General features: G+C 70.6%; 52 protein-coding genes and 2 pseudogenes (1 of these 54 running past the window's edge). 33 read left to right on the forward strand and 21 right to left on the reverse strand.

The window, feature by feature from the left end; all coding sequences use genetic code 11:
• The 5 genes and pseudogenes from ACZ5C2_RS29645 to ACZ5C2_RS29665 form a co-directional block, all read left to right on the forward strand.
• Nucleotides 1-479: pseudogene (locus ACZ5C2_RS29645) on the forward strand (alpha-1,4-glucan--maltose-1-phosphate maltosyltransferase); the annotation flags it as partial.
• Entirely contained in the window at nt 476-2191 is a 1716-nt protein-coding gene (gene treS / locus ACZ5C2_RS29650) for a maltose alpha-D-glucosyltransferase (protein ID WP_468798134.1), read from the forward strand. The pseudogene ACZ5C2_RS29645 and the gene treS, both read left to right, overlap by 4 nt.
• Before the next feature lie 162 nt (nt 2192-2353).
• Entirely contained in the window at nt 2354-3772 is a 1419-nt protein-coding gene (locus tag ACZ5C2_RS29655) for a maltokinase N-terminal cap-like domain-containing protein (protein WP_468798137.1), read from the forward strand.
• Between the two features lie 134 nt (nt 3773-3906).
• Nucleotides 3907-6399 (forward strand): 1,4-alpha-glucan branching enzyme, encoded by a 2493-nt coding sequence (gene glgB, locus ACZ5C2_RS29660; RefSeq protein WP_468798140.1) that lies wholly within the window; start codon nt 3907-3909, stop codon nt 6397-6399.
• 13 nt (nt 6400-6412) lie between these two features.
• A complete protein-coding gene (locus ACZ5C2_RS29665; protein WP_468798143.1) occupies nt 6413-6535 on the forward strand; it encodes a hypothetical protein in 123 nt (40 codons plus the stop codon).
• Nucleotides 6536-7049: 514 nt separating this feature from the next.
• Here the strand turns inward: ACZ5C2_RS29665 and ACZ5C2_RS29670 are convergent.
• The 4 genes from ACZ5C2_RS29670 to ACZ5C2_RS29685 all read right to left on the reverse strand — a co-directional run bounded on the left by ACZ5C2_RS29670 (nt 7050) and on the right by ACZ5C2_RS29685 (nt 11814).
• Nucleotides 7050-9281 (reverse strand): HelD family protein, encoded by a 2232-nt coding sequence (locus ACZ5C2_RS29670; protein ID WP_468798432.1) that lies wholly within the window; start codon nt 9279-9281, stop codon nt 7050-7052.
• 168 nt (nt 9282-9449) lie between these two features.
• The gene (locus ACZ5C2_RS29675) at nt 9450-9764 is read right to left on the reverse strand and encodes a thioredoxin family protein (protein WP_468798435.1); all 315 of its coding nucleotides are present in this window, start codon (nt 9762-9764) and stop codon (nt 9450-9452) included.
• Between the two features lie 5 nt (nt 9765-9769).
• Entirely contained in the window at nt 9770-10198 is a 429-nt protein-coding gene (locus ACZ5C2_RS29680; RefSeq protein ID WP_468798146.1) for a MerR family transcriptional regulator, read from the reverse strand.
• 218 nt (nt 10199-10416) lie between these two features.
• Entirely contained in the window at nt 10417-11814 is a 1398-nt protein-coding gene (locus ACZ5C2_RS29685; protein ID WP_468798149.1) for a cation:dicarboxylate symporter family transporter, read from the reverse strand.
• Between the two features lie 158 nt (nt 11815-11972).
• Between ACZ5C2_RS29685 and ACZ5C2_RS29690 the strand changes: the two genes are divergently transcribed.
• The 4 genes from ACZ5C2_RS29690 to ACZ5C2_RS29705 all read left to right on the forward strand — a co-directional run bounded on the left by ACZ5C2_RS29690 (nt 11973) and on the right by ACZ5C2_RS29705 (nt 15048).
• Nucleotides 11973-13610 carry a sensor histidine kinase gene (locus tag ACZ5C2_RS29690; RefSeq protein ID WP_468798152.1) on the forward strand — a complete coding sequence of 546 codons (1638 nt, stop codon included), beginning with the start codon at nt 11973-11975 and terminating at the stop codon, nt 13608-13610.
• Nucleotides 13607-14290: a response regulator gene (locus ACZ5C2_RS29695; RefSeq protein WP_468798155.1), complete on the forward strand. Its 684-nt coding sequence runs from the start codon at nt 13607-13609 to the stop codon at nt 14288-14290. Before ACZ5C2_RS29690 ends, ACZ5C2_RS29695 begins: the two co-directional genes overlap by 4 nt.
• A gap of 78 nt (nt 14291-14368) precedes the next feature.
• A complete protein-coding gene (locus ACZ5C2_RS29700) occupies nt 14369-14644 on the forward strand; it encodes a hypothetical protein (RefSeq protein WP_468798158.1) in 276 nt (91 codons plus the stop codon).
• Nucleotides 14641-15048, forward strand: coding sequence for a type II toxin-antitoxin system VapC family toxin (locus ACZ5C2_RS29705; protein ID WP_468798161.1), 408 nt, complete (start codon nt 14641-14643; stop codon nt 15046-15048). The genes ACZ5C2_RS29700 and ACZ5C2_RS29705 overlap by 4 nt, the downstream gene beginning before the upstream one ends.
• Nucleotides 15049-15352: 304 nt before the next feature.
• Here the strand turns inward: ACZ5C2_RS29705 and ACZ5C2_RS29710 are convergent, their stop codons facing one another.
• A complete protein-coding gene (locus ACZ5C2_RS29710; RefSeq protein ID WP_468798164.1) occupies nt 15353-15892 on the reverse strand; it encodes a hypothetical protein in 540 nt (179 codons plus the stop codon).
• Between the two features lie 25 nt (nt 15893-15917).
• Between ACZ5C2_RS29710 and ACZ5C2_RS29715 the strand changes: the two genes are divergently transcribed.
• Together ACZ5C2_RS29715 and ACZ5C2_RS29720 are read left to right on the forward strand one after the other, a co-directional pair.
• Nucleotides 15918-16784, forward strand: coding sequence for a 5'-methylthioadenosine/S-adenosylhomocysteine nucleosidase family protein (locus ACZ5C2_RS29715; protein WP_468798167.1), 867 nt, complete (start codon nt 15918-15920; stop codon nt 16782-16784).
• Nucleotides 16785-16875: 91 nt separating this feature from the next.
• Nucleotides 16876-18861, forward strand: coding sequence for a tetratricopeptide repeat protein (locus ACZ5C2_RS29720; RefSeq protein WP_468798438.1), 1986 nt, complete (start codon nt 16876-16878; stop codon nt 18859-18861).
• Nucleotides 18862-18902: 41 nt separating this feature from the next.
• Here ACZ5C2_RS29720 and ACZ5C2_RS29725 read toward each other — a convergent pair whose 3' ends face one another.
• Entirely contained in the window at nt 18903-19076 is a 174-nt protein-coding gene (locus tag ACZ5C2_RS29725; protein WP_468798170.1) for a DUF7848 domain-containing protein, read from the reverse strand.
• 104 nt (nt 19077-19180) lie between these two features.
• On the opposite strand from ACZ5C2_RS29725, the gene ACZ5C2_RS29730 reads away from it, so the two are divergent.
• Nucleotides 19181-19975, forward strand: a complete 795-nt coding sequence (locus ACZ5C2_RS29730; RefSeq protein ID WP_468798173.1) for a hypothetical protein — start codon at nt 19181-19183, stop codon at nt 19973-19975.
• Between the two features lie 87 nt (nt 19976-20062).
• On the opposite strand, the gene ACZ5C2_RS29735 is transcribed toward ACZ5C2_RS29730, so the two are convergent.
• Nucleotides 20063-21088, reverse strand: coding sequence for an ATP-dependent 6-phosphofructokinase (locus ACZ5C2_RS29735; protein WP_468798176.1), 1026 nt, complete (start codon nt 21086-21088; stop codon nt 20063-20065).
• 221 nt (nt 21089-21309) lie between these two features.
• Here ACZ5C2_RS29735 and pta point away from each other — a divergent pair, with 221 nt between their 5' ends.
• The 3 genes from pta (at nt 21310) to pyk (ending at nt 26130) form a co-directional block, all read left to right on the forward strand.
• Entirely contained in the window at nt 21310-23421 is a 2112-nt protein-coding gene (pta, locus tag ACZ5C2_RS29740) for a phosphate acetyltransferase (protein WP_468798179.1), read from the forward strand.
• Nucleotides 23418-24629, forward strand: a complete 1212-nt coding sequence (locus ACZ5C2_RS29745; protein WP_468798182.1) for an acetate kinase — start codon at nt 23418-23420, stop codon at nt 24627-24629. The genes pta and ACZ5C2_RS29745 overlap by 4 nt, the downstream gene beginning before the upstream one ends.
• A 73-nt stretch (nt 24630-24702) precedes the next feature.
• Nucleotides 24703-26130 carry a pyruvate kinase gene (gene pyk, locus ACZ5C2_RS29750; protein WP_468798184.1) on the forward strand — a complete coding sequence of 476 codons (1428 nt, stop codon included), beginning with the start codon at nt 24703-24705 and terminating at the stop codon, nt 26128-26130.
• A 114-nt stretch (nt 26131-26244) separates the two neighbouring features.
• On the opposite strand, the gene ACZ5C2_RS29755 is transcribed toward pyk, so the two are convergent.
• The 4 genes from ACZ5C2_RS29755 to ACZ5C2_RS29770 all read right to left on the reverse strand — a co-directional run bounded on the left by ACZ5C2_RS29755 (nt 26245) and on the right by ACZ5C2_RS29770 (nt 30589).
• Nucleotides 26245-27576 carry a hypothetical protein gene (locus tag ACZ5C2_RS29755; protein ID WP_468798186.1) on the reverse strand — a complete coding sequence of 444 codons (1332 nt, stop codon included), beginning with the start codon at nt 27574-27576 and terminating at the stop codon, nt 26245-26247.
• A complete protein-coding gene (locus ACZ5C2_RS29760) occupies nt 27566-28174 on the reverse strand; it encodes a DUF6114 domain-containing protein (RefSeq protein ID WP_468798189.1) in 609 nt (202 codons plus the stop codon). The genes ACZ5C2_RS29755 and ACZ5C2_RS29760 overlap by 11 nt, the downstream gene beginning before the upstream one ends.
• A 117-nt stretch (nt 28175-28291) precedes the next feature.
• Nucleotides 28292-28924, reverse strand: a complete 633-nt coding sequence (locus ACZ5C2_RS29765) for a DUF6230 family protein (protein ID WP_215209064.1) — start codon at nt 28922-28924, stop codon at nt 28292-28294.
• Nucleotides 28925-29611: 687 nt separating this feature from the next.
• Nucleotides 29612-30589 carry a tetratricopeptide repeat protein gene (locus ACZ5C2_RS29770; RefSeq protein WP_468798193.1) on the reverse strand — a complete coding sequence of 326 codons (978 nt, stop codon included), beginning with the start codon at nt 30587-30589 and terminating at the stop codon, nt 29612-29614.
• 238 nt (nt 30590-30827) lie between these two features.
• On the opposite strand from ACZ5C2_RS29770, the gene ACZ5C2_RS29775 reads away from it, so the two are divergent.
• The 5 genes from ACZ5C2_RS29775 (at nt 30828) to ACZ5C2_RS29795 (ending at nt 35089) form a co-directional block, all read left to right on the forward strand.
• A complete protein-coding gene (locus ACZ5C2_RS29775) occupies nt 30828-31460 on the forward strand; it encodes a TetR/AcrR family transcriptional regulator (RefSeq protein WP_468798196.1) in 633 nt (210 codons plus the stop codon).
• 125 nt (nt 31461-31585) lie between these two features.
• Nucleotides 31586-32398 carry an SAM-dependent methyltransferase gene (locus ACZ5C2_RS29780; RefSeq protein ID WP_468798199.1) on the forward strand — a complete coding sequence of 271 codons (813 nt, stop codon included), beginning with the start codon at nt 31586-31588 and terminating at the stop codon, nt 32396-32398.
• Nucleotides 32399-32455: 57 nt separating this feature from the next.
• On the forward strand, nt 32456-33361 hold the full coding sequence (locus tag ACZ5C2_RS29785; protein ID WP_468798202.1) for a LysR family transcriptional regulator: 906 nt from the start codon (nt 32456-32458) through the stop codon (nt 33359-33361).
• A gap of 94 nt (nt 33362-33455) precedes the next feature.
• A complete protein-coding gene (locus ACZ5C2_RS29790) occupies nt 33456-34046 on the forward strand; it encodes a cysteine dioxygenase family protein (RefSeq protein ID WP_468798205.1) in 591 nt (196 codons plus the stop codon).
• A complete protein-coding gene (locus ACZ5C2_RS29795; RefSeq protein ID WP_468798208.1) occupies nt 34046-35089 on the forward strand; it encodes a YeiH family protein in 1044 nt (347 codons plus the stop codon). The genes ACZ5C2_RS29790 and ACZ5C2_RS29795 overlap by 1 nt, the downstream gene beginning before the upstream one ends.
• 256 nt (nt 35090-35345) lie before the next feature.
• Here the strand turns inward: ACZ5C2_RS29795 and ACZ5C2_RS29800 are convergent, their stop codons facing one another.
• The 6 genes and pseudogenes from ACZ5C2_RS29800 to ACZ5C2_RS29825 form a co-directional block, all read right to left on the reverse strand.
• Nucleotides 35346-37046: an acyl-CoA mutase large subunit family protein gene (locus ACZ5C2_RS29800; RefSeq protein WP_468798211.1), complete on the reverse strand. Its 1701-nt coding sequence runs from the start codon at nt 37044-37046 to the stop codon at nt 35346-35348.
• Between the two features lie 79 nt (nt 37047-37125).
• Nucleotides 37126-37458 (reverse strand): DUF3817 domain-containing protein, encoded by a 333-nt coding sequence (locus ACZ5C2_RS29805; protein WP_468798214.1) that lies wholly within the window; start codon nt 37456-37458, stop codon nt 37126-37128.
• 43 nt (nt 37459-37501) lie between these two features.
• Nucleotides 37502-38011, reverse strand: coding sequence for a MarR family winged helix-turn-helix transcriptional regulator (locus tag ACZ5C2_RS29810; protein ID WP_468798216.1), 510 nt, complete (start codon nt 38009-38011; stop codon nt 37502-37504).
• 266 nt (nt 38012-38277) lie between these two features.
• A pseudogene (locus ACZ5C2_RS29815) lies at nt 38278-38478 on the reverse strand (zinc ribbon domain-containing protein); the annotation flags it as partial.
• 220 nt (nt 38479-38698) lie between these two features.
• Entirely contained in the window at nt 38699-38992 is a 294-nt protein-coding gene (locus ACZ5C2_RS29820; RefSeq protein WP_468798219.1) for an MTH1187 family thiamine-binding protein, read from the reverse strand.
• Nucleotides 38989-39333 carry a DUF3817 domain-containing protein gene (locus tag ACZ5C2_RS29825; protein WP_468798222.1) on the reverse strand — a complete coding sequence of 115 codons (345 nt, stop codon included), beginning with the start codon at nt 39331-39333 and terminating at the stop codon, nt 38989-38991. Before ACZ5C2_RS29825 ends, ACZ5C2_RS29820 begins: the two co-directional genes overlap by 4 nt.
• Before the next feature lie 196 nt (nt 39334-39529).
• Between ACZ5C2_RS29825 and ACZ5C2_RS29830 the strand changes: the two genes are divergently transcribed.
• From ACZ5C2_RS29830 to ACZ5C2_RS29845, 4 genes are all read left to right on the forward strand, one after another.
• Nucleotides 39530-40162: an AIM24 family protein gene (locus tag ACZ5C2_RS29830; protein WP_468798441.1), complete on the forward strand. Its 633-nt coding sequence runs from the start codon at nt 39530-39532 to the stop codon at nt 40160-40162.
• A 1-nt stretch (nt 40163) separates the two neighbouring features.
• On the forward strand, nt 40164-40814 hold the full coding sequence (locus tag ACZ5C2_RS29835) for an AIM24 family protein (RefSeq protein WP_468798225.1): 651 nt from the start codon (nt 40164-40166) through the stop codon (nt 40812-40814).
• Nucleotides 40811-41611, forward strand: coding sequence for an AIM24 family protein (locus ACZ5C2_RS29840; protein ID WP_468798228.1), 801 nt, complete (start codon nt 40811-40813; stop codon nt 41609-41611). The genes ACZ5C2_RS29835 and ACZ5C2_RS29840 overlap by 4 nt, the downstream gene beginning before the upstream one ends.
• Before the next feature lie 97 nt (nt 41612-41708).
• Complete coding sequence (locus tag ACZ5C2_RS29845; protein WP_468798231.1) at nt 41709-42185, forward strand: MarR family winged helix-turn-helix transcriptional regulator; 477 nt, start codon at nt 41709-41711, stop codon at nt 42183-42185.
• Between the two features lie 12 nt (nt 42186-42197).
• On the opposite strand, the gene ACZ5C2_RS29850 is transcribed toward ACZ5C2_RS29845, so the two are convergent.
• Entirely contained in the window at nt 42198-43640 is a 1443-nt protein-coding gene (locus ACZ5C2_RS29850) for a sensor histidine kinase (protein ID WP_468798234.1), read from the reverse strand.
• Complete coding sequence (locus ACZ5C2_RS29855; protein ID WP_468798237.1) at nt 43637-44302, reverse strand: response regulator transcription factor; 666 nt, start codon at nt 44300-44302, stop codon at nt 43637-43639. The genes ACZ5C2_RS29850 and ACZ5C2_RS29855 overlap by 4 nt, the downstream gene beginning before the upstream one ends.
• A 121-nt stretch (nt 44303-44423) precedes the next feature.
• Here ACZ5C2_RS29855 and ACZ5C2_RS29860 point away from each other — a divergent pair, with 121 nt between their 5' ends.
• The 3 genes from ACZ5C2_RS29860 (at nt 44424) to ACZ5C2_RS29870 (ending at nt 45658) form a co-directional block, all read left to right on the forward strand.
• Nucleotides 44424-45110, forward strand: a complete 687-nt coding sequence (locus ACZ5C2_RS29860) for a PepSY domain-containing protein (RefSeq protein ID WP_468798240.1) — start codon at nt 44424-44426, stop codon at nt 45108-45110.
• 81 nt (nt 45111-45191) lie between these two features.
• Entirely contained in the window at nt 45192-45521 is a 330-nt protein-coding gene (locus ACZ5C2_RS29865; protein ID WP_468798243.1) for a PIN domain-containing protein, read from the forward strand.
• Between the two features lie 14 nt (nt 45522-45535).
• Nucleotides 45536-45658, forward strand: coding sequence for a hypothetical protein (locus ACZ5C2_RS29870; RefSeq protein WP_468798246.1), 123 nt, complete (start codon nt 45536-45538; stop codon nt 45656-45658).
• A gap of 10 nt (nt 45659-45668) precedes the next feature.
• Here the strand turns inward: ACZ5C2_RS29870 and meaB are convergent, their stop codons facing one another.
• Both meaB and ACZ5C2_RS29880 read right to left on the reverse strand, forming a co-directional pair.
• On the reverse strand, nt 45669-46625 hold the full coding sequence (gene meaB / locus ACZ5C2_RS29875) for a methylmalonyl Co-A mutase-associated GTPase MeaB (RefSeq protein ID WP_468798249.1): 957 nt from the start codon (nt 46623-46625) through the stop codon (nt 45669-45671).
• Nucleotides 46626-46677: 52 nt separating this feature from the next.
• Entirely contained in the window at nt 46678-47901 is a 1224-nt protein-coding gene (locus ACZ5C2_RS29880) for an acetyl-CoA C-acetyltransferase (RefSeq protein ID WP_468798252.1), read from the reverse strand.
• Between the two features lie 149 nt (nt 47902-48050).
• On the opposite strand from ACZ5C2_RS29880, the gene mce reads away from it, so the two are divergent.
• The 6 genes from mce to ACZ5C2_RS29910 form a co-directional block, all read left to right on the forward strand.
• Entirely contained in the window at nt 48051-48491 is a 441-nt protein-coding gene (mce, locus tag ACZ5C2_RS29885) for a methylmalonyl-CoA epimerase (protein ID WP_468798255.1), read from the forward strand.
• 226 nt (nt 48492-48717) lie between these two features.
• Nucleotides 48718-52599, forward strand: a complete 3882-nt coding sequence (gene scy, locus ACZ5C2_RS29890; protein WP_468798258.1) for a polarized growth protein Scy — start codon at nt 48718-48720, stop codon at nt 52597-52599.
• Between the two features lie 183 nt (nt 52600-52782).
• Nucleotides 52783-53721 carry a cellulose-binding protein gene (locus tag ACZ5C2_RS29895; RefSeq protein ID WP_468798261.1) on the forward strand — a complete coding sequence of 313 codons (939 nt, stop codon included), beginning with the start codon at nt 52783-52785 and terminating at the stop codon, nt 53719-53721.
• Nucleotides 53722-53806: 85 nt separating this feature from the next.
• Nucleotides 53807-54760 (forward strand): ABC transporter ATP-binding protein, encoded by a 954-nt coding sequence (locus ACZ5C2_RS29900; protein WP_468798264.1) that lies wholly within the window; start codon nt 53807-53809, stop codon nt 54758-54760.
• A gap of 2 nt (nt 54761-54762) precedes the next feature.
• Nucleotides 54763-55536 (forward strand): ABC transporter permease, encoded by a 774-nt coding sequence (locus tag ACZ5C2_RS29905; RefSeq protein ID WP_468798267.1) that lies wholly within the window; start codon nt 54763-54765, stop codon nt 55534-55536.
• A 119-nt stretch (nt 55537-55655) separates the two neighbouring features.
• Nucleotides 55656-56636, forward strand: the 5' portion of a protein-coding gene (locus tag ACZ5C2_RS29910) for an ABC transporter ATP-binding protein (protein ID WP_468798270.1). The gene runs 252 nt beyond the window's last position; only the first 981 of its 1233 coding nucleotides appear in the window; it begins with the start codon at nt 55656-55658; its stop codon lies beyond the right edge, outside the window.

Here is a 56636-nt window from a genome sequence, read left to right on the forward strand (position 1 = left end):
TCGACAGCGAGAAGTACCAGCTCCGCACCCGCGACTGGGAAACGGCCGAGAAGGAAGGGCGGACCATCACCCCCCTCATCACGAAACTCAACACCGTCCGCCGGGACAATCCCGCGCTGCGGCAACTGCGCGACCTCCACTTCCACCAGGCCGACCAGGAGGCGGTCATCGCGTACTCGAAACGGAAGGGTTCGAACACCGTTCTGGTGGTCGCCAACCTCGACCCCCACCACACCCAGGAGGCCACGGTCTCGTTGGACATGCCGCGACTCGGCCTGCACTGGCACGAGTCGGTGCCGATGCGCGACGAGCTCACCGGCGAGGTCTATTCATGGGGCAGGGCCAACTATGTGCGTCTTGGCCCGGGCGGGGCGCATGTGCTCGTCGTCGGTCAGGGGTCCGGGAACGGGCTCTCCGATGAGCACAGCGGGGTTCTGCGACCGTCCACCCAGCAGATCGGAGGGTCAGCCACCACATGATCGTCAACGAACCCGTCCCGGACACCTTCGAGGACACTCCCGCAAAGGACCGGGACCCGGACTGGTTCAAACGTGCCGTCTTCTACGAGGTCCTCGTCCGCTCCTTCCAGGACAGCGACGGTGACGGCATCGGCGACCTGAAGGGTCTGACCGCCAAACTCGACTATCTGCAGTGGCTGGGTGTCGACTGCCTGTGGCTGCCGCCGTTCTTCAAGTCCCCCCTGCGCGACGGCGGTTACGACGTCGCCGACTACACCGCCGTGCTGCCCGAGTTCGGCGACCTCGCCGACTTCGTGGAGTTCGTCGACTCCGCGCACCAGCGCGGCATGCGCGTGATCATCGACTTCGTCATGAACCACACCAGCGACCAGCATCCGTGGTTCCAGGAGTCGAGGAAGGATCCCGAGGGACCGTACGGCGACTACTACGTGTGGGCCGACGACGACAAGCAGTTCCAGGACGCGCGGATCATCTTCGTCGACACCGAGGCCTCCAACTGGACGTACGACCCCGTACGCAAGCAGTACTACTGGCACCGCTTCTTCTCGCACCAGCCGGATCTGAACTACGAGAACCCGGCGGTCCAGGAGGAGATGATCTCCGCGCTGAAGTTCTGGCTGGACCTGGGCATCGACGGGTTCCGGCTGGACGCGGTGCCGTATCTGTACCAGCGGGAGGGGACGAACTGCGAGAACCTCCCGGAGACACACGCGTTCCTGAAGCGGGTGCGCAAGGAGATCGACACGCAGTACCCGGACACGGTGGTGCTGGCCGAGGCGAACCAGTGGCCGGAGGACGTCGTCGACTACTTCGGCGACTACTCCGCCGGCGGCGACGAGTGCCACATGGCGTTCCACTTCCCGGTCATGCCCCGCATCTTCATGGCCGTGCGGCGCGAATCGCGCTACCCCGTCTCCGAGATCCTCGCCAAGACCCCGGCCATCCCCTCGGGCTGCCAGTGGGGCATCTTCCTGCGCAACCACGACGAGCTGACCCTGGAGATGGTCACCGACGACGAACGCGACTACATGTGGGCGGAGTACGCCAAGGACCCCCGTATGCGCGCCAACATCGGCATCCGCCGCCGTCTGGCCCCCCTGCTGGACAACGACCGCAACCAGATCGAGCTCTTCAACGCCCTGCTGCTCTCACTGCCGGGCTCGCCGATCATCTACTACGGCGACGAGATCGGCATGGGCGACAACATCTGGCTCGGCGACCGCGACGCGGTGCGCACACCGATGCAGTGGACCCCCGACCGCAACGCCGGCTTCTCCTCCTCCGACCCGGGCCGGCTCTTCCTGCCCACGATCATGGACCCCGTCTACGGCTACCAGGTCACCAACGTCGAGGCGTCCATGGCGTCCCCGTCCTCGCTGCTGCACTGGACCCGCCGGATGATCGAGATCCGCAAACAGAACCATGCCTTCGGTCTCGGCTCCTACACCGAGCTGCCGTCCTCCAACCCGGCCGTCCTCGCCTTCCTGCGCGAGCACGAGGACGACCTGGTGCTCTGCGTGAACAACTTCTCACGCTTCGCACAGCCCACCGAGCTGGATCTCAGTGCCTTCGAGGGACGGCACCCGGTCGAGCTGTTCGGCGGGGTGCGGTTCCCGGCCATCGGCGAACTGCCCTACCTGCTGACCCTCGGGGGACACGGCTTCTACTGGTTCCGGCTACGACACAACGAGACGCGAGAGCACGGTGAGTAGCGACAGGGTTACGCCATTCAGGTGAACGGGGTCCGAGCCGCATCCGCCGGTGAGGCCTCCTCCGGCCGCCATCGGGGCGGGACGGTTTCCTCCGTCCCGCCCTGGGCACCCTTCTCGCAACCCGACGCTCCTCCGCACCCGACGCGGAAAGGACGCGACGCCATGTCGGAAGCCGTCACACGCACCGTCACGACCCCGCCCGGCCTCCTTGCGTCACTGGATCCGCTGCTGCGGGAGTGGCTGCCGCGGCAGCGCTGGTTCGCGGGCAAGGGCCGCCCGGTCAGCGGGTTCGCCCTGGTCGCGGCCACCGAGCTGCTGCCGCCCACCGCCAAGCTGGGCCTGTACCACCTGCTGGTGCGCGCCCACCAGCCCCTCCAGGCCGGACATGCCGGCCACGATCAGCCCGGTGACTGCTACCAGCTGTTCATAGGCGTGCGCGAGGCGCTGCCGCCCCGGCTCGCGCCCGCGCTGATCGGTCATGTGACGCGGGGCCCGCTGGCCGGACGGACGGTCTACGAGGCCCTGCACGACACCCGGCCCGCCGAGCTGCTCCTGGAAGCCCTGCGCACCCAGGCCCGGATCGGCGGGCTTCGCTTCGAACGGGACCCGAGCCAGGAGATCCGCCCCGGTCTGATGCCGCGTCTGATGACGGCCGAGCAGTCGAACTCTTCGGTCGTCTACGGAGACACCTTCATTCTCAAGCTGTTGCGCCGGATCCTGCCCGGGGTCAACCCCGACCTCGAGCTCCCGCTGGCGCTGGCCCGCGAGGGCTGCCCCCGGGTGCCCCCGCCGACAGCCTGGCTGGTCACCGACCCCGAGGACGCACCCGCGCCGCCCCCGGCGGTCGAACCGTACGTCCTGGGGGTGCTCCAGCCGTTCGTACAGGGCGCGACGGACGGCTGGGAGCTGGCCCTGCGGGAGCTGGCCAAGGGCGAGGACTTCGCCGCCGAGGCGCGGGCCCTCGGGCGTGCCACGGCCGAGGTGCACACCGCCCTGGCCCGCGCCCTGCCGACCGTCACCCTGGGCCACACCCAGCTGCGCTCCATGGTCGACGGCATGACCGAGCGACTCGACGCGGCCGTGCACGCGGTGCCGGCGCTGCGGCCGCACGCGGACGGGCTGCGCTCCGCGTACACGGCGCTGGACGATCTGGCCGCCGGGGGCCGCACCTGGACCGCCCAGCGGGTGCACGGCGATCTGCACCTGGGGCAGTGTCTGCGGTCCCCGGCGGGAGAGTGGTCGCTGATCGACTTCGAGGGGGAACCGGCCCGTCCGCTGACGGAGCGGCGGATGCCGCAGCCGGCGGTGCGGGACGTCGCCGGCATGCTGCGGTCCTTCGACTACGCGGCCCGGTCCGTGGACCCGCCGCAGCCGGACTGGGCCGCGCACTGCCGGGCGGCGTACTGCTCCGGGTACGCGGAGGCATCGGGCCGCGATCCGCGCACCGAGCCGGTGCTGCTGCGCGCGTACGAGACGGACAAGGCGGTCTACGAAGCGGTCTACGAGGCCCGGCACCGTCCCGACTGGCTCCCCGTACCGCTGGCCGCCGTGCACCGGCTCGCCTCGTCCGACCGGATCTGACCCGACCCGCCCCGACCTGTGCCCAGGAGGCCTCGCCCGTGACCCCCCGCCCCACGTCCAGCGGTCCGCATCCGGAGCAGCCGGCCGAGCAGCGGCGCACCGAGCCACCGGCGCCCGCGCGGAAGGAGGCAGCCGTGAAGAAGGCCAGTGCGAAGAAGACCCCTGCGAGGAAGACCGCCGCCGCGGTGAAGGCCACGGCCGCGAAGGCGGCGACCGAGAAGAAGGCGGCGAAGAAGACCCCGGGGAAGGCGGCGGCAGGCAAGGCGGCAGGGGCCGCGGGGAAGGCCGCGGGGAAGGCGGCGGCGAAGAAGACCCCGGCCAAGAAGGGCGCGCCGAAGAAGAAGGCCGAGCAGGACACCACCGCACCGCGGTACGTCCCGCAGGACACCACCGCCCCGCAGTCCGTCGCGCAGCCCGGCCCTCCCGAGAGGGAGATCGCCGTCTCCCCCGCCGTGGACGCCGGCGACCGGGACCGGCTGCTGAGCGGTACGCATCATGCCCCGCACTCCGTGCTCGGCGCGCACCCGGTGCCCGGCGGAGTCGCCTTCCGGGCGTTCCGGCCCTACGCCCTGGCGGTGACCGTCGTCTCCGGGGGCCTGAACGTCGAGCTGCACGACGACGGGGACGGCTTCTTCTCGGGACTGCTGCCGCTGCGCGAGGTCCCGGCGTACCGGCTGCTGGTGGCGTACGAAGGGGCGGTGCACGAGACGGAGGACGCGTACCGCTTCCTGCCGACCATCGGCGAGCTCGATCTGCACCTGATCGGCGAGGGCCGGCACGAGGAACTGTGGACGGTGCTGGGCGCGCACCCGATGACCCACCAGGGCGTCACCGGCACCCGCTTCTCGGTGTGGGCGCCGAACGCGCGCGCGGTGCGGGTGGCAGGCACCTTCAACTTCTGGGACGGCAGCGGCTTCCCCATGCGGTCACTGGGCGGCACCGGGGTGTGGGAGCTGTTCGTGCCGGGGGTCGGCGAGGGCGAGCTGTACAAGTTCGAGATCACCCGCCCCGACGGCTCGAAGACGCTGCGCGCCGATCCGCTGGCCCGCCGTACGGAGGTGCCGCCGGCGACGTCGTCGATCATCACGTCCTCGGCGTACGAGTGGGGTGACGCGGAGTGGCTGGAGCGCCGGGCGGAGGTGTCCGCGCACCGGGCGCCGTTCTCCGTCTACGAGGTGCACCTGGCGTCCTGGCGTCCCGGCCTGACCTATCGCGGGCTCGCCGATCAGCTCCCGGCGTACGTGAAGGACCTCGGTTTCACCCACGTCGAGCTGATGCCGGTGGCCGAGCATCCCTTCGGCGGCTCCTGGGGCTACCAGGTCACCGGGTTCTACGCGCCCACGGCCCGCCTCGGCTCCCCCGACGACTTCCGGTACCTGGTCGACGCCCTGCACCGGGCCGGGATCGGCGTACTCATGGACTGGGTGCCTGCGCACTTCCCGCGCGACGAGTGGGCACTGGCCGAGTTCGACGGTCGGCCGCTGTACGAGCACGAGGATCCGCTGCGGGCGGCCCACCCCGACTGGGGGACCCTGGAGTTCGACTTCGGACGGCGCGAGGTGCGCAACTTCCTGGTCGCCAACGCCCTGTACTGGTGCGAGGAGTTCCACATCGACGGGCTGCGGGTGGACGCGGTCGCCTCGATGCTCTACCTCGACTACTCGCGCGAGCCCGGCCAGTGGACGCCGAACGAGCACGGCGGCCGGGAGAACCTGGACGCGGTGGCGTTCCTTCAGGAGATGAACGCGACCCTGTACCGCAGGGTGCCGGGGGTCGTGACGATCGCGGAGGAGTCCACCGCCTGGGACGGCGTCACCCGGGCCACCCACCACAAGGGTCCGAGCGGCTTCGGCGGGCTGGGCTTCGGTCTGAAGTGGAACATGGGCTGGATGCACGACTCGCTCGCGTACATGAGCCACGAACCGGTCCACCGGCGGTACCACCACGGTGAGATGACGTTCTCGATGGTGTACGCGTACAGCGAGAACTACGTGCTGCCGATCTCGCACGACGAGGTGGTGCACGGCAAGGGGTCGCTGGTGTCGAAGATGCCCGGCGACTGGTGGCAGCAACGTGCCCACCTGCGTGCCTATCTGGGCTTCATGTGGGCCCACCCGGGCAAGCAGCTCCTCTTCATGGGACAGGAGTTCGCGCAGGGCGCGGAGTGGTCGGAGGCGCACGGCCCGGACTGGTGGCTCCTTGACCCGCACTACGGCGCGGAGGCCGACCACCGTGGGGTGCGCGATCTGGTCCGCGACCTCAACTCCGTCTACGGGCACACCCCGGCGCTGTGGCGGGGCGACACCGAGCCGTCCGGTTTCCGGTGGGTCACCGGGGACGCCGCCGAGGACAACGTGTTCGCCTTCCTGCGCTACGACTCCGACGGCACCCCGCTGCTCGCGGTGTCGCACTTCGCGCCGGTGGTCCGCCACGACTACCGGATCGGGGTCCCCGACGACGTGCCCGCCTGGCACGAGGCCCTGAACACCGACACCGGCCGCTACGGCGGCGGTGACATCACGAACCCCGACCCGGTCAAGCCGGAACCAAAGGGCTGGCACGGCTACCCGGCAAGCATCCGACTGACCCTGCCACCCCTGGCGACGGTGTGGCTGCGCCCGGCCTAGCTACAGTGACCCGATGGGGAACGACCGACGTGTCCGCCGCCTCGTGGTGGACGGGACCGTCCGGTACTGGACGGTCCGGCAGCGGGTGAGACCCGACTACGCCGACTGCCGGCTGACCCTCTCCCTTTTCACGTAGGGGTCGGCGCAGAACGGTCGGCGCCGGTTGTCCCTGGTCTTCCCCCGAGCCGGCACAGAATCGCTTCGACCTCGTACGTCGAGGCCGGCACGGTGCTGCGTCTCCCCGATCAGGCCTGGCTCAACCTCTACGAGCCCGGTGCGGTTCGACGCCTGCTCGACGCCGCGGCGCCTGCTCCGGAGGTCCCGTCATCGCCGCGGAATCCCGAGGTGGACGGCTGATCCTGCTTCACCGCGGTGGTGGACCACGCCGACTCCGGTACTTGATCCTGGGGTGGGTCGCGAAGAGCTGACGGATGGGGCGCGGGAGCGGGTGACCGCTCCGTTGCCGGGGCCGAGGGGCGGGACCGCCCGTCGCGGGACCCACGCCCAGCTTCGCTCACGCGGGAGGGACGCCCGTCACGTCGGCTCCACCTCCGCCTCGCGGCTGACCACGCCGGCCCCGGCCGGCGGCGCCGGCGCGGCGCCGCCGGTTGCCCGCGGTCCGATCCGGACGGCCGGCCCCGCCCCGGCGCTCAGTTCATGGCCTCGGCCAGCGGCTTCGGCAGCGGCCCGGTGTGCAGGACGCCGAGGCGCTGGGTGGCGCGGGTGAGTGCCACGTACAGGTCGCTGGTGCCGTAACGGCCCGGTTCGACCACGAGGACCGAGTCGAACTCCAGCCCCTTGGCCTGACGCGGGTCGAGCAGCACGACGCCGTGCGTCAGATCCGGTTCGGCGCCGGCCCTCACCCCCTCCAGCCGGGCGGCCAGCGCGCGGTGCAGTTCGCGCGGGGCGATGACGGCGAGGCGGCCCTCGGCGGGGGTGAGTTCGGCGACGGCCCCGGCGACGGCACCGGGCAGGTCGTCGGTGGCGCGGGCCCAGGGACGTACGCCCGTGGAGCGCACGGAGCCGGGCGGCTCGAAACCGGGGTGCTCGGCGCGGACGACCGCGGCGGCCACGTCCATGATCTCGGCCGGGGTGCGGTAGTTGACGGCCAGCCGGGTGTGCTCCCAGCGGTCCTCGACATAGCGGGTGAGGATGTCCGCCCAGGCGCCGACACCGCCCGCCTCCGACGTCTGCGCCGGGTCGCCGACCAGGGTCATCGAACGGGTCGGGCTGCGCCGCATCAGCAGCCGCCACGCCATCGGGGACAGTTCCTGCGCCTCGTCGACGATGATGTGCCCGAACGCCCAGGTGCGGTCGGCGGCGGCGCGTTCGGCGGCGCTGCGGTGGTCGTCCTCCTCGTGCCGCTCGGCGAAGCGTTCGGCGTCGATGATGTCGTGCGCGGAGAGCACCTCGGAGGAGTCCGGGTCGTCGTCCTCCTTGTCCTCGAACTCGAAGGTGCGCGAGGCGTAGGAGACGTCCAGGACGCCCTGGGCGAAGGCGACCTGCGTCTGACGCTCCCGCTCGGCGCGCTCGCGGGCGAGCCGGTCGTCCTCGCCGAGGAGCTCCGCGGCCTCGTCGAGCAGGGGCACGTCGGAGACGGTCCAGTGCCGGGTGACGGGGCGGCGGACCGTGGCGGCGTCCTCGTCGGAGAGGTAGCCCTCGGGGGCGGCGAGGAATTCGGCGACCAGGCGCTGCGGGGTGACACGGGGCCACAGTTGGTCGATGGCGGACCAGACCTCGGGGTTGTCGGCGAGTTCGTCGCGGATCTGGGTGATGTCACTGGGGTCGAGCAGATTGCCGCCGTCGTAGGGGTCGGTGCCGATGCGTTCGGCGACCATGTCGGTGAGCGCGTTGAGGATGTGGCCCTCGAAGTGCTCCCGGGCCACGTTGTGCGGCAGCCTCGCGGCACGGGTGCGTTCGCGGGCGACGTTCACCAGGCCGTCGTCGAGCATGAGGATCTCGCGGTCGTGCTCGATCGTGATCACCGGGTCGGGCAGTGTCTGCCGGTCGCGTACGACGTCGGCGAGGACGTCGGCCATCGCCGCCCGCCCCTTGACGGCGGCGGCCCCGGGGGTGTCGGTCCGTGTGGTCCTGACCCCGGGGAACAGTTCGCCGACGGTCGCCAGGAGCACACCGGTCTCGCCGAGGCTGGGCAGCACCTCGCCGATGTAGCCGAGGAACGCCGGGTTGGGGCCGACGATCAGGACGGCGCGGCGGGCCAGCAGCTCGCGGTGCTCGTAGAGGAGGAACGCGGCGCGGTGCAGGGCGACGGCGGTCTTGCCGGTGCCGGGACCGCCCTCGACGACCATGACCCCGCGATGGGGGGCGCGGATGATGCGGTCCTGGTCGGCCTGGATGGTGCGCACGATGTCGCCCATCCGGCCGGTGCGCGCGGAGTCGAGCGCGGCGAGCAGTACGGCGTCGCCGGAGGGGTCCTCGTGGCCGGTGCGGGTCTCGTCGCCGAGGTCGAGGATCTCGTCGTGCAGGGCGGTGACCCGGCGGCCCTCGGTGGCGATGTGCCGACGGCGCCCGAGGCCCATCGTGGTGTGGCCGGTGGCCAGGTAGAACGGGCGGGCGACATCGGCGCGCCAGTCGATCAGGACCGGCGTGCGCTCGGCGTCGTCGGCGCGCAGGCCGATGCGTCCGATGTGGTGGGTCTCGCCGGAGGTGAGGTCGATCCGGCCGAAGCAGAGGGAGCCGTCCACCGCGTTCAGCGCGGCGAGCAGCCCGGAACGCTCGGCGACGAGGATGTCCCGCTCCAGCCTGGCCTGACGGGGGGTGTGGCCCTGGGCGAGCGCGTCCGTGACGGAGTCCTCGGCATCACCGCGCAGGACGTCCACGCGTGCGTACAGTCCGTCGATGAATTCCTGTTCCTGTCGCAATTCCTCGTCCGGAAATTCGGTGTTTGACAATTCCACTCCCGCCCGGATATACTGTGCTCACTGAGCCTCATTGCGACCCCTGCCTTCCGAAGTCGCGAATCAATGAATATACGCAAAGAAAACCCCCGAGCGCAATTGCCCGGGGGTTTTCTTGTGAGGTCCGGCAGGTCAGAGTACGTCGGCCAGTTCCTCCATCAGCCGCCGTTTCGGCCTCGCCCCCACCATCGACCGCAGCGGCTCCCCCTCACGGAACACCATGAAGGTCGGCATCGACAGCACCTTGTAGGCGTTGGTCGTCTCCGGATTGGCGTCCACGTTCAGCTGAACGACCTTCAGCCGTCCCTCCTCCTCGGCGGCCAGCGCGCTCAGCACCGGGGCCATCTGCCGGCAGGGAGGGCACCAGTCGGCCGTGAACTCCACCAGCACCGGCAGCTCCGCCCCGATCACCTCTCGCGCGAAATCCGCGTCCGTCACCTCGGGCACACCCTTCACCGCGGTTCCCCTCCCAGTTCGCACAACGGCTCCGGACCACCCGGAACCACCGACCCGGCGGCCAGCTCCTCCCGCGCCCGCTCGGCGCGCGTCAACTGCTGCCCGACCTCCGCCCGCACCGCCCGCAACTCGCCGATCAGCGCGTCGAGCTCGTCCAGCTTGCGCCGGTACACCTGGAGCGAGGCGGGACACGCGTCACCCTCCGGGTGCCCTGCCCGCAGACACTCCACGAACGGGCGGGTCTCCTCCAGGTCGAACCCGAAGTCCTGGAGCGTGCGGATCTGCCGCAGCAGCTTCAGATCGCTCTCGTCGTAGGTCCGGTAACCGTTGGTCGTCCGCCGGGCGGGCAGCAGCCCGCGGGATTCGTAGTACCGCAGCGTCCGCGTGGTCGTCCCGGCGCGTGCGGCCAGCTCGCCGATTCGCATACCGACGACCGTAGGCCTTGACGTCGGCGTCAGGGAAAGGGCGGACGGTGCGGACGGGGCCGCCGGGCGTGCCGGACAGGGCACGGACACGGCCGGGCGGCCGGGCTCACGGGGGAGGAGCCCGGCCGCCCGGCGGCGGTGGAGACCCTGCGGGCCTCCGGCGACCGGGCGGCCGAGGAACGGGGGAGCGTCCTGGTCGCCCGGGTCCACGGGGGGCGTCAGGCCTTGGCCAGTTCCTTCTCGCCGCCCGGCTCGGGCAGCTCGGCACGGGCCTCGTCCGTTTCGCCGGCACTGCCGTGGTCGTCCAGCAGCGTCTGCTCGTCGAAGGGGACGCGGCCGGCGAGGACCTCGGCCACCCGGACCTTGTCGATCTCCTTGGTCCAGGTGCCGACCAGCACCGTGGCGACCGCGTTGCCGGCGAAGTTGGTCAGGGCGCGGGCCTCACTCATGAAGCGGTCGATACCGACGATCAGGCCGATGCCGTCCACCATGGCGGGCTTGTGCGACTGCAGACCGCCGGCCAGGGTCGCCAGGCCCGCGCCGGTGACACCCGCGGCGCCCTTGGAGGCGACCAGCAGGAACAGCAGCAGCGGGATCTGCTCGCCGATCGACATCGGCGTACCCATGGCGTCGGCGATGAACAGCGAGGCCATGGTCATGTAGATCATGGTGCCGTCGAGGTTGAAGGAGTAGCCGGTCGGGACGGTGATGCCGACCACCGGCTTGCTGACGCCCAGGTGTTCCATCTTCGCGATGAGGCGCGGCAGCGCCGACTCGGACGAGGAGGTGGACAGGATCAGCAGGAACTCACGGCCCAGGTAGCGGAAGAGGGTCCAGATGTTCAGGCCCGCGACGATCCGCAGCATCGTGCCGAGTACCACGAAGATGAACAGCACACAGGTGACGTAGAAGCCGAGCATCAGCACGGCGAGGCTCTTCAGCGCGTCCAGGCCGGCCGAGCCGGTGACCGCGGCCATGGCACCGAAGGCGCCGACCGGGGCGGCCCACATGATCATGGCCAGGACCCGGAAGACCAGCCGCTGGATGTGCTCGATGCCGCGCAGGACCGGCTGGCCCGCGTCGCCCATGGCCTGCAGCGCGAAACCGCAGAGCAGGGCGACCAGCAGGGTCTGCAGGACCTCGCCGGAGGTGAAGGCGGACACGATGGTGGCCGGGATGACGCCGAGCAGGAACTCGGCGGTGTCCTTGGCCTCCGCGTCGACCTGTGCGTGGCCGGTCTCCTTGACCGCGTCGGTGATCGCGAGGCCGGTGCCCGGGTCCAGGATGTTGCCCACGACCAGGCCGATGGCGAGCGCGACGACCGACATCACCATGAAGTAGCCGAGGGCGATGCCGCCGACGGCGCCGACCTTGGCCGCCTTCCGCACCGAGCCGATGCCCAGCACGATGGTGCAGAAGATGATCGGCGAGATCATCATCTTGATCAGGTTCACGAACCCGGTGCCGATCGGCTTCAGCTCGACCGCGAAATCCGGTGCGATCAGACCGACGGCGACACCGAGGGCGACCGCGATGATCACCGCGATGTAGAGATAGTGCGTGCGGTCCCGCTTGGCTTTGGGTGCGGCAGGTGCCGGAGCGGATGTGCTGGTCACGGCGGCCCTCCTTGACGACGTCGTCGGTATCACCGGCGTGCGGCTCACGTCCGGGGAATGGGTGTTTCGGGGAACGCCGTGACTATGTCGCGCCCTGTGACGGCGGTCACCCTTCCGTTCATTTAGTTCACCGTGGAGGCGCCAGGCAGACTGGCGGGATGCGCCTCACCCTCCCTGCGCCCCGCAGCCTCGCGGGCCAGCTCTTCGCCATGCAGGCCGTGCTCATCGCGGTCGTCGTGGCCGGGTACGCGCTGTTCACCTACGTCGGTGACCGCAGCCAGACCGAGGAGGCGGCGGGCCGCCAGGCGACCTCGGTGGCCCGTGCGGTCGCCGACTCCCCGTCCGTGCGGGAGGCGATCCGTACGTCCGACCCCTCGGCCCGGCTCCAGCCGTACGCGCTGGCCGTGGTGCGCGACACCGGCGTCGACTTCGTCACGATCATGGATCCGCGGGGCATCCGCTGGACCCACCCCAACCCGGACCAGATCGGCCTGGTCTTCCAGGGGCACACGGGTCCCGCGCTCGAGGGGCGTACCTTCACCGAGACGTACACCGGTACCCTCGGCCCGTCGGTCCGCGCGGTCACCCCGATCCGGGACGGCGACCGGATCGTCGGACTCGTCAGCGCCGGCATAAGGGTCGAGGAGATCAGCCAGCGCGCCCAGGGTCAGCTGACCGCGCTGCTCGTGGTCGCGGCCGGGGCGCTCGGGCTCGGTGCGATCGGCACGTATGTCATCAACGCCCGGCTGCGCCGTCACACCCACGGGATGAACGCGTCCCAGCTCAGCCACATGCACGACTACCATCAGGCCGCGCTGCACGCCGTGCGCGAGGGGCTGCTGATGCTGAACGGACAGTACCGGGTGGCGCTGATCAACGACGGCGGCCGGGAGTTGCTGGGAGTGGACCAGGAGGAGGACGTGGTGGGCAGATCGGTCGCGGAGCTGCGTCTTCCGGCGCCGCTGACCGGCGCGCTGCTCGCGTCCGAGCCCCGGGTGGACGAGGTGCATCTGACGGCGGACCGGGTGCTGGTGGTGAACACCTCGCCGGTCACCGGGGGCCAGCGGCGCGGGTCGGTGGTGACCCTGCGGGACGTGACCGAGCTCCAGTCGCTGATGGGTGAGCTGGACTCGGAGCGTGGCTTCACCCAGGCGCTGCGTTCACAGGCGCACGAGGCGGCGAACCGGCTGCACACCGTGGTCTCGCTGATCGAGCTGGGCCGGGCCGAGGAGGCGGTGGAGTTCGCGACGGCCGAGCTGGAGCTGGCGCAGGCGCTCACCGACCAGGTGGTGGCGGCGGTGAGCGAGCCGGTCCTGGCGGCGTTGCTGCTGGGCAAGACCGCCCAGGCCAACGAGCGCGGCGTGGAGCTGGTGGTGTCGGCCGACAGCCGGCTGGACGACGGCCTGCTCCCGGACACCCTGCCTGCCCGGGACCTGGTGACCATCCTCGGCAACCTGGTCGACAACGCCGTGGACGCGGCGCAGGGCGGGGTGCACCCGCGGGTGACGGTGACGGCACTGACCGAGGAGGACGGCTCGGAGCTCATCCTGCGGGTCTCGGACACCGGCCCCGGGGTGGACCCGGACCACACGGAGGCGGTCTTCCGCCGCGGCTTCACGACCAAACCGTCCGGCCCCGGCGGGCGGGGTCTGGGCCTGGCCCTCGTCCAGCAGGCGGTGACCCGGCACGGCGGCGCGCTCTCGGTGACCTCCGAGAACGGGGGCGGCGCGGTGTTCGAGGCCCGGCTGCCGCTGAAGGGCTCCACTGTCGTGGAGAGTGCGGGAGGCGCCGTATGACCGGGCAGCCCATCAGAGTGCTGGTGGTCGAGGACGACCCGGTCGCCGCCGACGCCCATGTGATGTACGTCGGGCGGGTGCCCGGGTTCGTCGCCGTCGGGAAGGCACAGAGTGGGGCGGAGGCACGACGGGTCCTGGACCGCACACCCGTCGACCTGCTCCTCCTCGACCTGCACCTGCCCGATGTGCACGGACTCCAACTCGCGCGCTCGCTGCGGGTGGCCGGGCACCACGCCGACGTGATCGCGGTGACGTCGGCGCGGGATCTGGCGGTCGTGCGGGAGGGGGTGTCGCTCGGGGTCGTGCAGTACGTACTGAAGCCGTTCACGTTCGCGACCCTGCGGGACCGGCTGGTGCGGTACGCCGAGTTCCGTGCGGCGGTCGGCGAGGCCAGCGGCCAGGCGGAGGTGGACAGGGCGCTGGCGGCGCTGCGGGCGCCGGGGCCGGCTGCGTTGCCGAAGGGGCTGAGCGGGCCGACGTTGGAGCGGGTGACGGGGGCGCTGCGGGAGGTGGAGGACGGGCTGACGGCAGCGGGGGTCGCCGAGGCGGTGGGGATCTCCCGGATCACGGCTCGGCGTTATCTGGAGCACCTGGTGGACGCCGGCCGCGCGGCCCGACGCCCGCAGTACGGCACCGTCGGCCGACCGGAGTTGCGGTACCGCTGGGTGAGCAGGCCGTGACCGGCACCGCCGCGGCCACGGATGCGGTCCTCACCGGATCCCACACTGTGTAATAGTTTGTGTACTAGAATGGTTCCTATGAAGTCACCCCGCCCTGGCAGCACGGAGAACATCTCCGTCTCGATGCCTTCGGAACTCCTCAGCGCTCTGCGCACGCGCACCGGCAAGCGCGGCGTATCCGCCTACGTGACGGCGGCTGTCCGGCACCAACTCGCGATGGACGGCCTCGCCGAGATCGTGGCCGCCTACGAGAACGAACACGAACCGTTGAGCGAGGCCGAGGTCCGAGCCGCGGAGCTCGAACTGTTCGGTGACACTCCGGCGCCGTACGCGTCCGGCGCCGGCGCCGCATGAAGGCACCCCCGGTCAGGTCCCTGGTGCTGGACTCCCAGGCCCTGTCGCTGCTTCTGCGCAACGACCGCCAAATGATCACGCGGATCGAGGCTGCTCGACGCGTAGGCGTACCCGTCCTCGTATCCGCCCTGACGGTAGTGGAGGCCGTGTACGGAAAGACGGACACCGCCCGGCTGCACTGGGTGCTCTCCCGCCTTCAGGTCCAGGACGTCACCCACGCGGACAGCCTCACCGCGGTGCGACTCCTCAGCGAGGCCGGTGGCCTGCACGGTCACAAATACGCCATCGACGCCCTCGTGGCCGCGATGGCGCTTCGCGTCCCGGCACCCGCGCTGGTGCTGACCTCGGACCGTGACGACTGGTCGAAACTGTGCGGTGACCGCGTACAGATCAAGGACCTCTGAGGTCGGCGGTCCGTTCACCGCGCACGGTAAAGATCGCCCGTGGGCCGGCCCAGGTCCCCGCACGTGCTCGAGCGGCCGGGCGAGGGCCTCCCGCTGTGCTGGGCCCTGTGTCGCCTCGGCGATGTCCCGGGCGGGAGCGCCGACATCGAGCCCCACCGTCCGCGCCGACCTCTCCATCGCCCGGCGTCCGCCGTCCCCGCCCGCGCCTTCGGCCAGGGCCGCCAGCAGTGCCGCTCCCATACGGAGCATCGCCCCCCTCAACAAGTCGTGGCTGTGTGTCAAAGGTGATACTCAAAAACGGCGTTCATGCCACCTTTGCATACCGCACGACCTGCGAGCCAAGCCCCGCCACGGCAAGCGCCTCCAGCACCGACAGCGTGACCAGCAGCCCGCCGCCGTCGCCGTTCACCCAAAACACGACCAGGGCGGCCAGCGGTACCGCGCAGAATGCGGTCAGATCGATCATGGTCTGGATCATCTTGCGGGACCGGCGCCGGGTGTCACTCCGGTGGTACGCCTCCCATCCGAACGTCGTGAAACCACTCCCGTGCGCCGCGAGGGCGGCCAGCCGGGGTCCCAGATCGTCCCGGACGTAGCGGCCGATCGCCGAGATCTTCTCGTCGTTGACGAGGTAGGTCCATCCGAGAACGAGGCAGACCGGCGGCAGCGCCAGGAGCATCGAGGGCTGCTTCGCCTGGGCCGTGGCGGCGATGACAGCAGCCACGACGGCCAGCGTCACGTAGAGGAGGTTGTCCCGGAACCCGATCCTCACCTTCTGCTCGTCCTTCACGGTCTGGTACTCGGCGAGCAGCAACTGCCCGACGCTCAGGTCCTGTTCCGGCACTCGATCCCCTTCCCCCAGCTAACTTATGACTATGCAGGAGACCCGGCCCACTGTTCTGGTCCTGACCGCACTTCCGCTCGAGTATGCCGCTGTTCGTGCACACGTCGATGAGCGGCGAGAGCTCGTACATCGTGACGGGACCAGAGTCGAGAAGGGACAACTACCCGGCACTTCGTGGCACGTTGCCATCGGCGAGTTGGGCATGGGCGCCGATCGGGCTGCCGCTCTCACCACACAGCTCATCAACTGGCTGCGCCCCGAGGCCGTGTTCTTCGTCGGTGTGGCCGGCAGCCTGAAGGACGACGTCGAGATCGGTGACGTCGTCGTAGGCACGCAGGTGTACGAGATCCACGGCGGCAAGCAGGCGCCAGAGGGTTTCCTGGTCCGGCCGAAGGCCCTGCCGGGCTCGCACGCGCTCGAACAGGCGGCCCGTTCCGCCGTGCGGGACATGCCCGACGTGGGGGCGCACTTCCTGCCGATCGCCACGGGCGACGTCGTACTGGCGGACGCCGAGTCCGATATCGCCCGGTTCATCCGCGGGAACTACAACGACGCGGGTGCGATCGAGATGGAGGGCTCCGGGGCCCTCCAGGCGGCCCACCTGAACGGCCGGCTGGATGCCCTGGTGATCCGGGGCATCAGTGACCGGGCCGACGCCAAGAAGCACAAGGCCGACGCCTCGGGTACGCAGAGGCGCGCCGCCGAGCAGGCTGCGGCGGTGACGGTGGCGGTGCTGCACAAGCACCGGCCCCGCGAGGGTTCCTCCGACTCCGAGGAGAGCCCTCATCGACACGGGGACCGCGGAGCGACGTACTGCGGAGACCACACCGACTTCCGGGGCAGCACCTTCCACGGGCCTGTCACCGGCAAGCAGAGCGGAGGGCAGTGGTAAAGGAACCGTCCACGGCCCGGTCCCGCGAGCGACCGCCACCCTCCCACCCCGCCCGCTGGGCTTCACCGGCCGATCGGAGGACCTGGACCGCCTGCTCCCGCACCTCTCCCCCGACGAGAACGACACGGCTGCGCTCCCGCTCCTCATCTTCGCCGTCACAGGGATGGGCGGCGTCGGCAAGACCGCACTGGCGGTGGAGGCGGCGCACCGAGCCCGTGGGAAGGGCTGGTTCCCGGGCGGAACGCTCTTCGTGGACCTGCGCGGGTACGACGAGGATCCGGTCACGGCTGACCAGGCGGTCCTGTCCCTGCTCGACGCCCTCGGCGTACGGGACGGGGAGCTGCCCCCGACGGCGGACCGCCAGTACGACGCGTACCGCGTGCTCCTCGCCGAACGACGGAACCGGATGCTGCTGATCCTGGACAACGCCTCGGATCCCGTCCAGTACCTGCCGCTCCTGCCCGGCACGGACCACCACCGGGTGCTCATCACCTCCCGGGACCGCCCCGACGCCCTTCCGGTTCGCCTGATCGACCTGGAGGCACTCGCCCCGGACGACTCCGTCGCCCTTCTGACCCGTGCCCTGCACGACACCGACGAACGGGACGACCGGCCGTCACGTGAACCTGACGCACTAAGCGAACTGGCCTATCTCTGCGGTCATTTACCCCTGGCCCTACAGATCGCGGCGGGCATGCTGCGTCGACGTCGCCATCGGGACATCGCCTCTCTGGTGGCCGAGATCCGGGAGGCCGGGGACGCGACCATCGTCCTCGACCGTGGCAGTCCCGGAACGGACCTGTATGGACGCTCACTCGTCCTGCGGCCGGTTCTGGAGACCTCCTATCACCGATTGCCGTTCGACCAGGCCCGGCTGCTACGCCTGCTCTGCCTCGCACCAGGTGCGGAGACCGGCACAGAGGCGATCGCCGCTCTTGCCGACCTCGACACCAGCTCCGTGCTGTCACTGCTGGAGGATCTGGCCGCTAGGGGTCTCGTCAAGCCAGTGGGTGGCGGCAACGGGACGGCTTCCGCCATGCGGTGGCGGTTGCATGACTTGGTGCGGGTATTCGGAGCGGGTGTGGTGGCAGGGGAAGCGGGGCTGCGGGATGAGGGGGAGGCCGCGCAGGAGCGAGTGCTGGAGTACTACGCGCAGTGGGCGGAAGCGGCTGATGATCGGTTGAGGTGGCTGCCGGGCAAGCCGGTGCCGGAACGGTTCGGGGACCGGAGGAAAGCATTGGCGTGGCTGGACGCGGAACGGGCGGTTCTGGTTGCGGCGGTGGGGTGGGGGCGGGAGGAGCGGTTCGCGGGCACGGCGATGCGGCTGGCCGAGTGCCTGGGGGAGTACCTGGACTGGCGGCGGTACTTCGATGACTTGATCGCCGTTGCGCAAGCTGCACTCGGTGCCGCGCGGCTTGCCGGGGACCGCCTGAACGAGGCCAACGCGTGGAACAACCTCGGCAACGCCCTGCTGGTGGCGGGCCGGACTGGGGAGGCGATCGACGCCCACAGCCAGGCCCGCTACCTGTACCAGGCCGCCGGAGAACCCCACGACGAGGCTATAACGTGGGGCAACCTCGGCAACGCCCTGCGAGCTGCGGGCCGGACGGAGGAGGCGATCGACGCCCACGCCTGGGCCCGGGACCTATACCAGGCCGCTGGAGACCGCCACCGCGAGGCCATGGCGTGGAACAACCTCGGCAACGCCCTGCAGGGGGCGGGCCGGACTGGAGAGGCGATCGACGCCCACACCCGGGCCCGCGACCTGTTACAGGCCGCCGAAGACCGCCACGGCGAGGGCCAGGCCTGGCACAACCTCGGCAATGCCCTGCGAGCTGCCGGCCAGGTAGAGGAGACGATCGAGGCTTACGGCAAGGGTCTGGAGATTTTCAGGGAGTTCGAGGACTGGTACGGCGAGGGGCAGACCCTTCGCAACCTGGCCCACGTCTACAAGACCATCCACCGCCCCGCCGACGCCCGCGCCGCCTACCTCCAGGCCGCCGACGCCTATACCCGCGCCGACGCCCCCACCGAAGCCACCCAGGCCCGCACTCGCGCCGCCGAACAACCGGAATGACTCCCCGCCCGAGCCCATTCCCCGCATGCTTCCGGGTGTACTCAGGTGTCGAACTGGCGATAGGGGTTGCCCTCCGCCGGGGTCACTCGCCCATAGGTCTCGACCATGGCCTTGCACTGCCGATGGGCCGGATTCCGGCCCGTGTGTTTCAGCGCCCACACCTCGACAGGTTCAGGGAAGTCGTCCGACGTCGGCGCCTCTGCCCCGCACGCCACGCGCGGGCGGAGTAAATGACCTGCGGGGCGCCCTCGTCGGCTTCCGGCTCGACGGAGCCGGGACGGCGAGGGACGGCGGGATCGGAAGAGAGGGTTACTGGGAGGTGGAGATCCAGCGGATCGTCCACGGCGCCATACCTCACCTGGGCGAGGTTACGGCCGTTCTCTTCTACTGCCACCCGCAGCCGACGAACTACTTCGATCAGGAGCTACGCATCTATCGCAGCGGTGACGGAACCGAGATCGGGCGCACGCCCACCTTCGAGGTCGACGGCTTCTCTCCCGAGTATCGGCCGGACACACTGAAGGTCGAAGACGGCCGGCTGTCCGCCGATCTCGCGTTCTACGGAGAACAGGACACACACGGCCAGCCTTCGATACTCCGTCATGTCACCTGGGCCTGGAGCGGCCGGGAGTTCGTGAAGCGATCCGAGACCGAGGTGAGCCAGGTCGACCTCCACCGTGAATCCGTCACGGTCGACGGAATAGGCCCGGTGCGTATCGGGATGAGCGGTGAGCAGGTGGAGAAAGCGGCCGGTTCCCCGCTCACCATGGTCGGTGACGCCTCACACTGCACCGACGGCACGTTGGCGGAATCGCCCGACGGGCTGTCACTGATGTTCATGGAGAACTCCCTCGTCGCCGTATCCGTGGAACCACCGGCCACTATCTCCACGGCCTCCGGGATGCGCGTCGACACCGGACGGGACGAGCTCTTCGACACCTACGGGGACGAGATCACCACGGATTCGGTGGGGGACGGATCCGAGCGGCTGGTGTTCGCACCCACCGCGCCACGGTTCGGCGGAAGGGTCATCGTGTTCGACCTGAACGACGGTCAGGTCGAGAGGTTCGCCGCGGGAACACGCGACGCGGCGACCGCCGGTTCCTGTCCCTGACGAGGAGCGGGCAAGGTGGATCCCCTGAGACGGGAGGGTGCGGGACGGCGAGGAACCCTCCCGCGCCCTCTCAGAAACGCAGCCTTCCTAGAAGACCGACTCCGCCTCGTCCATGCGGTCCGTCGGGACCGTCTTCAGCTCCGTGACCGCCTCCGCCAGCGGCACCGTCACGATGTCGGTCCCCCGCAGGGACGTCATCCTGCCGAACTCGCCCCGGTGCGCGGCCTCCACCGCGTGCCAGCCGAAGCGGGTGGCGAGGACGCGGTCGTACGCCGTGGGCACACCGCCGCGCTGGACGTGGCCGAGGATGACCGGCTTGGCCTCCTTGCCGAGGCGGCGCTCCAGCTCGTAGGCCAGGGCCGTACCGATGCCCTGGAAGCGCTCGTGGCCGAACTTGTCGATCTCGCCCTTGCCGTAGTCCATGGTGCCGTCGGACGGGTGCGCGCCCTCGGCCACGCAGATCACCGCGAACTTCTTGCCGCGGGCGAAGCGTTCCTCCACCATCTTGACCAGCTGGGCCGGATCGAAGGGACGCTCGGGCAGGCAGATGCCGTGGGCGCCGGCGGCCATGCCGGACTCCAGGGCGATCCAGCCCGCGTGCCGGCCCATGACCTCGACGACCATCACCCGCTGATGGGACTCGGCGGTGGTTTTGAGGCGGTCCATCGCCTCCGTGGCGACTCCGACGGCGGTGTCGAAGCCGAAGGTGCGGTCGGTGGAGGAGATATCGTTGTCGATCGTCTTCGGGACCCCGACCACCGGCAGACCGGCCTCGGACAGCATGTGCGCCGCCGTGAGCGTGCCCTCGCCGCCGATGGGGATCAGCGCGTCGATGCCGAAGTCGCGGATCATGTCGGAGGCGTTCTCGCAGGCCTCGCGCAACCGGTCGCGCTCCAGCCGGGCGGAGCCGAGGATGGTGCCGCCCCGGGCCAGGATGCCGCTGACGGCGTCGAGGTCGAGGGTGCGGTAATGGCCGTCGAGCAGGCCCGAGTAGCCGTCCTCGAAGCCGATGACCTCGTCGCCGTAGTTGTCGATCGCGCGGTGCACGACCGACCGGATCACTGCGTTCAGGCCGGGGCAGTCGCCGCCTGCGGTGAGAACTCCGATACGCATCGTGCTGTGTCTCCTGGTCCCTGTCGATACCGGTGAGCCAGTCCGATTGTTTCATGTCCCCCAGCGCCGTGAGGACGCCGGGCGGGCGGGCGTCCTAGCCACCGCCAGAGGTAGTGTCAAGAGGGATCCGCACACCTCAGTGGGCGATTTTTGTGGGCCCCACGATGACTCTTGCGGCCCCGCCGATGACTTTGCGGCCCCCGACGAAACGGAGAGCGCGCGTGACCCGCAGCGTGTACGTGACCGGTATCGACCGCGGCGACGGCCGGCAGGTCGTCGAACTCGGGGTCATGGAGCTCCTCACCAGGCAGGTCGACCGGGTGGGTGTGTTCCGTCCCCTGGTGCACGACGGGCCGGACCGCCTCTTCGAACTGCTGCGGGCCCGCTACCGGCTCACCCAGGACCCGGCGACCGTCTACGGCCTCGACTACCACGAGGCGTCCGCGCTCCAGGCCGAGCAGGGCACGGACGAACTGGTGTCCATCCTCGTGGACCGGTTCCACCTGGTCGCCCGCGACTACGACGTCGTGCTCGTTCTCGGCACCGACTACGCCGACACCCAGTTCCCCGACGAACTGGCCCTGAACGCCCGGCTGGCCAACGAGTTCGGCGCCTCGGTGATCGGGGTCGTGGGGGGCCGCAGGCAGACCGCCGAGTCGGTGCGCGCCGAGACCCGCAACGCCTACCGCGCCTACGCCACCCTGGGGTGCGACGTGCTGGCCATGGCGGTCAACCGGGTCGCCCGCGAGGACCGCGACGAGATCGCCGAGCGGCTCACCAACCGCCTGCCGGTGCCCTGCTACGTGTTTCCCGACGAGCCGGCGCTCTCCGCCCCGACCGTCTCCCAGATCGCGCACACCCTCGGCGCCAAGGTGGTGCTCGGCGACGACTCCGGACTCGCCCGCGACGCCCTCAACTTCATCTTCGGCGGTGCGATGCTGCCGAACTTCCTCGCCGCCCTGACCCCGGGCTGCCTGGTGGTCACCCCGGGCGACCGCGCGGACCTGGTCGTCGGCGCACTGGCCGCGCACAGCGCCGGCACCCCGCCGATAGCCGGGGTGCTGCTGACCCTGGACGAGGTACCCGGCGAGCGCATCCTCACCCTCGCCGACCGGCTCGCCCCAGGCACCCCGGTGATCTCGGTGCCGGGCACCAGCTTCCCCACCGCCGAGCAGCTCTTCTCCCTGGAGGGCAAGCTGAACGCGGCCACCCCGCGCAAGGCGGAACGGGCACTCGGACTCTTCGAGCGGTACGCCGACACCGCGGAGCTGACCCAGCGTGTCTCCGCGCCGAGCAGCGACCGCGTCACCCCGATGATGTTCGAGCACAAGCTGCTCGAGCAGGCCCGTTCCGACCTGCGCCGGGTCGTGCTCCCCGAGGGCACCGAGGAGCGGGTGCTGCACGCGGCGGAGGTCCTGCTGCGCCGGGGCGTGTGCGAGCTGACCCTGCTCGGTGACGTCGAGCAGATCCGCAAGAAGGCCGCCGACCTCGGTGTCGACCTCGGCGGGACCCAGGTGATCGATCCGGCCACCTCCGAACTGCGGGACTCCTTCGCCGAGCAGTACGCGGCCCTGCGCGCCCACCGGGGCGTCACCGTGGAGCTGGCCTATGACGTCGTCTCCGACGCGAACTACTTCGGCACGCTGATGGTGCAGGAGGGCCTCGCCGACGGCATGGTGTCCGGCTCGGTGCACTCCACGGCCGCGACGATCCGGCCGGCCTTCGAGATCATCAAGACCCGCGAGGACGCGCGGATCGTCTCCTCGGTCTTCTTCATGTGCCTGGCCGACAAGGTGCTCGTCTACGGCGACTGCGCGGTCAACCCCGACCCGGACGCCGAGCAGCTCGCCGACATCGCCGTGCAGTCGGCGGTCACGGCCGCGCGGTTCGGCGTGGAGCCGCGGATCGCGATGCTGTCGTACTCGACGGGCACGTCCGGCTCCGGCGCCGACGTGGACAAGGTGCGCACCGCCACCGAGCTGCTGCGCTCCCGCCGTCCGGATCTGCGGATCGAGGGGCCGATCCAGTACGACGCGGCCGTGGAGCCCTCGGTCGCGGCGACCAAGCTGCCGGGCTCGGATGTGGCCGGTCAGGCGACCGTGCTGATCTTCCCCGACCTGAACACCGGCAACAACACCTACAAGGCCGTGCAGCGCTCGGCCGGCGCGATCGCCGTCGGCCCGGTGCTCCAGGGTCTGCGCAAGCCCGTCAACGACCTGTCCCGGGGCGCCCTGGTCCAGGACATCGTCAACACCGTCGCCATCACGGCGATCCAGGCCCAGTCCGCGGTCCCGTCCTCCCCGGCCCCGAGCGAGAAGGCAGCCGCCCAGTGAGCCCGTCCCGTGTCCTCGTCCTCAACACCGGCTCCTCGTCCGTGAAGTACCAGCTGCTGGACATGGGTGACAGCAGCCGGCTGGCCACCGGCCTGATCGAGCGGATCGGCGAGCGGACCTCGCTGGTGCGGCACACGCCGCTCACGCCGGGCGGGGAGACCCGGGAGCGGACCGGCCGGGTCGCCGACCACGACGCCGCCCTGAGGGCGATGGCCGAGGAACTCGCCGCCGACGGGCTGGGCCTGGACTCCCCCGAGCTGGCCGCGATCGGCCACCGGGTGGTGCACGGCGGGAAGTACTTCACCGAGCCGACGGTGATCGGCGACCGGGTGCTCGCGGAGATCGAGCGGCTGATCCCGGTGGCACCGCTGCACAATCCCGCCAACCTCACCGGTATCCGCACGGCCATGACGCTGCGCCCGGACCTGCCGCAGGTCGCCGTCTTCGACACCTCCTTCCACACCACGATGCCGGAGTCGGCCGCCCGCTACGCGATCGACGTGAAGACCGCCGACGAGCACCGCATCCGCCGCTACGGCTTCCACGGCACCTCGCACGCGTATGTCTCCCGGGAGACCGCGAGGCTGCTGGGGAAGGCCCCCGAGGAGGTGAACGTCATCGTGCTGCACCTGGGCAACGGGGCGTCCGCCACGGCGGTGCGGGGCGGACGCTGCGTGGACACGTCCATGGGGCTGACGCCCTTGGAGGGGCTGGTGATGGGTACGCGGTCCGGAGACATGGACCCGGCCGTCATCTTCCATTTGATGCGTGTTGGCAACATGTCCGCCGACGAGATCGACACTCTTCTCAACAAGAAGAGCGGTCTGGTGGGACTGTGCGGGGACAACGACATGAGGGAGATCCGGCGCCGGATCGACGAGGGTGACGAACGGGCGAAGCTCGCGTTCGACATCTACATTCACCGTCTGAAGAAGTACATCGGTGCCTATTACGCCGTTCTCGGACGGGTCGACGCGGTGACCTTCACCGCCGGGGTGGGCGAGAACGCCGCCCCGGTACGGGAGGCCGCCGTGGCGGGCCTGGAAGGGCTGGGCCTGGCGGTCGACGGCGGGCGCAACGCCGTGCGGGGTGACGGGCCGCGGCTGGTCTCGCCCGACGGTGCGCGGGTCGCTGTCGCGGTGGTGCCGACGGACGAGGAAATGGAGATCGCACAGCAGACCTACGCACTGGTCGGAAAACACAACTGAGCAGGGACTTTCTCATGTGTATCTTCCGCCAGACGGAATATTCCGGAGCGAAACAAACCGTTAGGATCGCCCCATGCGCCGTTCGAAAATCGTCTGTACTCTCGGCCCCGCGGTCGACTCCCACGAGCAGCTTGTCGCCCTGATCGAAGCCGGCATGAACGTGGCCCGCTTCAACTTCAGCCACGGCACGCACGCCGAGCACCAGGGCCGGTACGACCGGGTCCGTGCCGCGGCCAAGGAGACGGGCCGGGCCATCGGTGTCCTCGCCGACCTCCAGGGCCCGAAGATCCGCCTGGAGACCTTCGCCGAAGGTCCCGTCGAGCTGGTGCGCGGTGACGAGTTCACCATCACCACCGAGGACGTCCCGGGTGACAAGACGATCTGCGGGACGACCTACAAGGGCCTGCCGGGCGACGTCTCGCCCGGCGACCAGATCCTGATCAACGACGGCAACGTCGAGCTGAAGGTGCTGGACGTCGAGGGCCCCCGGGTGAAGTCGACCGTCATCGAGGGCGGTGTCATCTCCGACCACAAGGGCATCAACCTGCCCGGCGCGGCCGTCAACGTCCCCGCACTGTCCGAGAAGGACGTCGAGGACCTGCGGTTCGCCCTGCGGATGGGCTGCGACCTGGTCGCGCTGTCCTTCGTCCGGGACGCCAAGGACGTCGCCGACGTGCACCGCGTCATGGACGAGGAGGGCCGCCGCGTTCCCGTCGTCGCCAAGGTGGAGAAGCCGCAGGCGGTGGAGAACATGGAGGGCGTCGTGGCGGCGTTCGACGCCGTCATGGTCGCGCGTGGCGACCTGGCCGTCGAGTACCCGCTCGAGAAGGTCCCCATGGTGCAGAAGCGCCTGATCGAGCTGTGCCGGCGCAACGCCAAGCCGGTGATCGTGGCGACCCAGATGATGGAGTCGATGATCACCAACTCCCGGCCGACCCGCGCCGAGGCCTCCGACGTGGCCAACGCGATCCTGGACGGCGCCGACGCGGTCATGCTGTCGGCCGAGTCGAGCGTGGGCGCGTACCCGGTCGAGACCGTACGGACGATGTCGAAGATCGTCCAGGCGGCCGAGCAGGAACTGCTCTCCAAGGGCCTGCAGCCGCTGGTGCCGGGCAAGAAGCCGCGCACCCAGGGCGGTTCGGTGGCCCGCGCCGCCTGCGAGATCGCCGACTTCCTCGGCGGCAAGGGCCTGGTGGCCTTCACCCAGTCCGGCGACACGGCCCGGCGGCTGTGCCGCTATCGCGTCGCCCAGCCGATCCTGGCGTTCACCACCGACGAGTCGACCCGCAACCAGCTGACGCTCAGCTGGGGCGTGGAGCCGCATGTCGTGCCGTTCGTGAACAGCACCGACGAGATGGTGGAGCTGGTGCAGCAGGAGCTGGTCAAGCTGAACCGCTTCAGCGAGGGCGACACCGTGATCATCACGGCGGGCTCGCCTCCCGGCGTCCCCGGCACCACCAACATGGTCCGCGTCCACCACCTGGGCGGCACGACCGCCTGATCCGGACGGCGCCGGTACGCCACCGGCGGCGCGCGTACGCCACCGAGGGCGCCCCCTGCGGACAGGGGGCGCCCTCGGCGCTCTCACGGCTCCCGGAAGTGCTCGGGTGGACGCTCAGCTGACGTACTGGTGCAGTCCGGGTATGTGCAGGGTTCCGCCGAACTGGCCGGCCTGCTGCACCGTCACATCGGTGAAGTAGATCAGCGGGATGTTCAGCGGCGGAGGGTGCTCCGGGTCGAACGTGATCGGGATCAGCCCGAGCAGCTTGCCGGAGATGCTCTCCGTGTACATCACGGTGTCGCCGTCGCGGATGGTGGAGGTCGACCCCTTGGCGGCCTGCACGTGGTAGGTCTTGCCGGACTGGTCGTCCTTGACCGTCTGGTGCAGGTCACCGATGTCGGTGCCGTTGGAGACGACGTACTTCAGCACCTTCTTGACGGTGCCGTTGGCGGTCCGCACCTCGACGATGCCCTTGTAGTCGGCGCCCTTCAGCGTCAGCGAGCTGGCGTTCAGGAACCACGGGTCGTCGGGCAGCGGAACCTTGTTGTCGACCCCGCCCTCGGCGTCGGTGGCGACCGGGCAGTCCTCGAGGTCGGTCCCGGACGTCTCGGAGGGACTCGGCGAGGCGGTGGCCTCGGGGGTGGCGGTCGCCTCCTCGGCCTTGTCCGCGGTGTCCCCGGCCGCCGGGGACGCCTTGTCGCCGGTGTCCTTCGTGCTGTCCTGCGCGGTGTCCTTCGCCGGTTCGGAGGCCTTCCCGGCGGTCTCCTGCGCGGCGCCGGCCTTCTCCTCGGCCGTGTCCTCGGTGGACGGGGCGGAGGCGGACGGGGTGGGGCTCGGGGTGTCCCCGGCCTTCTCCTCCCCGGGAGTGAAGACGTCCTTGATGGCGTCCCCGATCTCCTCCAGCAGGTTGCGGTCGGTCTCCGAGGGGGCCGGCGCGGGTGCGGCCGGCTGCTCGGCGGCCTGCCCGGCCGCGGACGCCGACGGGGTCGGTTCGGGCTCGCCGTCGGAACCTGAATCCGGCGAAGAGTCCGTTGCCTTGTCCGAGCCCGTGTCGCTGTCCTCGTCCGGAGCCTGCCGCGCGGGTGCCGAGGGGGTCGGTTCCGCCGAGGGCTCCTCGTCCGGGGACGCGCTGTCGCTCGCCGTCGCGGACGGGGTGGGTGACGCGGTGGAGTCCCCCTTCTCGGCCTCCTCGATGGCGTCCAGGCACTCCTTGAACTCCTCGGCCGTCAGGTTCTTCGACGACGGCTGGTCGTCTGCCTGGGCGAGGGTCGGAGTGAAGCCCATTCCCATGAGCACCGCGGTCGGCATGGCCGCGATGGCTATCGCCTTCCCGGCCGGCATGTGGAATCTGGTGAACAGCGGCTTCTTGGGTGCCGCGTGGCGCGGCCCGGTTCTCGCACGGGACGTCTCCACGTCAGTCCCGTGGGTCACCTCGTCAGCCGGCACTGTGCCTCCCGTTCGCCCCGTTCGCCGGGCTCGTTCCTGACAGATCCTTTTCTCCCAGCACCTTGGGGGCCTGGAAGTGATCCTCGTCGCCCGTCGGCGCGGTGCCGTCGACGGGTTCCAGGACCGTGGTGTCGGTGTCGGCGGTCGCGTCCTGCGGCGTTCCGCCGTGGCCCTCGCCGTTCGCCGGCGGCTCCTCGGCGGGTGGTGCGCCCGGCGCCCACGACACGGCCATCGCTCCGCCCACCAGGGAGAAGAGGAAGCCGATCAGGAAGCCGCCGATGTTGGACACGGGGATGGACACCAGCGCCAGCAGGATCGCCGCGACACCCGCGAAGACCCGGATGTGCTTCTGGAACCAGATGCTGCCGCCGAGGACGACGAGCAGCACACCGATGATCAGGGACCCGGCGCCCGCCGTGGTCGCCATGGCCAGTGTCAGGTGTCCGATCTGGAGGTTCGCGTACGGGAAGTAGGCGATGGGGAGTCCGCCGAGCATGACGAACAGCCCGGCCCAGAACGGCCGCTCGCCCCGCCAGGCGCGGAACTGCAGCCTACGGCGGGTGAACTGGCCGGCGGCGGCAGGAGTCTCGGCGCTCATGGAAAACAGCTCCCTGGTACGGCTTTGCTGTGGTGGTGATGTGCACCGCGCGTGAAGGCGCGGCGGGAAGGTGGACGGGCGGGGGCGCCACCGGCTCCCCCGCCCGTCAGCGAGTGCTTAGTAGCACTCCTTGACACCCGTCGAGAGCGACATCTTCAGGCCGCTGAGCTTGAAGGTTCCGGCGGTGGTCGCCCACGCCGTCTGCTTCACGTCCTTCAGAACGGCCTTCTCGGCCTGCTGGGCGAAGCCGTACGGGTTCGCCTGCTCGCCGCCGCCCTTCATGCCCGGACCCTTGCTGGCGTCCTTGGCGGCCACACCGATGTCGATGTTCGTGAACGTCGCGTCGGCGTTCAGGTCGGCGACGTCGATGTAGAGGTTCTTGGCCTCTACCGGCTCGCCCTGTCCCGCACGCAGCATCAGGCTGACGTTCCCGAGCACCGGAATGTTCGGGGTGACGACCGACTGGCACATGTTCTTGATGGTCGCCGACTTGAACGCCGAGACCGCGACGGGGTGAACCGTCTTCTTGCCGGTGAGGGTGTATCCCTCGTCAAGGGCACCGTACTGGGAGAAGCCCGTACCGACGAGCTCGTCCGTGGTGACCTTGAACGACTGGCCCGACACGCTGAACGACGCCGCGAGGGCGCCCTGCGCGAGGGCGACACCTATGCACGCCGTGGCGGCGACGCTGGGCACCATGACCACAGCGAACCGCTTCCATCTGGTCCCGCCACGCACCTGGGACTCCATATTTCCTCCTTCTCGGACGTACATCTCCTGCCCTGACTCGCCGCCATGGACGGCGGCTCAGCCGGGCAGGGATGGGAGAAGTGCTACGTCCTCGGGAAGGAGAGCGCCCGTACTCGACGGCGCAGAACGCGCCCGAATCACCGGCGATCACCCCCGAGCGACAACCACTGGTCGCGCCTGACACGCATCACGCACAACCCTGCCGGACAGGCTTCGCCGGATGGACGAAGACCCCCCTGCCCAAGAGCCGGCGCCACTGCCGCCGACTCTGCTCGGTGGGGACCCAGGAGTTCCCGCCGCCCGACCGGCTGTCGGGGGTGCGGGTATTGGACCGAGCGTCGCTGATCGTGGTGCATTCTCGCCGCCCGCACAAGGGGGTTCGTTACTCGCTAGTAACGGCCGGATAACCGTGCAGCGACCCGCAGGACCCGCTCGACGACGCTCGGTGCACCGCAGGGGGCGTACAAAGCTGTTGATCGATGGACATAATCCGACAGATCAACGCCTACGACTTACTCGCAGTAACAGCGGCCGCGATTACCAAGATTTGGTAAAGCGCGGCCGCATCGGCCCCTACGAGCCAATCGGCAACTCGGGCCTCAGGGGCCCGGTCGACCGGCAAACGTCCCGAATCAGACATCGTGTCGAGAGGTCTCGGACACCCGGGTGCCCAGGCACCCGGCCTGCTCAGAACAGGGCCCGCGCCAGTGCCCGGCGCGCGGCGATCACGCGCGGATCCTCGGCACCGACCACCTCGAACAGCTCCAGCAGCCGCACCCGTACGGCGTCCCGGTCGTCACCCGCGGTGCGCGCCACCGTCTCGATGAGCCGGCCGAACGCGTCCTCGACATGACCGCCCACCAGGTCCAGGTCGGCGGCGGCGATCTGCGCGGCGGCGTCCCCCGGCTTGTCCGCGGCGTCCCCCCGCACCTGCTGCGGATCGAGCCCCTGTACGCGCTGGAGCAGTTCGGCCTGGGCGAGACCCAGCGCGGCCTCCGGGTTGCCCGGGTCGTCGGCGAGCACGTTCTTGTACGCCTGGACCGCACCGGGGAGGTCACCGCTGTCCAGCGCCTGCACTGCGGCCTCCAGCAGGGCGTCGTAGGGCCCGGCGACCTCGGCCGGGGCCTCCGGCACGCCCCCGCCCGGCTCGGCGCCGGGGTCGACGACGAGACCGGTCAGGCCGAAGCGCTGCTCACCGACCTGGATCAGCTGGTCCAGGGTCTGGCGGATCTGTGCCTCGCCCGCGGCCCCCTGGAAGAGCGGCAGCGCCTGTCCGGCCACCACCGCGAAGACCGCCGGGATCCCCTGGATCCCGAACTGCTGCATCAACATCTGGTTGGCGTCGACGTCGATCTTGGCGAGGAGGACGCGCCCGTTGTACTCGACGGTGAGCCGCTCCAGGAGAGGGCTCAGTTGCTTGCAGGGCTCGCACCACTCGGCCCAGAAGTCGATGACGACCGGGACCTCGGTGGACCGCTGCAGGACATCGCGCTCGAAGCCGGCCTCGTCGACGTCGATCACGAGGTCGGCCGGGGAGACGGCTCCCCCGCCGCCCTGCCGTGCCGTCTCGGCGCGCGCCTGCTCCGCCTTCGCCTTGGCCTCCTGGGCCGCCTTCACCGCGGCGAGGTCGACGACCCCGCTCATGGACATGTTCCGTGGCTGCATGCGTCTATCCTCCCCCGTGCACCGCGTGTGTGTGAAAAACGCCCGGGAAACCCAGGCGTACGTGTGGTGTTGGGCGCGGGGTCCCCACCCCACGCCGGTGGTCGTCGCTCGGGCACGCCGGTCGAGCGTGCTTTCGCTACGGGTCGTAGCGTAATACCGATCGGGGTCCGCGCGGCACCCCCTCTCCGTGATCTCTCTCACGACCGACCGTGCGGTATCCGCCGGTTATGGTCGTGCCATGCAGAGCCGCATCCCAGCCAGTCGCACCGGGCGTCCGCGCAACACCGCCGCGGATGCCGCGATCCTGGCCGCGACCCGTCAGGCTCTGGTCGAACTCGGCTGGTCCAAGCTCACCTTGGGAGACGTGGCGGTCCGCGCCGGCGTCGCCAAGACCACCCTCTACCGTCGCTGGGCGGGCAAGAACGAACTCGTGGTGGACGCGGTCGCCGAACTCTTCGACGAACTGAGCCTGCCCGACCGCGGTTCGCTGGCCGCCGACATCGAGGGCGTGGTGCTCCAGTTCGCCGCGATACTGGCCCGGCCGGAGGCCAGGAGCGGGCTGATGGCGGTGGTCGCCGAGGCCACCCGTGACGAGGCCCTGCGCGAGCGCATCCGCGCCTCGATCGTCGAACGGCAGAAACGTCTCGTCCTCGCGGGCCGGGCCCGCGCCCAGGAACGCGGCGAGCTGCCGGCCGAGCCGGACACCGAGGAGTCGGCCCGCGCTGTCGACCTGATCTTCGACATGGTGGCCGGGGCGGTGGTGCACCGCACCCTGGTGAGCGCGGAACCCGCCGACGAGGAGTGGGTGCACGGCTTCACCCGCGTCCTGCTGTCGGGCCTCGCCGCCGCCACCGGCCCCGGGCCCGGGTGACCACCGACGGCCGCAGACCGGCCACGGTCGGCCGATAGTCGTCTGTCGCCGCCCCCGGGCGCCCTGCGAGGATCGTGATCACCCCACCGGGACATACGGGACACCGAGCGGCCAGGGAGGCACGCATGACCGGGACCGGATCCGTCACCGCGCGGATCGACACCTCCAGGCCGCACCCGGCCCGGGTCTACGACTGGTTCCTCGGTGGCAAGGACAACTACCCCGTCGACGAGGAACTGGGCCGGCAGATCATGGGCGTCGACGGCACGGCCCGGCACATCGCCCGCACCAACCGCTGGTTCATGCAGCGCGTCACCAGGTGGCTGGCCGGAAAGGCGGGCATCCGGCAGTACCTGGACATCGGTACCGGCATCCCCACCGAACCCAATCTTCACCAGATCGCCCAGAGCGTCGCCCCCGAGTCCCGCGTCGTCTACACGGACAACGACCCGATCGTCCTCAAGCACGCGGAGGCACTGCTGCGCAGCACCCCCGAGGGCGTCACCGACTACGTCCAGGCCGATGTGCGCGAACCCGAGCGGATCCTGCAACAGGCGGGCGAGCATCTGGACTTCGGCCGGCCGGTGGCGCTGTCCCTGGTGGCGCTGACGCACTTCCTCGGTGACGAGGACGATCCGTACGCCCTGGTGTCCCGGCTCGTCGACGCCCTGCCCTCCGGCAGCCATCTGGTGCTGTCCCAGCTCACCGCCGACTTCGACCCCGAGGGGGTCGGCCGCGGTGTCGCGATGTACGCGGCGGGCGGTGTCACCCTCGCACCGCGCACCCGCGCGGAGATCGCCCGGTTCTTCGAGGGACTGGAGCTCGTCGATCCCGGTCTCGTCCAGCTGACCGACTGGCATCCCGAGCTCGCCGACGGGGAGCACACCGACGAGAGCGCCGTGATCTCGCTCTACGGCGCGGTGGCCCGCAAGCCATGAGAGGCAACGCGCCGGCAGGCGGGCGGCGGCCCCCCAAAAGCTGCTTATGATGCCCCGGTGTTCGATTCCCGGCACATCAAGACGTTCCACGAGGTGGTCAGGACCGGCTCGTACTCGGCCGCCGCACGTGCCCTCGGCTACACCCAGCCGGCGATCACACAGCAGATGAAGGCCCTGGAACGGGACACCGGCTCCGCCCTGTTCGTCCGGGTGGGCCGCGGACTGCGGCTCACCGAGGCCGGTGAGGCGCTGGCCCGGCACACCTCGGCCATCCTCGACGCCATGACCACCGCGCAGGAGCAGATGAACGCCCTCACGCGGCTGCGGGCCGGCCGGGTCCGCCTCTGCGCCTTCCCCAGCGCCAACTCCACGCTCGTCCCCGAGGCCCTGGCCCGGCTGACGGTCGACCACCCCGCCCTGCGCGTCGACCTGCTGGAGGACGAACCGCCCGAGTCGCTGCGGCGGCTCACCCGGGGCGAGTGCGACATCTCGCTGGCGTTCACCTATCCCGGACTGCACGAACAGGTCCCGGAAGGCCTGGTGGAGATACCCCTCCTGGAGGACCAGCTGACCGTGCTGCTGCCCGCTGGACACCCGCTGGCCCGGCGACGCGCGGTCCGGCTCATCGATCTGGCCGGGGAGCGCTGGATCGCCGGCTGCCCGCGCTGCCGGGCGAACCTGCTGCACGAGTGCGCGGAGGAGGGGTTCGTCCCCGACGTCGCGTTCATGACCGACGACAACCTCGCCGTGCAGAGCCTGGTCGCGGAGGGGCTGGGGGTCGCCATGCTCCCCTCGCTCGTGCTCAACTTCATGCGCCATCCCGAGGTCACCGGTCGGCCGCTCCGGCCCGTCTCCCGGCGCAAGATCTCGGCGTACGTGCTGCCCGAGCACCTGCGCATACCGGCGACGGCGCGGGTGCTGGACCGGCTGAAGGCCGTCGCCGCCGCGAAGGACGGCTGCTGAGCACTCCGGACCGCTCTCATCCATGAGCGCCGCTTGGGCAGGGTGAAGAAACTCGCGTTGGACGCAATGGGTGCCTCCGTCCGACGCTCCCGGTATGCCTTCCGTCGCCAGTGCCACGAGTGTCCCGGGCGCCTTCACCGCCCCGCGCCCCACCGCACGCCTCGCCGCCCTGATCGCGGACATCGCCGGCACCGTCGGCCGGGGGCTGCCGCCCGACCCGACGGCCCACCTCGTCGGCGAGTGCCTCGCCCCGCACCTGGGCGCCCCCGACCTGCTCACCCCGGAGCAGTGCGGGAGCGACCCGGCGCGCTACCGGCAGCACCTGCTGCACGCCGAGCACGACGGCAGCTTCTCCCTCGTCGCCCTGGTCTGGCTGCCCGGCCAGGGCACCTCCGTGCACGACCACATCGCCTGGTGCACCACCGGCGTGCACGAGGGCCGGGAGCACGAGCGGCGGTACCGGCTGCTGCCGGCCACCGGTCCGGGCGACGGCGCACGGCTGGTCGCCACCGCCGACGTGGTCAACGAACGCGGCGAGGTCTGCGGCTTCGCCCCGCCCGGGGACATCCACCGGGTGTGGAACGGCGGGCCCGGCACGGCGATATCCCTGCATGTCTACGGCGCCGACGTGTCCCGCTCCGGCACCAGCGTCCGCCGCGTCTACCCGCGGCCGGCCGACCGCTGATGGCGCTGCTGGAGGAACGGTCCGCCGCCGCACCGGCCCCGGACGGTCCGGTGGCCGCGACCCGTCGGCAAGGGCTCGCCGTCGCGGTGCTGGGCGTGGCCGTCGCCTGGTGCGTGCACCTGGTCCTGCCCGGTGTGCCGATGCTCACCGCCGCCGTCGTGCTCGGCATCGTGGCCGCGCATCTCCCCCGGCTGAGGAGCGTCGTGCGCACCACCGCGCGGCCGGGGCTGTCGTTCGCCGGCAAGCGGCTGATGCGGGCCGGCATCGTGCTCCTCGGGCTGCGGCTCGCCTTCGACGACATCCGCGCCCTGGGCTGGGCCACCGTCCTCATGGTGTTCGGCGTGGTCACGGTCACCCTGCTCGGCACCTGGTGGCTCGGCGGACGGCTGGGGCTGCCCGGCGACCAGCCGCTGCTGATCGCCGCCGGGTACGCGGTCTGCGGGGCGTCGGCGATCGGCGCGGTGGGCGAGGCGCGGGGCAGCGACGAACGGGACGCGGCCACCGCGGTCGCCCTGGTGACCCTCTGCGGAACGCTCGCCATCGCCGTACTGCCCCTCCTGCAGGGCGTACTCGGGCTGGACGACGCGGAGTTCGGCCGCTGGGCGGGCGCGAGCGTGCACGACGTCGGGCAGGTGGTCGCCACCGCCCAGACCGCGGGCGGCGCGGCGCTCGGCGAGGCGGTGCTGGTGAAGCTGATGCGGGTGGCCCTGCTCGCCCCGATCGTCGCCGCGGTGGCCCTGGGCGTGCGACGGGGCAGGGGGCGCGCGGCGGGGGCACCCCGCATGCCACTGGTCCCGTTGTTCGTCGTCGGCTTCCTGGCCGCCGTGACGCTGCGCAGCACGGGCCTGCTGCCCGCACCGGCCCTCGGCGCGGCCCACATCGCCCAGGAGCTCCTGCTCGCCGCCGCCCTGTTCGGTCTGGGCAGCGCGGTCGACCTCCGGGCCCTGACCCGCACGGGCACCCGCGTCGCGGCGCTCGGCCTGTGCGCGTGGGTGGTCGTGGCGGGGATGTCGTACGCCGGGGTGCTGCTGATCTCCCGCTGAGCGTTTTCCGGGCGGCGGGGGATCCCGCCCGGGAACGCCGTGGGCCGCACACGCCCGCGCGGGAGGGGAGCCGCACGACGGCACTGCGGTGCCCGGCGGGAGGCGGCCTCACGGCCGGTTACCTCCGCGAGGACAAGGCGGGGCGGGCCGGCGTCCGGCAACGCGAACGGCAGGCGCCGTGTCCTTCGACGCGGCGCCTGCCGTCGTAACCCCGTCCGTCCGGGCCCTGGCCCGAGCCCTTGCCCCTGACCCTGGCTCAGAAGCCCGCCGGCTCCGTGTACACGCCCCACTCGTCGCGCAGGACGCCGCAGATTTCGCCGAGGGTCGCCTCCGCGCGTACGGCGTCGAGCATGGGCCCGATCATGTTGGCGCCGGAGCGAGCCGCGCCGATCATGGCGTCGAGCGCGCCGCGCACCTTCGCGTCGTCGCGTCCGGCCCTGCGGTCGCCCAGCAGCCGCACCTGATCGCGCTCCACCTCGTGGCTGACCCGCAGGATCTCCAGGTCACCGGTGACGGACCCGGTGTGCACGTTGACGCCGACGACCCGCTTGTCGCCCTTCTCCAGCGACTGCTGGTAGCGGAACGCCGACTCGGCGATCTCGCCGGTGAACCAGCCGTCCTCGATGCCGCGCAGGATGCCGGAGGTGATCGGACCGATGGGGTGCTTCCCGTCCGGGTGGGCCCTGAGCCCCCGCTCCTTGATCTGCTCGAAGATCTTCTCGGCATCCGCCTCGATGCGGTCGGTGAGCTGCTCGATGTACCAGGAACCGCCCAGCGGGTCCGCGACGTTGCCGACGCCGGTCTCCTCCATCAGCACCTGCTGGGTGCGCAGGGCGATCTCGGCGGCCTGCTCGCTGGGCAGGGCGAGGGTCTCGTCGAGGGCGTTGGTGTGCAGGGAGTTGGTCCCGCCGAGCACGGCGGCCAGCGCCTCGACCGCGGTCCGTACGACGTTGTTGTACGGCTGCTGCGCGGTCAGCGAGACACCGGCGGTCTGGGTGTGGAACCGCAGCCACTGCGCCTTGTCGCTCCGCGCGCCGTACACGTCCCGCATCCAGCGCGCCCAGATGCGCCTGGCCGCACGGAACTTGGCGATCTCCTCGAAGAAGTCGAGGTGCGCGTCGAAGAAGAAGGACAGTCCCGGCGCGAAGACATCCACGTCGAGCCCGCGGCTGAGCCCCAGCTCCACGTACCCGAAGCCGTCCGCCAGCGTGTACGCCAGCTCCTGCGCGGCCGTCGATCCCGCCTCGCGGATGTGATAGCCGGAGACCGACAGCGGCTTGTACGCGGGAATGCCGGCCGCGCAGTGCTCCATCAGGTCGCCGATGAGCCGCAGGTGCGGCTCGGGCTGGAAGAGCCACTCCTTCTGTGCGATGTACTCCTTGAAGATGTCCGTCTGCAGCGTGCCGTTGAGCACGGCGGGATCGACACCCTGCCGCTCGGCGGCGACCAGGTACATGCAGAAGACGGGCACGGCGGGCCCGCTGATGGTCATCGACGTGGTGACGTCACCGAGCGGGATGTCCTTGAACAGGGCCTCCATGTCGGCCGCCGAGTCGATCGCCACCCCGCAGTGCCCGACCTCGCCCAGCGAGCGCGGGTCGTCGGAGTCGCGACCCATGAGCGTCGGCATGTCGAAAGCGACGGAGAGCCCGCCCCCGCCGTTGCGGAGGATCATCTTGTAGCGCTCGTTGGTCTGCTCGGCGTTCCCGAACCCGGCGAACTGCCGGATGGTCCACGTCCGCCCCCGGTAGCCGGTCGGATACAGCCCGCGGGTGAAGGGGTACTCCCCCGGCCAGCCGATCCGCTCGAACCCCTCATAGGTGTCCCCGGGCCGGGGACCGTACACCGGCTCCACGGGATCGCCGGAGAGCGTGGTGAAATCCGCGTCGCGCTTGCGTGCGGCGTCGTAGCGGGCCTGCCAGCGTCGGCGGCCTTCCTCGATGGCGTCAGCGTCCATACCTTCAAATTTACTAGGACGTCCAAGTAAATGTCGATGGGAGACCGCCGCACGCTGCTCCGTACGGCAGTGAGAAGCGTTACGCGACCGCGGGGGTCCCGTTCACGACCTTGCCCTCGAGCTCACGGCTGATCCTGCGCTCCACGAAGAACGCGGCCGTGGGGACGGTGCCGGCCAGCAGCACCCAGAGCTGCTTCTTCACCGGCCACTTCGCCTTGGAACCGAGGTCGAAGGCGAAGATCAGGTACACGACGTAGAGCCAGCCGTGAGCGATGCTGACCACCTGGGTGAAGTCGGCCGCGCCACCCATGTCGAGCGCGTACTTTCCGATCATGCCGAAGGTCAACGCGACGAGGAGGACACCGGTGACGTAGGCCATGACCCGGTAGCGGGTGAGCACGCTCTTTTTCATGCCATCGAGCGTAACCGCCCGTTCCGGGAGATCTTGGCGGGGGTCAGTCCTCCTCGAAGTCCCCCGCCGCCAGCCGCAGCGGCCGCAGCATCGCGAAAAGTTCGCCGCACTCCTCCGCGTCGTAGGCGCCCAGGCCGAAGTCCATCGCCATCAGGTCGCGGGTGGCGGACTCGACCACCTCACGACCCTTGTCGGTGATGGTGGCGAGGGTGCCGCGGCCGTCGTTGGGGTTGGGGCGCCTGGACACCAGCCCGGAGCGCACCAGCCGGTCCACGGTGTTGGTCACCGACGTGGGGTGCACCATCAGCCGCTCGCCGATCTTCGACATCGGCAGCTCACCGGACTTGGAGAAGGTCAGCAGCACCAGCGCCTCGTACCGCGCGAACGTGAGCCCGTACGGCTTGACCACCGCGTCGACCTCGGCCAGCAGGATCTGGTGCGCGCGCATGACCGAGGTGATCGCGGCCATCGACGGCACACTTCCCCAGCGCTGCTTCCAGAGCTCGTCGGCGCGGGCGATGGGATCGAACGAGAGACTGAGCGGCTTCGGCACGGCTCAGACCCTACCGGCCGGTCATATGTCGGTCAGCCCTGTCTCACTCAGCGGTCCCGTCGTACGGACCACTCGCTCCGCGGAGCTGCCGGCCGTCAGCCGAGGACGTAGCTCCCCGCACCCAGAACCGTACGCAGGCGGCCCTCCGCCCGGAGCGCGACAATGGCCTTGTCAACTTGTCCCGGCCCTGAAGGACTCCGTTGGGGGGCCGGGCTTGGAGGTAGTGCCCAGCTGGTTGCTGGGTGGACTCCTCCGTCCAGACACCCCTATGGGGTGGCAGGGACGCGTGACTCACGCCCCGCGTTCCACACGCTCTCGCCACGGGTGGCGAGGTTGTGGGAAGCATTCCGGTCGGCGTGGGCAACGACCCCGCACCCCCGGCAGATGAAAAGCCCCTGGTCGACACGGTTGCGCTTGTCGACGTGGCCGCACTCGGCGCACGTCTGCGACGTGTACGCGGGATCAACGACGCTTCGTCGTGCACTCCCTCGAGGGCGCGGTCATGGTCGCCGTCCTGCGCGGTGAGCGGCTGGGGCTGGCCAGCCCTGACGCGCCGGACGACGGACGGGCGGACGGGCCCGGCCTGTAGCAGCGGGCTGCGGACACACGAAGAGACCCGGTGGGCCTTCCGGAGGGTCCGGTTCGGAAGGTCCACCGGGTCTCGGGGACACCACCCCCCGCAGTCGGCTACTCGGCCAGGTGCCGCTCGACGGTCTTCACCTTGGACGTGAGGCCGTCCGCCACGCCCGGGCGGATGTCCGCCTTGAGGACGAGGGAGACGCGCGGCGCGCGGGCCTCCACGGCGGCCACGGCACGCTTGACCACGTCCATCACCTCGTCCCACTCGCCTTCCACCGAGGTGAACATGGCGTCGGTGCGGTTCGGCAGCCCCGACTCGCGGACCACCCGTACGGCGTCGGCGACGTACTCCCCCACGTCCTCGCCGACGCCGAGCGGTGTCACGGAGAAGGCGACGATCACGCGCCGACGACCCCCTCGGTGCGGGCGCGGGAGGCGATCACCGCGTCCTCGGCCTCGCGCTTGAGGCGGCGGTCGGCGAAGAAGCCGCCGGTGGGCAGGACCGACATCGCGAAGTAGAAGGCGGCGGTCCCCAGCGGCCACTTGGCGCGGTTCCAGGCGTCGGCCCAGAAGAGCACGTACACGACGAAGAGGAAGCCGTGGATGGCGCCCACGACCGGGACCGCGTTGAAGTCCGTGGTCCGCTTCAGGACCGAGCAGACGAGCAGCAGCAGGAACGAGATCGCTTCGGGGCCCGAGACCAGGCGGAGGCGGCGGAGGGCGGAGGCGGTCTTGATGTCCACGGGTCACCTTCGGTGGGAGAGACGTCGGCGTCGACGGTTCGGACGGCTTGTGAACATACGCACAAGCGCGCGTCCATTGTGGCAAACCGCGTCCACGATCACGGGGAGGGGGTCCTCAAGGGGTCGATCAGGGTGCGACGCGGGCTCCTGGATCTGTCGGCGGGGCAAAGGGGCGGCTACCGTCGCAAGCGTGGCGATGTTCCGACTTCAGAGCAGCAAGGTGCTCGCCGTCGACATGACCGGGGATGCCGTGAAGGCGAAGAACGGCTCGATGGTCGCGTACGACGGTGAGATGGCCTTCAAGAAGCTCAGCGGTGGTGGTGAGGGCCTGCGGGGGATGGTGACCCGCAGGCTCACGGGCGAGCAGATGACGCTGATGGAGGTGAAGGGGCACGGGACCTGCTTTTTCGCGGACCGGGCCTCCGAGATCAGTCTGGTGGGACTGCGGGGCGACACGCTGTACGTGGAGTCCAGCAACCTGCTGGCGACGGACGGCGGGCTGCGCACCGGGACGACGTTCACGGGTATGCGCGGGGCCTCGCAGGGCAACGGGCTGTTCACGACCACGATCGAGGGGCACGGGCAGGCGGCGATCATGTCGGACGGGCCGGCCGTGCTGCTCCGGGTCAGCGCGCAGTACCCGCTGACGGTGGACCCGGGCGCCTATGTGGCCCACCAGGGCAATCTGCGGCAGTCGTTCCAGTCGGGTGTGACCTTCCGCACGCTGATGGGAGAGGGCGGCGGCGAGGCCTTCCAGATCCGGTTCGAGGGCGACGGGGTGGTCTACGTCCAGCCCAGTGAGCGCAACACGATCGCGGGGGACGTGTGACATGGGCTTCCGGGAGATCAACTCGAAGATGATCGAGGCGACGGTGGCGCCGGGGCAGCGGCTGTTCAGCCAGCGCGGCGCGATGCTCGCGTACAAGGGGGAGGTCGGTTTCACCCCCAACGTACGCGGCGGCCAGGGCGGGGTGATGTCGATGATCGGGCGGCGGGTCGCCAACGAGGACACGCCGCTGATGACCGTCGAGGGCAGCGGCACCGTGCTGTTCGGGCACGGCGGGCACCACATCCAGGTGATCAACCTCGCCGGGGACACCCTGTACGTCGAGGCCGACCGGCTGCTCGCCTTCGAGGGCACGCTGGAGCAGGGCACGGTGTTCCTCGGCTCCCAGGGCGGGGTGATGGGCATGGTCCGGGGGCAGGTCTCCGGGCAGGGGCTCTTCACCACCTCGCTGAAGGGGCACGGCTCCGTCGCCGTGATGGCCCACGGAGGGGTGATCGAGATCCCGATCACCCCGCAGCGGCCGGTGCGGGTCGACCCGCAGGCATACGTCGCCCATCACGGCGACGTGCGCAACAGGCTGTCCACGGCCCTCGGCTGGCGGGACATGGTGGGCCGCGGCTCCGGCGAGGCCTTCCAGTTGGAGCTGAGCGGCAGCGGTGTCGTGTACGTCCAGGCGTCGGAGGAGAAGTTGTGAGCATGTACGGAACCCCGGGCGCCGGCCCCACGGTCTTCGACCCGACGTCCCTGCCGGCCGACGACAACGTCGATCACTACACCTTCTGCGTGGAGCTCAGGGGCACCCAGTGGTTCATGCAGAAGGGGAAGATGATCGCCTACTACGGCTCGATCGATTTCAACGGCATCGGGCACGGGCGACTCGACCGGCTTGTCCGTACGTCGTTCCATTCGCCTCTGCACGCGAGCGACTGGGTCGTGGCGGAGGGCTCGGGCAAGATGCTCCTCGCCGACCGGGCCTTCGATGTGAATTCGTACGATCTCGAGGACGGCAACCTGACCATTCGCTCGGGCAACTTGCTAGCTTTTCAGCCAAGTCTTTCGCTGAAGCAATCGATCGTGCCGGGTTTCCTGACCCTGATCGGAACCGGCACGTTCGTGGCGGCCTCCAACGGCCCGGTGGTGTTCATGGAGCCGCCGATCCGGGTGGACCCGCAGGCGCTGGTCGGCTGGGCGGACTGCCCGTCCCCGTGCCACCACTACGACCACGGGTACATGACCGGCCTGATGGGCGGTCTACGTGCGATGACGGGCCTGGGCGGGGCTTCCGGCGAGGAGCACCAGTTCGAGTTCGTGGGGGCGGGCACGGTGCTGCTCCAGTCGTCCGAGGCGCTGATGGCGGAGCAGGCCACGGGGGTCACTCCGCACGAGCCGGGGGTACCCGGTGGCGAGGTTCCGGGTGGCCAGGGGCAGGGGGCGGGGGCACCGCGCCTTCCCGGACAGCTGGGAGACCTCCAGCGTCGCTTCGGGCTGTGAGCGGTAATGTGCGGGGTGTGACATCGAACGCCTGCACGCGATGTCACACGGAAGCCTCATTAGTTCATCTTTCAACTTTCTTAGGTAGACTTCATTCATGGAGACCGAGACGGCCACCCGCTGGCTGACCAATGCGGAGCAGTGCGCCTGGCGCACCCACCTGGAGGTCAACAAGCTGCTGACCTACCAGCTCGAGAAGGATCTGCAGCCGTTCGGCCTGACAATGAACGATTACGAGATCCTGGTGAATCTGTCCGAGTCGGAGGACCGGCGGATGCGGATGAGCGACCTCGCCTCCGCCACCATGCAGTCGAAGAGCCGCCTCTCGCACCAGATCACCCGCATGGAGAACGCGGACCTGGTCCGGCGGGAGAACTGCGAGTCCGACCGGCGCGGGCTCTACGCGGTCCTCACCGAGCACGGCATGGAGACCATGCAGAAGGTCGCGCCGCACCATGTGGCGTCCGTGCGCCGACACTTCATCGATCTGCTCGCCCCCGAGACGCTCACCGAGCTCGACAAGGCCCTCAAGCCCATCGCCGAGCATCTGCTGGGGCAGCGGGGGCGTCCCTGACGCGCTTCGGCCTCAGCCGGCCGGCGGCAGACGGAGCTCGAACAGGGCTCCGCCCGCCGGCGCCGCCCCCGCGGTGAGCGTTCCGCCGTGCCGTACGGCGACGTCCCGCGCGATCGCGAGGCCCAGCCCGGCGCCGCCGTCGTCCCGGCTGCGGGCGGCGTCCAGCCGCACGAACCGCTCGAAGATCCGCTCCCGGTCGGCCTCGGCGATCCCCTCACCGTCGTCGGCCACCGCGAGCACCACCCGTGCTCCCTCCCGGCGCACGGTCACGGTGACGCGCTCACGGGCATGCCGCGCGGCGTTGTCCAGCAGGTTGGCGAGCACGCGGCCGAGCTGGCCCCGCGATCCGGTGACCTCCGCCAGCTCCGTGTCCACCGTCACGCCGGTACGCCCCGCGGCCTCCTCGCGGGCCATCGCCGCCAGGTCGATCCGGGTGTCCCCGGGCCGCTCCCCCGCGTCCAGCCGGGCGAGCAGCAGCAGATCGGCGGCGAGGTGCTGGAGCCGCACGGTGTCCTCGACGGCGCCGTCCAGGTCGAGGAGGCCAGGGTGGGCGGCGGCCACCTCCAGCTGGGTGCGCAGGGAGGCGATCGGGCTGCGCAGCTCGTGCGAGGCGTCGGCGACGAACCGCCGCTGCCGTTCCACGGACGCCTCCAGGGCGGCGAGGGTCTCGTTCGTGGTGCGGGCGAGGCGGGCGATCTCGTCGTGCGTCGCCGGTTCGGGGACGCGGCGGGTGAGGTCCTCGGAGGCGGTGATCGCGGCCATCTCCCGGCGGATGCCCTCCACCGGTCGCAGAGCGCGGCCGGTGACCAGCCAGGTCACTGAGGCGACGACTCCGAGCAGCAGGGGCAGACCGATGAGCATGCCGGTCAGCGTGGTGCTCACGGCACTGTGCTCGGCGGCGAGCGGCGCGCCCGCGGTGACGGTCAGGCGGCCCCGGTCGGCGGTTTCCACGTCCACGGCGGCGAAACGGTAGTCCTCGGCGTCACCGTCGATGGTGGCCGAGCCGTTGCTGAAGGTCGTTCCGCTGCCGATCTCGCCGGGGGCCAGGGACGCGCCGGAGTCGTCGTCCGCGTCGTCGGAGTCTTCAGAGTTGTCGGAGTCGTCGTCATCGTCGTCATCGCCGGGTGCCGACGGGCGTGGCGTCACCTCGGCCGTCGCCGTGCCGTCGATCCGCTGGAGGTCCTCGGAGGCCGCGACCAGCGTCCCGTCCTCGTCGACGATCTGCACCGGCCTGTCGTCGCCGTCCAGTCCGGAGAGCCGGTCGTACGGCGTCCGGGCGGCGAGTTCGGAGGCGACCGCCCGCGCGGACTGCTCCGCCCGGGTGCCCGCCTCGCCGATCAGGTTGGAGCGCAGGGACAGCAGGACGGCGGTGCCGGCCGCGACGAGGGCCACCGCGACGACGAGGGTGGCGCCGAGCGTCGCCCGCGCGCGGACCGAGCCGAACAGGCGGCTCACGGCGCCGTCTCCAGCCGGTAGCCCGCGCCGCGCACGGTGCGGATGAGCCCGGCGCGGAGTTTGCGGCGCAGGGCGCTGATGTAGACCTCGACGATGTTCGGGTCGCCCTCGAAGGCGAAGTCCCAGACGTGCTCCAGGATGTCCCCCTTGGACACCACCTCGCCGGCCCGCAGCACGAGCTGCTCCAGCACCGAGAACTCCTTGGCGGTCAGCGCCACTTCGTCCTCGCCCAGGAACACCCGGCGGGCGGCGGTGTCGACTTTGAGGTCGCCGTGCACATGCACCGGGGAGGCGCCCGCGCCCTGCCGTCGGCGCAGCAGCGCCTTGATCCTGGCGACGAGGACGACGTACGAGAACGGCTTGGTGAGGTAGTCGTCGGCGCCGGTGTCCAGGCCCTCCGCCTCGTCGTACTCGCCGTCCTTGGCGGTGAGCATCAGGATCGGCACGTCGTGCCCGGCGGCGCGCAGGGCGGCGCAGACGCGGTAGCCGTTCAGGCCGGGCAGCATGATGTCGAGGATCAGGAGGTCGTACGTGCCCTCCGTGGCCCGGTGCAGGCCCTCCCGGCCGTCGTGGACGACGTCCACGGCGTAGCCCTCGGCGGTGAGGCCCTTGGCGAGGGAGAGGGCGAGGCGTTTCTCGTCCTCCACGATGAGCAGGCGCATGCGGTACAGGGTCGCAAAGCGAACCTGAAGATCACTTCAGGCGGCTTCAGGTTCCTCTCAGCGTCGGTCGGCGAGATTGATGGTGCACAGCGCGAAACACTGCGACTCGGGAGGAACCCACATGAAGCGCAACATCGTGATCGCCGTCGTCACGGCCGCGGCTCTGGCCGGCGGGGGCACGGCGACGGCCATCGCGGTCTCGGGGGACGACGACGGCGGGGCGGCGCCGGTGGCGCGGACGGAGAAGCGGGCGGGGGACGACGGGCGGGACGACGACGGGCGCGGTGACGACCGGGACGATCGCGATGAGCGTGGAGACGACCGGGACGACAACGGTCGTGACAACGACCGCGATGACCGTGACGACCGTCCCGTCTCCGGCGACGTGACCGCCGCCGACGCCATCGCCGCCGCGCTGAAGCACACGCCGGGCACGGCCGTCTCCGCCGAGCTGGACGACCGCGCCTGGGAGGTCGACGTCCTCGGCGGCGGGGACGACTGGCACAGCGTGCGGATCGACCCGGCCACCGGCAAGGTCCTCGGCACCGAGAAGGAGGACGAGGACGACGCCGGCGAGGTGCGGGCCACGCTGAAGGGGTCCTCGGTGACGGCCGAGCAGGCCGCGAAGGCGGCGGCGGCCAAGGGCGTCGTGACATCGGTGGAACTGGATGACGACGATGACCGGGGCTGGGAGGCCGAGACCCGCGCCTTTGGCGGGGACGACCGGGACTGGCGGGTTGATCTGACCAAGGGCACAGTCACGGCGGACCGTGACGACTCCGGTGACGACGACTCGAACGACGACTGAGCACCGGGCCACCCCGTAGAACGAGTAGTACACCTGAGGGATGAGTGACGGCGCCGAGGTCCCGCTCGTGACTTCCCGGTCGTGATCGCCGATACGAATGCCCTGTACCGGCTGTTCGTCCCGAAGGACCCCTCCCACGCCGCTCACCGGGAAGCCCTGGCCCGCACGGGTCACCTCGTGGTGTCGCCCATGGTGCTCACCGAGCTGGACTACTTGCTGACCGCACGGGTCGGCGCCCGGGCGGCCATGAACGCGCTGGACTTCATCGCAGGCCGGACAGAAGCCCGCCGGTTCGAGATTCCCGAGACAGCGCCGCACCTGAGGGCGGCCATGGCGGTGATGCACGGATACGCGGATACGCGGATACGCGGATACGCGGATCCGCGGACACCGACGGCGGGGCAGGAGTAGGACTGGCTGCCGCGATGAACGTGGCCCTGGCGGCGGCCTTCCGGACCACGTCCCTCTTCACCGCGGACGGTCACTTCCGCATGATGCGGCCGCTCACCGGCGAACCCGCCTTCCGACTCCTGCCCGACGACCTCTGACCGGCCGCGGTCAGCCCCGCGTCAGCCCCGCCACCAGTTCGTCCGCCGCCCGGTACGGGTCCAGGTCGCCCGCGATGATGCGTTCGGCCAGCGCGCCCAGGCGGCGGTCTCCGTGCAGGTCGCCGATGCGTTCCCGCAGGGCCGTGACCGCGATGGTTTCGACCTCGCGGGAGGCGCGGGCCAGGCGGCGTTCCGTGAGGACTCCTCGTTCCTCCATCCAGGCGCGGTGCTTCTCCAGGGCCTCGACCACCTCGTCGACGCCCTCCTGGCGGGAGGCGACCGTCTTGACGATCGGAGGGCGCCAGTCGCCGGGGGCACGGGATTCGCCGAGGCCGAGCATGTGGTTCAGCTCGCGGGCGGTGGCGTCGGCGCCGTCGCGGTCGGCCTTGTTGACGACGTAGACGTCGCCGATCTCCAGGATTCCGGCCTTGGCGGCCTGGATGCCGTCGCCCATGCCGGGGGCCAGCAGCACCACGGAGGTGTCGGCCTGGGAGGCGATCTCCACCTCCGACTGGCCGACGCCGACCGTCTCGACCAGGATCACGTCGCAGCCCGCCGCGTCCAGGACGCGGATGGCCTGCGGGGCCGACCAGGCGAGGCCGCCCAGGTGACCACGCGTCGCCATGGAGCGGATGTAGACGCCCGGGTCGGACGCGTGCTCCGACATACGGACGCGGTCGCCGAGCAGGGCGCCCCCGGAGAAGGGGGAGGAGGGGTCGACGGCCAGGACGCCGACCCGCTTGCCCTGTTTGCGATAGGCGGTCACCAGAGCCGAGGTGGACGTGGACTTGCCCACGCCCGGGGAGCCGGTGAGGCCGACCACATACGCGTTGCCGGTGAGCGGCGCCAGGGCCGCCATAACCTCCCTGAGCTGCGGAGACGCCCCCTCCACCAAGGAGATCAGCCGGGCCACCGCCCGGGGCCTGCCTTCCCTGGCCTGGGCGACCAGTGAGGAGACGTCCTGCATCACAGCTCCGTTCACGAGAGGAAAAACCAGCAAACCTGCGAAGAAACCCGGCTCAGGCCTTGGGCACCCGCACGATCAGCGCGTCACCCTGGCCGCCGCCGCCGCACAGTGCCGCCGCGCCGACTCCGCCGCCGCGCCGCTTCAGCTCCAGCGCCAGGTGCAGCACGAGTCGCGCGCCGGACATCCCGATCGGGTGACCGAGGGCGATGGCACCGCCGTTGACGTTCACCTTTTCGGCGGAAACGCCCAGATCCTTCATCGACTGGACGGCAACCGCGGCGAAGGCCTCGTTGATCTCGATGAGGTCGAGGTCGGAAACCTCCAGGCCCTCCTTCTTCAGCGCGTGCCGGATGGCGTTGGACGGCTGCGACTGGAGGGAGTTGTCGGGTCCGGCCACGTTGCCGTGGGCGCCGATCTCGGCGATCCAGTCCAGGCCCAGTTCCTGCGCCTTGGCCTTGCTCATCACGACCACGGCCGCCGCGCCGTCCGAGATCTGCGAGGAGGTGCCGGCGGTGATGGTGCCGTCCTTGGCGAAGGCGGGGCGCAGCTTGCCGAGGGACTCGGCGGTGGTGTCGCCGCGGATGCCCTCGTCCTTGCTGAACAGGACCGGGTCGCCCTTGCGCTGCGGGATCTCGACCGGGGTGATCTCGGCCTCGTAGATGCCGTTCTTCTGCGCGGCGGCGGCGCGCTGGTGGGACAGGGCGGCGATCTCGTCCTGCTCGGGGCGGGCGATGCCGAGGCGGGTGTTGTGCTTCTCCGTGGACTCGCCCATGGCGATGTTCTCGAAGGGGTCGGTCAGACCGTCGTGCGCCATGGCGTCGATCATCTGCACGGCACCGTACTTGAAGCCCTCACGGGACTTCGGCAGCAGGTGCGGGGCGTTGGTCATGGACTCCTGGCCGCCGGCGACGATCACGTCGAACTCGCCGGCCCGGATCAGCTGGTCGGCCAGCGCGATGGCGTCGAGACCGGAGAGGCACACCTTGTTGACGGTGAGCGCCGGGACGTTCATCGGGATGCCGGCCTTGACGGCGGCCTGACGGGCCGGGATCTGCCCCGCCCCGGCCTGGAGCACCTGCCCCATGATCACGTACTGGACCTGGTCGCCGCCGATCCCCGCACGGTCGAGGGCGGCCTTGATGGCGAAGCCACCGAGGTCGGCTCCGGAGAAGGACTTCAGCGAGCCGAGCAGCCGCCCCATCGGGGTGCGGGCGCCCGCGACGATGACGGAGGTCGTGCCGTTCGTTGCGGATGATGCGGAAGATGCGGAAGACATGAGCTGCGATCCCCTTCCGGCTGCACAGCCGAAGAGTGTGAACGAGGGTTTACTTCGAATGTACTGACGTGCGGTGGACCCCGTCATCGGCCTTTCGGTGTGATCGCGCGCACGTTGCGTAACCGCCCGGGGAGCGCTGCACTGAGTCCATGCTGACGCGAATCGACCACATCGGGATCGCCTGTTTCGACCTGGACAAGACCGTGGAGTTCTACCGGGCCACGTACGGCTTCGAGGTGTTCCACTCCGAGGTCAACGAGGAGCAGGGCGTGCGCGAGGCCATGCTGAAGATCAACGAGACCTCGGACGGTGGTGCCTCCTACCTGCAGTTGCTCGAGCCGACCCGCGAGGACTCCACGGTCGCCAAGTGGCTGGCGAAGAACGGTGAGGGCGTCCACCACATCGCCTTCGGTACGGCAGATGTCGACACGGAGGCGGCCGGAATCAAGGAGAAGGGCGTACGCGTTCTGTACGAAGAGCCCCGGCGCGGCTCCATGGGGTCACGGATCACCTTCCTGCATCCCAAGGACTGTCACGGCGTGCTGACAGAACTGGTCACTTCGGCCCCTGTTGAGTCGTCCGAGCACTGACCCACGTACATAAGGGCCGGTAGGGTTGGGCCTGGTTGCCGCTCGATCCGTGGTGACCGTCCCGCCGTCTTTGGCGGCGGGATCGCCGGGGTCCGGGTTTCGGGGGCGAGCGCGGGGCAGCAGCCCATGCTTCTCCGTTGATCTGACACCATTCCCCGGGGGCTCCGTTCGGCGGATGGACGGAGCTCGGCCAGACTTGCGACCAGGGGACGGATGGGACCGCGCAGTGCGGGGCTACGAGAGCCAGGAGCGAGAGCCGGCGGCTGACGTCGACCACCTCTCTCGGTTCGAAGCCGAGATGAAGCGGCTGAAGACCGAGCGGGAAAAGGCGATCCAGCACGCCGAGGACCTCGGCTACCAGGTCGAGGTGCTGCGCGCCAAGCTGCACGAGGCGCGGCGCACCATCATGTCCCGTCCCTCCTACGACGGCGGCGACATCGGCTACCAGGCCGAGCAGATGCTGCGCAGCGCGCAGGTGCAGGCCGACCAGCTCCGCGCGGACGCCGAGCGGGAGCTGAGCCAGGCCCGGGCGCAGACCCAGCGGATCCTCCAGGAGCACGCGGAGCAGGCGGCCCGGCTCCAGGCGGAACTGCACCAGGAGGCGGTGACACGGCGCCAGCAGCTCGACCAGGAGCTGGCGGAGCGCCGGCAGACCGTCGAGTCGCATGTCAACGAGAACGTGGCGTGGGCGGAGCAGCTCCGCGCCCGCACCGAGGAGCAGGCCCGGCGGCTCCTGGAGGAGACCCGCACAGAGCGGGAACAGGCCATGGCCGCCGCCCGCGCGGAGGCGGAGCGGCTGACGAGCGAGGCCCGTCAGCGGCTGCAGAACGAGGCCGAGTCGGCCCGCGCGGAGGCTGAACAGCTGCTGCGCCGGGCCCGCGCGGACGCCGAGCGGCTGCTGAACGCCGCGTCGACGCAGGCGCAGGAGGCCACGGACCACGCCGAGCAGCTGCGGACGTCCACCGTCACCGAGTCGGAGTCGGCGCGCCGCGAGGCCCAGGAGCTGGCCAAGGCCGCCGAGCAGCGCATGGCGGAGGCCGAGACCTCGCTGCGCGAGGCGCGCAGCGAGGCGGAGAAGGTCCTCACCGAGGCGAAGGAGGCCGCCGCCAAGGCGATCACCTCCGCCGAGTCCGCCAACGAGACCCGTACGCGTACCGCCAAGGAGCAGGTGGCGCGACTGGTCAGCGAGGCCACCAAGGAGGCCGAGACCACCAGGGCGGACGCCGAGCAGCTGGTCGCCGACGCCCGCGCGGAGGCGGAGAAGATCGTCGCGGCGGCCGCGGAGAAGGCCCGCACGCTCACCGCCGAGGAGTCCGCCACCCAGTTGTCCAAGGCGGCCAGGACCGCCGAGGACGTGCTGAACAAGGCGTCCGAGGAGGCCAAGCAGACCACCAGGGCGGCGACCGAGGAGGCCGAGCGGATCCGCAGTGAGGCCGAGGCCGAGGCGGACCGGCTGCGCGCGGAGGCGCACGACATCGCCCAGCAGCTCAAGGGCGCGGCGAAGGACGACACCAAGGAGTACCGCGCCAAGACGGTCGAGCTGCAGGAGGAGGCCCGTCGGCTGCGCGGCGAGGCCGAGCAACTGCGCGCGGACGCGGTCGCCGAGGGCGAGAAGATCCGCGCGGAGGCCCGCAAGGAGGCCGTGGCGCAGATCGAGGAGGCGGCGAAGTCCGCCGAGGAGCTGCTCGCCAAGGCGAAGGCGGACGCGGACGAACTGCGCTCCACCGCGCAGACGGACAGCGAGAAGGTCCGCACCGAGGCCATCGAGCGCGCCACGACGCTGCGCCGGCAGGCCGAGGAGACGCTGGAGCGCACCCGCAAGGAGGCCGAGCGGCACCGTGCGGAGGCCGTCGAGCAGGCGGACGCGCTCAGGGAGGACGCCGAGCGGGGCGCGCGCGAGCTGCGCGAGGAGACGGAGCGGGCCGTCGAGGCCCGCCGCTCGGAGGCGGCCGACGAACTGACGCGGCTGCACGCGGAGGCCGAGGAGCGGCTCGCGGCCGCCGAGCGGGCGCTGGGCGAGGCGCGCGAGGAGGGCGCCCGGATCCGCCGGGAGGCCTCCGAGGAGGGCGAGCGGCTGCGTTCGGAGGCCGCCGAGCGGATCCGTACGCTCCAGCAGCAGGCGGAGGCGGAAGCCGAGCGGCTGCGTGACGAGGCCGCCGCGGACGCGTCGGCGTCCCGCGCGGAGGGCGAGTCCGTCGCCGTGCGGCTGCGTTCGGAGGCCGCGGCCGAAGCGGAGCGGCTGAAGTCGGAGGCGCAGGACAGCGCCGACCGGATGCGCGCGGAGGCGCAGGCCGCCGCCGAGCGGATCGGCACGGAGGCCTCCGAGTCGTTGGCCGCCGCGCAGGAGGAGGCGGCCCGGCGCCGCCGGGAGGCCGAGGAACTCCTCGGTGCGGCCCGGCAGGAGGCCGACCAGGAGCGTGAGCGGGCCCGCGAGCAGAGCGAGGAACTGCTGGCCGCCGCGCGCACGCGCGTGGAGGAGGCGCAGACCGAGGCCGTACGTCTGGTCGAGGAGGCGGACCGGCGCGCCACGGAGATGGTGTCGGCGGCCGAGCAGCACGCCCAGCAGGTGCGGGACTCCGTCGCGGGGCTGCACGAGCAGGCGCAGGAGGAGATCGCCGGCCTGCGGTCCGCAGCCGAGCACGCGGCGGACCGTACGCGCCGCGAGGCCGAGGAGGAGGCGGACCGGGTCCGCGGCGACGCCTACGCGGAGCGGGAGCGGGCGAGCGAGGACGCGGGCCGGCTGCGGCGCGAGGCGCACGAGGAGACGGAGGCCGCGAAGTCGCTGGCCGAGCGCACCGTGTCGGAGGCGATCACGGAGGCCGAGCGGATCCGCTCGGACGTGTCCGAGCACGCCCAGCGGATGCGCACGGAGGCGTCGGACGCCGTCGCCGAGGCGGAGCAGGCCGCCTCGCGCACCCGGGCGGACGCCCGTGAGGACGCCAACCGGATCCGTTCGGACGCGGCGACGCAGGCGGACACGCTCATCACCGAGGCACGCAACGAGGCCGAGCGGCTCACGGAGGACACCCTCACGGAGACCGACCGGCTGCGCACGGAGACGGTCGCCGAGGCCGAGCGGGTGCGGTCGGAGTCGGTCGCCAAGGCGGAGAAGCTGATCGCGGACGCCACCGGTGACGCGGAGCGGCTGCGGGCCGAGGCCGCGGAGACGGTCGGGTCGGCGCAGGCGCACGCGGAGCGGGTCCGCCGGGACGCCGAGCGGGTCATGTCCGACGCCGCGTCGGAGGCCGAGCGGATGGTGTCGACCGCGCGGGAGGAGGCCGAGCGGACGCTGGACGAGGCCCGCAAAGAGGCCAACAAGCGGCGCTCCGAGGCGGCCGAGCAGGTCGACACGCTCATCACGGAGACCACCGCCGAGGCGGACAAACTGCTCACCGAGGCACAGCAGCAGGCGCAGCAGACGACGGCGGAAGCGGAGTCGCAGGCCGACTCGATGGTCGGTGCGGCCCGCAGCGAGGCCGAGCGGCTGGTGTCCGAGGCGACCGTCGAGGGCAACTCGCGGGTGGAGAAGGCCCGGACGGACGCAGACGAGCTGCTGGTCGGTGCGCGCCGGGACGCGACGCAGATCAGGGAGCGCGCCGAGGAACTGCGCGACCGCATCACCGGCGAAATCGAGTCGCTGCACGAGCGGGCCCGCCGTGAGGCGGCGGAGACGATGAAGTCCACGGGCGACCGCTGCGACGCGCTCATCAAGTCGGCCGAGGAGCAGCACGCCAAGGCGGAGGCGAAGGCCAAGGAGATCGTCTCCGAGGCCAACTCGGAGGCCGGCAAGGTGCGTATCGCCGCCGTGAAGAAGGCCGAGGGTCTGCTCAAGGAGGCGGAGCAGAAGAAGGCCACGCTGGTGCGCGAGGCCGAGGAGCTGAAGGCCGAGGCGGTCCGCGAGGCGCGGCGCACGGTCGAGGAGGGCAAGCGCGAGCTGGAGGTCCTGGTGCGGCGCCGCGAGGACATCAACGCGGAGATCTCCCGCGTGCAGGACGTCCTGGAGGCGCTGGGGTCCCTGGAGGCGCCGACGGGCGCCAAGGACAACGGCGTCAAGGCGGGGGCCGCGGCGGGTGTTACCCGTACGAGTGGCAAATCATCCGATAGCTAGCAAAGTGGGCGAAATCCCTTGTACGGTGAGGGCTTTGACCATGGTCTTGGCAAGCCTTCCGGCGGTGAGCCACTCAAAAGGGGTGTCATTCTCCGTATCAAACGTGCATCCGCTCGATGACACAGCGCTTTCGCCCCTAGGATTCCACCTATCACCTCACCGGTCTCATTCGACAGGAACCCCATGAGCGACACTTCCCCCTACGGCTTCGAGCTTGTGCGGCGTGGATACGACCGCGCTCAGGTGGACGAACGTATCTCCAAGCTCGTCTCCGACCGTGACAGCGCTCTCACCCGCATCACCGCTCTGGAAAAGCGCATCGAAGAGCTCCACCTCGAGACGCAGAACGCCCAGGCCCAGGTCAACGACGCCGAGCCGTCGTACGCGGGTCTCGGCGCGCGCGTGGAGAAGATCCTCCGTCTCGCCGAGGAGGAGGCGAAGGACCTGCGCGAAGAGGCCCGGCGCGCGGCGGAGCAGCACCGCGAGCTCGCCGAGTCGGCCTCGCAGCAGGTGCGCAACGACGCCGAGGCGTACGCCGCCGAGCGCAAGTCCAAGGCGGAGGACGAGGGCGTCCGGATCGTCGAGAAGGCCCAGGGCGAGGCGTCGCAGCTGCGTTCCGAGGCGCAGAAGGACGCGCAGTCCAAGCGCGAGGAGGCGGACGCCCTCTTCGAGGAGACCCGCGCCAAGGCCGCGCAGGCCGCGGCCGACTTCGAGACGAACCTCGCCAAGCGGCGTGAGCAGTCCGAGCGCGACCTGGCCTCGCGCCAGGCCAAGGCCGAGAAGCGCCTGGCGGAGATCGAGCACCGCGCGGAACAGCTGCGCCTGGAGGCGGAGAAGCTGCGCACCGACGCCGAGCGCCGCGCCCGCCAGACGGTGGAGACCGCGCAGCGCCAGGCCGAGGACATCGTGGCCGACGCCAACGCCAAGGCCGACCGGATCCGTTCGGAATCCGAGCGTGAGCTCGCGGCGCTGACCAACCGCCGCGACTCGATCAACGCCCAGCTGACGAACGTCCGCGAGATGCTGGCGACGCTCACGGGTGCGGCGGTGGCCGCGACCAGTTCGCCGGCCGCCGAGGACGAGCCGATCTCCCGCGGGGTTCCGGCCCAGCAGACCCGGTAACGTCCCGGGTTCGGGCAACCGCACATCGGCGAAGCCCTCTGCCACTGAGGTGGCAGGGGGCTTTGTCCCGTTTTAGCGTGGCCGCATGATCGAGCTCGAGGGGCTGACCAAGCGGTACGGCGACAAGGTGGCGGTCAGGGAACTGACCTTCACCGTCCGACCGGGCATCGTCACCGGCTTCCTCGGTCCGAACGGCGCCGGCAAGTCGACCACGATGCGGATGATCCTGGGCCTGGACCACCCAAGCGCCGGGGACGTGCGGATCGACGGCACGCACTACGACCGGCTCAGGGATCCGCTGACCCGCATCGGCGCCCTGCTCGAGGCCAAGGCGATGCACCCGGGCCGCAGCGCCCGCAACCATCTGCTGTGCCTCGCGCAGAGCAACGGCATCCCGGCGCGGCGGGTGCACGAGGTGCTGGACGCGGTCGGGCTGACGGCGGTGGCGCGGAAGAAGGCCAAGGGGTTCTCGCTCGGCATGGGCCAGCGACTCGGCATCGCGGCCGCACTGCTCGGCGACCCGCGGATCCTGATGTTCGACGAGCCGGTCAACGGGCTCGACCCGGAGGGCATCCACTGGATCCGCACGCTGATGAAGTCGCTCGCCGCCCAGGGCCGCACCGTCTTCGTCTCCTCCCACCTCATGAGCGAGATGGCGCTGACCGCCGACCACCTGGTGGTCATCGGCCAGGGCCGGCTGCTCGCCGACACCTCGATGGCCGAGTTCATCGAGCGCAACTCCCGCTCCTACGTCCGGGTGCGCAGCCCGCAGCGCGAGCGCCTGCTGGACGCGCTGCACCGGGCGGGGATGACCGCCGTGGAGAGCGGCGACGGGGCGCTGGAGGTCGACGGCTCCGGGGCCGGGCACATCGGTGAGCTGGCGGCACAAGGTCAGATCGTGCTGCACGAGCTGAGCCCGCAGCAGGCCTCCCTGGAGGAAGCGTTCATGCGGTTGACCGCGGAGTCGGTGGAGTACCACGCCCACTCCGGCACACCCGTGCCCCGGCAGCAGTGGGGCGAGAGCCGGGAGAAGGACTGAGCATGGTGGCGACGCAGGTCGTGCGGTCGGAGTGGACCAAGATCCGGTCGGTGGCATCCACGGTGTGGACGCTCTCCCTGGCGGTGGTCGTCACCATCGCGCTCGGCATGCTGATCTCGGCCCTGTCGAGGAGCGAGTTCGACTCGATGAGCGCGCGGGACCGCCTCTCCTTCGACCCGACCTTCATCAGCTTCGCCGGGATGAGCCTCGGCCAGCTCGCGATGATCGTGTTCGGGGTACTGGTGGTGTCGAACGAGTACAGCACCGGCATGATCCGGGCCTCGCTGGCGGCCGTGCCCCAGCGCGGCACCTTCCTGTTCAGCAAGCTCGCGGTGGCCACCGCGCTCGCGCTCGTCGTCGCCATGGCCACCAGCTTCGCCGCCTTCTTCCTCGGCCAGGCGATGCTCGGCGACCTCAAGGCGTCCATCGGCGACGACGGAGTGCTGCGGGCGGTGATCGGCGGCGGCCTCTACATGACGCTGATCGCGCTGTTCTCGATGGGCGTCGCCGCGATGCTGCGCTCCCCCATGCTGTCGCTCGGCATCCTGATGCCCTTCTTCTTCCTGATCTCCAACATCCTCGGCAACGTCGACGCCACGAAGAAGGTCGGCCGGTTCCTGCCCGACCAGGCCGGCAGCAAGATCATGCAGGTGGTCCCGCCCGTCGACGACACCACACCGTACGGGCCCTGGGGCGGCCTGGGCATCATGGCGCTGTGGGTGATCGCCGCGGTGACCGGCGGTTACGTACTGCTGAAGAAGCGGGACGCACAGTGAAAGGGGTGCGGGGCCTGTTTTTACCCGGCCTTGGGCGGAACCGTCAGCGCCCCGATATCCTCCTAACCCTTACGGGGGCGTGTGCCCCGCTGTCCTGAACCTTTCGATGGGTGCGGAGCATGATCGAGGCAGTCGGCCTGACCAAGCGGTACGGCGACAAGACCGCTGTGTACAACCTTTCCTTCCATGTGCGTCCGGGTGCCGTCACCGGGTTCCTGGGTCCGAACGGCTCGGGCAAGTCGACGACGATGCGGATGATCCTCGGTCTGGACAACCCCAGCGCGGGTCAGGTCACGATCGGCGGCTATCCGTACCGCAAGCTGCCCAACGCTCCCCGTCAGGTCGGCGCGCTGCTGGACGCCAAGGCGGTGCACGGCGGCCGGACCGCCCGCAACCATCTGCTGAGCCTCGCCCAGCTGTCGGGCATCCCGGCCCGGCGCGTGGACGAGGTGCTGGGCGTGGTGGGCCTGCACGACGTGGCGCGCAGACGGTCGAAGGGCTTCTCCCTCGGCATGGGCCAGCGGCTCGGCATCGCCGCCGCGCTGCTCGGCGATCCCCAGGTGCTGCTGTTCGACGAACCCGTCAACGGCCTCGACCCCGAGGGCATCCTGTGGGTCCGCAACCTGATGAAGTCGCTCGCCTCGGAGGGCCGTACGGTCTTCGTCTCCTCCCACCTGATGAGCGAGATGGCGCTGACCGCCGACCACCTGATCGTGATCGGCCGCGGACAGTTGATGGCCGACATGAGCGTGAAGGACTTCATCTCGGCCAACTCCGCCGACTTCGCACGGGTGCGCACGCCGGACACCGATCCGCAACAGCGCGAGAAGCTGTCCGCGGCGATCACCGAGGCCGGCGGGCACGTGCTGCCCGAGCAGGACGGCGGACTGCGGGTGACGGGACTGCCGCTGCCCCGCATCAGTGACATCGCCCACGACAGCGACGTACGGCTGTGGGAGCTGTCGCCGCACCAGGCCTCCCTGGAGGAGGCCTACATGCGGATGACGCAGGGTGCCGTCGACTACCGCTCGACCATCGACCAGAGGGAAGGGCTCCAGCAGCCGATGCCGCCCGGCATGCAGCCGCCGACGCCGGTCCCG

The organism is Streptomyces sp. NPDC031365 (assembly GCF_055569765.1).

Bases quoted from the DNA above. Each gene is read 5' to 3' on its own strand.
- treS (WP_468798134.1), top strand. From the start codon at position 476: ATGATCGTCAACGAACCCGTCCCGGACACCTTCGAGGACACTCCCGCA.
- ACZ5C2_RS29655 (WP_468798137.1), top strand. From the start codon at position 2,354: ATGTCGGAAGCCGTCACACGCACCGTCACGACCCCGCCCGGCCTCCTT.
- ACZ5C2_RS29665 (WP_468798143.1), top strand. From the start codon at position 6,413: ATGGGGAACGACCGACGTGTCCGCCGCCTCGTGGTGGACGGGACCGTC.
- ACZ5C2_RS29680 (WP_468798146.1), bottom strand. From the start codon at position 10,198: ATGCGAATCGGCGAGCTGGCCGCACGCGCCGGGACGACCACGCGGACG.
- ACZ5C2_RS29690 (WP_468798152.1), top strand. From the start codon at position 11,973: ATGCGCCTCACCCTCCCTGCGCCCCGCAGCCTCGCGGGCCAGCTCTTC.
- ACZ5C2_RS29695 (WP_468798155.1), top strand. From the start codon at position 13,607: ATGACCGGGCAGCCCATCAGAGTGCTGGTGGTCGAGGACGACCCGGTC.
- ACZ5C2_RS29700 (WP_468798158.1), top strand. From the start codon at position 14,369: ATGAAGTCACCCCGCCCTGGCAGCACGGAGAACATCTCCGTCTCGATG.
- ACZ5C2_RS29705 (WP_468798161.1), top strand. From the start codon at position 14,641: ATGAAGGCACCCCCGGTCAGGTCCCTGGTGCTGGACTCCCAGGCCCTG.
- ACZ5C2_RS29715 (WP_468798167.1), top strand. From the start codon at position 15,918: ATGACTATGCAGGAGACCCGGCCCACTGTTCTGGTCCTGACCGCACTT.
- ACZ5C2_RS29735 (WP_468798176.1), bottom strand. From the start codon at position 21,088: ATGCGTATCGGAGTTCTCACCGCAGGCGGCGACTGCCCCGGCCTGAAC.
- pyk (WP_468798184.1), top strand. From the start codon at position 24,703: ATGCGCCGTTCGAAAATCGTCTGTACTCTCGGCCCCGCGGTCGACTCC.
- ACZ5C2_RS29760 (WP_468798189.1), bottom strand. From the start codon at position 28,174: ATGAGCGCCGAGACTCCTGCCGCCGCCGGCCAGTTCACCCGCCGTAGG.
- ACZ5C2_RS29765 (WP_215209064.1), bottom strand. From the start codon at position 28,924: ATGGAGTCCCAGGTGCGTGGCGGGACCAGATGGAAGCGGTTCGCTGTG.
- ACZ5C2_RS29770 (WP_468798193.1), bottom strand. From the start codon at position 30,589: ATGCAGCCACGGAACATGTCCATGAGCGGGGTCGTCGACCTCGCCGCG.
- ACZ5C2_RS29775 (WP_468798196.1), top strand. From the start codon at position 30,828: ATGCAGAGCCGCATCCCAGCCAGTCGCACCGGGCGTCCGCGCAACACC.
- ACZ5C2_RS29780 (WP_468798199.1), top strand. From the start codon at position 31,586: ATGACCGGGACCGGATCCGTCACCGCGCGGATCGACACCTCCAGGCCG.
- ACZ5C2_RS29790 (WP_468798205.1), top strand. From the start codon at position 33,456: ATGCCTTCCGTCGCCAGTGCCACGAGTGTCCCGGGCGCCTTCACCGCC.
- ACZ5C2_RS29795 (WP_468798208.1), top strand. From the start codon at position 34,046: ATGGCGCTGCTGGAGGAACGGTCCGCCGCCGCACCGGCCCCGGACGGT.
- ACZ5C2_RS29800 (WP_468798211.1), bottom strand. From the start codon at position 37,046: ATGGACGCTGACGCCATCGAGGAAGGCCGCCGACGCTGGCAGGCCCGC.
- ACZ5C2_RS29805 (WP_468798214.1), bottom strand. From the start codon at position 37,458: ATGAAAAAGAGCGTGCTCACCCGCTACCGGGTCATGGCCTACGTCACC.
- ACZ5C2_RS29830 (WP_468798441.1), top strand. From the start codon at position 39,530: ATGTTCCGACTTCAGAGCAGCAAGGTGCTCGCCGTCGACATGACCGGG.
- ACZ5C2_RS29835 (WP_468798225.1), top strand. From the start codon at position 40,164: ATGGGCTTCCGGGAGATCAACTCGAAGATGATCGAGGCGACGGTGGCG.
- ACZ5C2_RS29845 (WP_468798231.1), top strand. From the start codon at position 41,709: ATGGAGACCGAGACGGCCACCCGCTGGCTGACCAATGCGGAGCAGTGC.
- ACZ5C2_RS29855 (WP_468798237.1), bottom strand. From the start codon at position 44,302: ATGCGCCTGCTCATCGTGGAGGACGAGAAACGCCTCGCCCTCTCCCTC.
- ACZ5C2_RS29860 (WP_468798240.1), top strand. From the start codon at position 44,424: ATGAAGCGCAACATCGTGATCGCCGTCGTCACGGCCGCGGCTCTGGCC.
- ACZ5C2_RS29870 (WP_468798246.1), top strand. From the start codon at position 45,536: ATGAACGTGGCCCTGGCGGCGGCCTTCCGGACCACGTCCCTCTTCACC.
- meaB (WP_468798249.1), bottom strand. From the start codon at position 46,625: ATGCAGGACGTCTCCTCACTGGTCGCCCAGGCCAGGGAAGGCAGGCCC.
- ACZ5C2_RS29880 (WP_468798252.1), bottom strand. From the start codon at position 47,901: ATGTCTTCCGCATCTTCCGCATCATCCGCAACGAACGGCACGACCTCC.
- mce (WP_468798255.1), top strand. From the start codon at position 48,051: ATGCTGACGCGAATCGACCACATCGGGATCGCCTGTTTCGACCTGGAC.
- ACZ5C2_RS29895 (WP_468798261.1), top strand. From the start codon at position 52,783: ATGAGCGACACTTCCCCCTACGGCTTCGAGCTTGTGCGGCGTGGATAC.
- ACZ5C2_RS29900 (WP_468798264.1), top strand. From the start codon at position 53,807: ATGATCGAGCTCGAGGGGCTGACCAAGCGGTACGGCGACAAGGTGGCG.
- ACZ5C2_RS29905 (WP_468798267.1), top strand. From the start codon at position 54,763: ATGGTGGCGACGCAGGTCGTGCGGTCGGAGTGGACCAAGATCCGGTCG.